This is a genomic window from Streptomyces sp. NPDC041784, from assembly GCF_055591025.1.
In genome coordinates this window covers 312352-370022 of record NZ_JBVJAB010000004.1, presented here as the reverse complement: position 1 = coordinate 370022, position 57671 = coordinate 312352, and the positions used below count along the sequence as shown (strand labels likewise).

At 72.1% G+C, this 57671-nt stretch carries 43 protein-coding genes; 24 read left to right on the top strand and 19 right to left on the bottom strand.

Going from position 1 to position 57671, the window contains the following annotated elements:
* The first annotated feature begins 501 nt into the window (after positions 1–501).
* Positions 502–1716: an IS701 family transposase gene (locus ACZ6D7_RS11060; protein ID WP_469487101.1), complete on the top strand. Its 1215-nt coding sequence runs from the start codon at positions 502–504 to the stop codon at positions 1714–1716.
* Positions 1717–1802: 86 nt separating this feature from the next.
* Here the strand turns inward: ACZ6D7_RS11060 and ACZ6D7_RS11055 are convergent, their stop codons facing one another.
* Positions 1803–2336 carry a MarR family winged helix-turn-helix transcriptional regulator gene (locus tag ACZ6D7_RS11055; protein ID WP_469487097.1) on the bottom strand — a complete coding sequence of 178 codons (534 nt, stop codon included), beginning with the start codon at positions 2334–2336 and terminating at the stop codon, positions 1803–1805.
* 109 nt (positions 2337–2445) lie between these two features.
* On the opposite strand from ACZ6D7_RS11055, the gene ACZ6D7_RS11050 reads away from it, so the two are divergent.
* Positions 2446–4170: an MFS transporter gene (locus tag ACZ6D7_RS11050; protein ID WP_469487090.1), complete on the top strand. Its 1725-nt coding sequence runs from the start codon at positions 2446–2448 to the stop codon at positions 4168–4170.
* A 373-nt stretch (positions 4171–4543) separates the two neighbouring features.
* A complete protein-coding gene (locus ACZ6D7_RS11045) occupies positions 4544–6478 on the top strand; it encodes a helix-turn-helix domain-containing protein (protein WP_469487086.1) in 1935 nt (644 codons plus the stop codon).
* Positions 6479–6544: 66 nt separating this feature from the next.
* Here ACZ6D7_RS11045 and ACZ6D7_RS11040 read toward each other — a convergent pair whose 3' ends face one another.
* The 6 genes from ACZ6D7_RS11040 to ACZ6D7_RS11015 all read right to left on the bottom strand — a co-directional run bounded on the left by ACZ6D7_RS11040 (position 6545) and on the right by ACZ6D7_RS11015 (position 14266).
* Positions 6545–8725 carry an MMPL family transporter gene (locus ACZ6D7_RS11040; protein ID WP_469487083.1) on the bottom strand — a complete coding sequence of 727 codons (2181 nt, stop codon included), beginning with the start codon at positions 8723–8725 and terminating at the stop codon, positions 6545–6547.
* Positions 8726–8834: 109 nt separating this feature from the next.
* The gene (locus ACZ6D7_RS11035) at positions 8835–9605 is read right to left on the bottom strand and encodes a cytochrome d ubiquinol oxidase subunit II (protein WP_469487080.1); all 771 of its coding nucleotides are present in this window, start codon (positions 9603–9605) and stop codon (positions 8835–8837) included.
* A 16-nt stretch (positions 9606–9621) separates the two neighbouring features.
* Positions 9622–10896 (bottom strand): cytochrome ubiquinol oxidase subunit I, encoded by a 1275-nt coding sequence (locus ACZ6D7_RS11030; RefSeq protein ID WP_469487076.1) that lies wholly within the window; start codon positions 10894–10896, stop codon positions 9622–9624.
* A 339-nt stretch (positions 10897–11235) separates the two neighbouring features.
* A complete protein-coding gene (locus tag ACZ6D7_RS11025; protein ID WP_469487071.1) occupies positions 11236–11790 on the bottom strand; it encodes an SRPBCC family protein in 555 nt (184 codons plus the stop codon).
* A gap of 66 nt (positions 11791–11856) precedes the next feature.
* Entirely contained in the window at positions 11857–13053 is a 1197-nt protein-coding gene (locus tag ACZ6D7_RS11020) for a 3-hydroxybenzoate 6-monooxygenase (protein ID WP_469487067.1), read from the bottom strand.
* A 166-nt stretch (positions 13054–13219) separates the two neighbouring features.
* The gene (locus ACZ6D7_RS11015; protein WP_469487064.1) at positions 13220–14266 is read right to left on the bottom strand and encodes an NADPH:quinone reductase; all 1047 of its coding nucleotides are present in this window, start codon (positions 14264–14266) and stop codon (positions 13220–13222) included.
* Positions 14267–14456: 190 nt separating this feature from the next.
* Here ACZ6D7_RS11015 and ACZ6D7_RS11010 point away from each other — a divergent pair, with 190 nt between their 5' ends.
* The 3 genes from ACZ6D7_RS11010 to metF are packed head-to-tail and all read left to right on the top strand — an operon-like array spanning position 14457 to position 18759.
* On the top strand, positions 14457–16448 hold the full coding sequence (locus ACZ6D7_RS11010; RefSeq protein ID WP_469487062.1) for an FAD/NAD(P)-binding protein: 1992 nt from the start codon (positions 14457–14459) through the stop codon (positions 16446–16448).
* Positions 16445–17854 (top strand): nitrosuccinate lyase, encoded by a 1410-nt coding sequence (locus tag ACZ6D7_RS11005; RefSeq protein ID WP_469487055.1) that lies wholly within the window; start codon positions 16445–16447, stop codon positions 17852–17854. The genes ACZ6D7_RS11010 and ACZ6D7_RS11005 overlap by 4 nt, the downstream gene beginning before the upstream one ends.
* 14 nt (positions 17855–17868) lie before the next feature.
* Positions 17869–18759: a methylenetetrahydrofolate reductase [NAD(P)H] gene (metF, locus tag ACZ6D7_RS11000; protein WP_469487047.1), complete on the top strand. Its 891-nt coding sequence runs from the start codon at positions 17869–17871 to the stop codon at positions 18757–18759.
* Here metF and ACZ6D7_RS10995 read toward each other — a convergent pair.
* Positions 18743–19666, bottom strand: a complete 924-nt coding sequence (locus tag ACZ6D7_RS10995) for a GHMP family kinase ATP-binding protein (protein ID WP_469487042.1) — start codon at positions 19664–19666, stop codon at positions 18743–18745. The two genes, metF and ACZ6D7_RS10995, sit on opposite strands and share 17 nt — an antisense overlap.
* Positions 19663–20877, bottom strand: a complete 1215-nt coding sequence (locus ACZ6D7_RS10990) for a serpin family protein (RefSeq protein WP_469487039.1) — start codon at positions 20875–20877, stop codon at positions 19663–19665. The genes ACZ6D7_RS10995 and ACZ6D7_RS10990 overlap by 4 nt, the downstream gene beginning before the upstream one ends.
* 179 nt (positions 20878–21056) lie before the next feature.
* On the opposite strand from ACZ6D7_RS10990, the gene ACZ6D7_RS10985 reads away from it, so the two are divergent.
* The 6 genes from ACZ6D7_RS10985 (at position 21057) to ACZ6D7_RS10960 (ending at position 27825) form a co-directional block, all read left to right on the top strand.
* The gene (locus tag ACZ6D7_RS10985) at positions 21057–22331 is read left to right on the top strand and encodes a DUF4190 domain-containing protein (RefSeq protein WP_469487034.1); all 1275 of its coding nucleotides are present in this window, start codon (positions 21057–21059) and stop codon (positions 22329–22331) included.
* 160 nt (positions 22332–22491) lie between these two features.
* Positions 22492–23244, top strand: a complete 753-nt coding sequence (locus tag ACZ6D7_RS10980; protein ID WP_469487030.1) for a GntR family transcriptional regulator — start codon at positions 22492–22494, stop codon at positions 23242–23244.
* A 350-nt stretch (positions 23245–23594) separates the two neighbouring features.
* Positions 23595–23825: an SPOR domain-containing protein gene (locus ACZ6D7_RS10975; protein ID WP_469487025.1), complete on the top strand. Its 231-nt coding sequence runs from the start codon at positions 23595–23597 to the stop codon at positions 23823–23825.
* Positions 23826–23855: 30 nt separating this feature from the next.
* Positions 23856–24266: a (deoxy)nucleoside triphosphate pyrophosphohydrolase gene (locus ACZ6D7_RS10970; protein WP_469487021.1), complete on the top strand. Its 411-nt coding sequence runs from the start codon at positions 23856–23858 to the stop codon at positions 24264–24266.
* A gap of 220 nt (positions 24267–24486) precedes the next feature.
* Complete coding sequence (locus tag ACZ6D7_RS10965) at positions 24487–24915, top strand: ATP-binding protein (RefSeq protein ID WP_469487018.1); 429 nt, start codon at positions 24487–24489, stop codon at positions 24913–24915.
* A 270-nt stretch (positions 24916–25185) separates the two neighbouring features.
* The gene (locus tag ACZ6D7_RS10960) at positions 25186–27825 is read left to right on the top strand and encodes a SpoIIE family protein phosphatase (RefSeq protein WP_469487013.1); all 2640 of its coding nucleotides are present in this window, start codon (positions 25186–25188) and stop codon (positions 27823–27825) included.
* 9 nt (positions 27826–27834) lie between these two features.
* On the opposite strand, the gene ACZ6D7_RS10955 is transcribed toward ACZ6D7_RS10960, so the two are convergent.
* The gene (locus tag ACZ6D7_RS10955; protein WP_469487010.1) at positions 27835–29262 is read right to left on the bottom strand and encodes a hypothetical protein; all 1428 of its coding nucleotides are present in this window, start codon (positions 29260–29262) and stop codon (positions 27835–27837) included.
* 230 nt (positions 29263–29492) lie between these two features.
* On the opposite strand from ACZ6D7_RS10955, the gene ACZ6D7_RS10950 reads away from it, so the two are divergent.
* The 3 genes from ACZ6D7_RS10950 (at position 29493) to ACZ6D7_RS10940 (ending at position 32776) form a co-directional block, all read left to right on the top strand.
* Entirely contained in the window at positions 29493–30674 is a 1182-nt protein-coding gene (locus ACZ6D7_RS10950) for a glycoside hydrolase family 18 protein (RefSeq protein ID WP_469487008.1), read from the top strand.
* A gap of 25 nt (positions 30675–30699) precedes the next feature.
* Complete coding sequence (locus ACZ6D7_RS10945; protein ID WP_469487005.1) at positions 30700–31719, top strand: phosphotransferase family protein; 1020 nt, start codon at positions 30700–30702, stop codon at positions 31717–31719.
* A gap of 118 nt (positions 31720–31837) precedes the next feature.
* A complete protein-coding gene (locus ACZ6D7_RS10940; protein ID WP_469487003.1) occupies positions 31838–32776 on the top strand; it encodes a class I SAM-dependent methyltransferase in 939 nt (312 codons plus the stop codon).
* 61 nt (positions 32777–32837) lie between these two features.
* On the opposite strand, the gene ACZ6D7_RS10935 is transcribed toward ACZ6D7_RS10940, so the two are convergent.
* From ACZ6D7_RS10935 to ACZ6D7_RS10920, 4 genes are read right to left on the bottom strand one after another with little or no spacing between them, the layout of a single operon-like run.
* Positions 32838–33605 carry a succinate dehydrogenase/fumarate reductase iron-sulfur subunit gene (locus tag ACZ6D7_RS10935; protein ID WP_469486999.1) on the bottom strand — a complete coding sequence of 256 codons (768 nt, stop codon included), beginning with the start codon at positions 33603–33605 and terminating at the stop codon, positions 32838–32840.
* Positions 33602–35491 (bottom strand): fumarate reductase/succinate dehydrogenase flavoprotein subunit, encoded by a 1890-nt coding sequence (locus tag ACZ6D7_RS10930; protein ID WP_469486997.1) that lies wholly within the window; start codon positions 35489–35491, stop codon positions 33602–33604. The genes ACZ6D7_RS10935 and ACZ6D7_RS10930 overlap by 4 nt, the downstream gene beginning before the upstream one ends.
* Before the next feature lie 16 nt (positions 35492–35507).
* Positions 35508–36338, bottom strand: a complete 831-nt coding sequence (locus tag ACZ6D7_RS10925) for a hypothetical protein (protein ID WP_469486995.1) — start codon at positions 36336–36338, stop codon at positions 35508–35510.
* A 42-nt stretch (positions 36339–36380) separates the two neighbouring features.
* Positions 36381–36671, bottom strand: a complete 291-nt coding sequence (locus ACZ6D7_RS10920; RefSeq protein WP_030783841.1) for a hypothetical protein — start codon at positions 36669–36671, stop codon at positions 36381–36383.
* Positions 36672–36964: 293 nt separating this feature from the next.
* Here ACZ6D7_RS10920 and ACZ6D7_RS10915 point away from each other — a divergent pair, with 293 nt between their 5' ends.
* The 7 genes from ACZ6D7_RS10915 (at position 36965) to ACZ6D7_RS10885 (ending at position 48198) form a co-directional block, all read left to right on the top strand.
* Positions 36965–39220, top strand: coding sequence for an ABC transporter family substrate-binding protein (locus tag ACZ6D7_RS10915; protein ID WP_469486991.1), 2256 nt, complete (start codon positions 36965–36967; stop codon positions 39218–39220).
* Positions 39221–39472: 252 nt separating this feature from the next.
* Entirely contained in the window at positions 39473–41380 is a 1908-nt protein-coding gene (gene typA, locus ACZ6D7_RS10910; RefSeq protein WP_469486988.1) for a translational GTPase TypA, read from the top strand.
* 629 nt (positions 41381–42009) lie between these two features.
* Positions 42010–43044: an ABC transporter permease gene (locus ACZ6D7_RS10905; RefSeq protein ID WP_469486985.1), complete on the top strand. Its 1035-nt coding sequence runs from the start codon at positions 42010–42012 to the stop codon at positions 43042–43044.
* 50 nt (positions 43045–43094) lie between these two features.
* Positions 43095–44900 carry an ABC transporter substrate-binding protein gene (locus tag ACZ6D7_RS10900; protein WP_469486983.1) on the top strand — a complete coding sequence of 602 codons (1806 nt, stop codon included), beginning with the start codon at positions 43095–43097 and terminating at the stop codon, positions 44898–44900.
* 99 nt (positions 44901–44999) lie between these two features.
* Positions 45000–45980, top strand: coding sequence for an ABC transporter permease (locus ACZ6D7_RS10895; RefSeq protein WP_469486981.1), 981 nt, complete (start codon positions 45000–45002; stop codon positions 45978–45980).
* A 21-nt stretch (positions 45981–46001) separates the two neighbouring features.
* Positions 46002–47063 (top strand): ABC transporter ATP-binding protein, encoded by a 1062-nt coding sequence (locus tag ACZ6D7_RS10890; RefSeq protein WP_469486978.1) that lies wholly within the window; start codon positions 46002–46004, stop codon positions 47061–47063.
* Positions 47064–47073: 10 nt separating this feature from the next.
* Entirely contained in the window at positions 47074–48198 is a 1125-nt protein-coding gene (locus ACZ6D7_RS10885) for an ABC transporter ATP-binding protein (RefSeq protein ID WP_469486976.1), read from the top strand.
* A 63-nt stretch (positions 48199–48261) separates the two neighbouring features.
* On the opposite strand, the gene ACZ6D7_RS10880 is transcribed toward ACZ6D7_RS10885, so the two are convergent.
* Complete coding sequence (locus tag ACZ6D7_RS10880; protein ID WP_469486972.1) at positions 48262–49005, bottom strand: class I SAM-dependent methyltransferase; 744 nt, start codon at positions 49003–49005, stop codon at positions 48262–48264.
* Between the two features lie 100 nt (positions 49006–49105).
* Between ACZ6D7_RS10880 and ACZ6D7_RS10875 the strand changes: the two genes are divergently transcribed.
* Together ACZ6D7_RS10875 and ACZ6D7_RS10870 are read left to right on the top strand one after the other, a co-directional pair.
* The gene (locus ACZ6D7_RS10875) at positions 49106–49612 is read left to right on the top strand and encodes a DinB family protein (RefSeq protein ID WP_469486969.1); all 507 of its coding nucleotides are present in this window, start codon (positions 49106–49108) and stop codon (positions 49610–49612) included.
* Positions 49613–49968: 356 nt separating this feature from the next.
* The gene (locus ACZ6D7_RS10870; RefSeq protein WP_469486965.1) at positions 49969–53274 is read left to right on the top strand and encodes an AfsR/SARP family transcriptional regulator; all 3306 of its coding nucleotides are present in this window, start codon (positions 49969–49971) and stop codon (positions 53272–53274) included.
* A 9-nt stretch (positions 53275–53283) separates the two neighbouring features.
* On the opposite strand, the gene ACZ6D7_RS10865 is transcribed toward ACZ6D7_RS10870, so the two are convergent.
* The 4 genes from ACZ6D7_RS10865 to ACZ6D7_RS10850 all read right to left on the bottom strand — a co-directional run bounded on the left by ACZ6D7_RS10865 (position 53284) and on the right by ACZ6D7_RS10850 (position 57455).
* A complete protein-coding gene (locus ACZ6D7_RS10865; protein WP_469486962.1) occupies positions 53284–54051 on the bottom strand; it encodes an AfsR/SARP family transcriptional regulator in 768 nt (255 codons plus the stop codon).
* Positions 54052–54295: 244 nt separating this feature from the next.
* On the bottom strand, positions 54296–55357 hold the full coding sequence (locus ACZ6D7_RS10860) for an ABC transporter ATP-binding protein (protein WP_469486959.1): 1062 nt from the start codon (positions 55355–55357) through the stop codon (positions 54296–54298).
* Between the two features lie 26 nt (positions 55358–55383).
* Positions 55384–56421 carry an ABC transporter ATP-binding protein gene (locus ACZ6D7_RS10855; RefSeq protein ID WP_469486956.1) on the bottom strand — a complete coding sequence of 346 codons (1038 nt, stop codon included), beginning with the start codon at positions 56419–56421 and terminating at the stop codon, positions 55384–55386.
* 53 nt (positions 56422–56474) lie between these two features.
* Positions 56475–57455 carry an ABC transporter permease gene (locus tag ACZ6D7_RS10850; RefSeq protein WP_469486950.1) on the bottom strand — a complete coding sequence of 327 codons (981 nt, stop codon included), beginning with the start codon at positions 57453–57455 and terminating at the stop codon, positions 56475–56477.
* Between the last annotated feature and the right edge of the window lie 216 nt (positions 57456–57671).

The following is a 57671-nucleotide window of genomic DNA, read 5'->3' as shown; positions in this document are numbered from 1 at the left end:
CTCGGCGGTGTGTGGTGGCCGGTGTTGCACGTCCCCCTCGGCCGGGTGTGGCGAGAACCCCACGGCGGGGGCGACGGTGGCCCGGCCCTCCCCGTGGCCGGCCCGGCCCGCCTCACCAGCCCGTCCCCACCAGGGGTCCTGCCGTCCTCCTGACGGGCTGCGGTCGTCCGGCACCCGTGCGACGGGCGGAACCGGGGCTTCCTGGGTTGCCCGGCCACCACCCGCGCGGTGCCCGGCGTCCGGACCGGACGCCTCCCGGGAGCCGAACGCAGGTTGGCAAGCGGAAGGAGGTGGTCACCCTCACGTCCGGCCGGTCAGAGGGTGGCCTCTCAACCTTGGCCCGCGGCGGCGGAAAGGGCACTGTGGTGGCGGAAAGGGCACGGTGGTGCGCCCCAAGGGCATGCGTCGCCGGGAGTTCGAAGGCCGCCGGTCAGGCATGGCACCTCGCTCCGTCTCGCTTCTCTCTCCACCACACACATCCGACGTTCAACGGGGGAACACATGAACGCTGTTGGTCAGATACCGGCCGGACGGTTCTCGGACGGCCGGGGGCGGGCCTCCCAGCACACCTGGGACGAACGGGTGTTCAACGAGCTGAGCGCGGTGCTGTTCGCCTCGTTACGGCGCAGCGACCAGCGCAGCAAGGGCGTCGACTATCTGCGCGGCCTGCTCGGCGCGCAGGGCCGCCGCTCGATCCGCAACATGGCCGTCCTGCTGGGCGGTTCGGCGACCGAGCAGAGCCTGCACCACTTCGTCTGCAACTCCACCTGGGACTGGATGCCGGTGCGCTTCTCGCTCGCCCGGCACCTGGCCGAGCAGGCCTCGCCGCTGGCGTACGTGGTGCGGCCGATGGTCATCCCGAAGGCCGGCGAGAACTCCGTCGGGGTGGACCGGCAGTACGTGTCCGAGATGGGCCAGCTCGTCAACGCCCAGCAGGCGACCGGGGTGTGGTTCGCCACCGAGGAGCTGAGCGCTCCGGTGAACTGGCGGCTGCACCTGTCCGCGGCGTGGCTGGACGACCGCTCCCGGCGCCGTCAGGCCTCGATCCCCGAGGACGTGCAGGAGCTGTCCCCGGCGGAGTCGGCGGTCGGCGCGGCGGTGGAGGCGGCCCGCGGCTGGGGTCTGCCGCCCCGGCCGGTGGTGCTGGACGCCCGCCATCTGGACCTGGCGTCGGCGATCTCGCGGTTCCGGGCCTCCGGTACGTCCTTCCTGGCCCGGGTCTCCGGTTCGCTCCAGCTGACGGTGACGGACCCGGCGCTGCGCGGCCGCAAGCCGGACGTCCTCCAGGCGGCGCAGATCATGACCTCGGCCCGGGACCAGGTGCGGCCGGTGCTGCCGACCGGTGCGGGCCCGGAGGCCGGCCGGGCGGTGCAGCTGGCGGCCCTGGTCCGGGTGCGGCCCTCACGCGCCGTCCAGCAGGTCACCGGGCCGGGCGAACTGACCCTGCTGGGTGTGGGGGAGGGGCGTCGGCAGTGGCCCACGGAGTTCTGGCTGACCGACATGACGGAGGCCCGGCTGCACGCCCTGGTGCGGCTGACCCGACTCACCCGGCGGGTCGAGCACGACTTCCGCACCACCGCCGACCGGCTGGGCATCCGTGACTTCATCGGCCGCTCCTACGGCGGCTGGCACCGCCATGTGACCCTGGCGTCCGCGGCCCACGCGGTCTCGGTGCTGGGCTCGCTGTCCGACGGGATGATGGCGGAGGCCTGCTGAGGCCGTGCCGACACCGACAGCCGCCGGGCCCCTGTTTCCAGGGGCCCGGCGGCTGTCGGTGCGGGGAGTGCGGCGGGCCGGGCCCGTTACATTTCGCGGAGCCGGGCCGTGGTCCGGTCCGTGATCTCCTTGCCCTCGCGCAGATAGCGGATCACCGTGAGGAGTTCCTCGGTGGTGTACGCCAGTCCGTGGTCTATCGAGTCGTCCAGGGTGGGCCGGAAGACGTCGGCGACCTTCTTGCTCTTCTCTGCGGGCTTGATGACGACCTTGCGCCGGTCGTGCGGGTCGCGTTCACGACTGACGTAACCGGCCGCCTCCAGGCGGTCGACGACGCCGGTGACCGCGCCCGTGGTCAGGTCGGTGACCCGGGCGATGTCACCGGGGGTGGTGGGCACGTCCGGCGGCACGCTCTGGAGGTAGGACAGGATCCACGCGTCCGTGGGGTGCATGTTCAGCGCGCGGGCCGCCGCTGCGTTGAGGGACAGGAAGGCCAGGCCGAGTTCACGGCCGGCGACCATCGCCTGCTTCAACACCTCGTCGCGCTCCGCGTCCCCCGTGTGCTTGCCGATGCCCTCGTGATAGCTGCTGGGGCCCGTCGGCTCAATGTTCTCGGTTGACACGGCGCAAGCCTCACCTTACTTTCCTTATATCTTTGTTTCCGAGATATTCTCTCCCTGAGATGCTTTAAAAGTGAGGCTACACGATCCGAGGAAGGGCTGGGAAGCTGCGATGACCGTCCCCACCGACAAGTCCGCCGAGGACACCTCCCGGGAGGAGGAGGTGCGTGAGGCGGGCTCAGCCCCTCCTCCCGACCCCAAGCGCTGGTACGCGCTTGCCGTGATTCTCTTCGCCGCGTTCATGGACCTGCTCGACGTCACGATCGTCAACGTCGCGATCCCGAGCATCCAGCAGGACATCGACGCCAGCTACTCCGCGATCGCCTGGATCACCGCCGGGTACTCGCTCGCCTTCGCCGCCCTGCTGATCACCGGCGGCCGGCTCGGCGACATCTACGGCCGCAAGCGCATGCTGCTGCTGGGCCTGGGCGCCTTCACCGTCGCCTCACTGGTCTGCGGCCTCACCCCCGGACCGGTCCTGCTGATCGTGGCCCGCGCCGTCCAGGGCGCCGCCGCGGCCCTGATGATCCCCCAGGTCCTGTCGATCATCCACGTGACCTTCCCGAAGGAGGAGCGCGGCAAGGTCCTCGGCACCTACGGCGGTGTCGCGGGGCTCGCGCTCGTGCTCGGCCCGGTCGTCGGCGGCGTGCTGGTCAGCGCCGACCTGTTCGGCCTGGAGTGGCGCCCGATCTTCCTGGTGAACATCCCCGTCGGGATCGTCACCTTCATCGCCGGCGTCCTCTACGTCCGTGAGTCCCGCGCCCCCGACAAGCCCCGCCTGGACCTGGTGGGCGTCGTCCTGGCCACCGCCAGCGTGCTGATGCTGGTCTATCCGCTCACCCAGGGCCGCGAACTGGGCTGGCCCGCCTGGTCGTTCCTGATGATGGCCGGCTCCGTCGCCGTCCTGCTGCTGTTCGTCGTCCACGAGCGCCGGGTCGTCGCCCGCGGCGGGACCCCGCTGATCGCGCCGAGCCTGTTCCGCACCCGCAGCTTCGCGGGCGGCTTCGGCGTCAACCTGCTCTACAGCATCGCCTACGGCACCTTCTTCCTGATGTGGTCCCTCTACATGCAGACGGGGCTCGGCTGGTCGGCCATGCGGGCCGGACTCACCGCGCTCCCCATGTTCCTCGGCCTGATGATCACGGCCGGTATGGCGGGCGACAAGCTGACCCCGAAGTACGGCCGCAAGGTCCTCTTCGCCGGCGGCGTCCTGCTCGTCGCCGGCGCCCTGCTGTTCGTGCTGGTCGGCGACCACTACGGCACGGACATCAGCTCGTGGCTGATGGCCGGGCCGCTGTTCGTCTTCGGCCTCGGCATGGGCGCGGTGGTGGCTCCCGTGGTCGACTTCGCCCTCACCGACGTGGCGCACAAGGACGCGGGATCCGCCTCCGGTGTGCTCAACACCTCGGGACAGCTGGGCCTGTCGATCGGCATCGCGATGGTCGCCGTCGTGTTCCTCGGCGCGATGCCCGGCCAGTCCGGCAAGGGCGTCGACGCGGTGGAGGCGAAGGTGCGGCAGGAGCTGACGGCCGTCGGACTCGCCGACCGGGGCACCCAGGACGGCATCCTGGCGGGCTTCCGGGCCTGCACCGAGGACCGGCTCGGCGAACCCGACCCCGCCGTGGTGCCCGACAGTTGCCGCAGCACGCCCCCGGGCGTCACCGCCGAGCAGGCCCGCACGGCGGCCGTCGTCCTCGCCGAGAGCACCCCCGAGGTGCGGGCCGAGACCTTCTCGCGCTCCTTCGGCCGGGGACTGCTGTACTCGGCGGGCCTGTTCCTCGTCATGACCGTCCTGATGGTGTCGCTGCCGCGGATGGCCCGGCCCCAGGAAACCTGAGGGCTCCGGGTCCGCCCCGCCCCACCGCCGTACCTCCCCCCAGGGCACGGCCCCGGACGGAGCGGACCCGAGCCGACAGTTTCGGACAATTCCAAGGAGTCACTTGATCGCGACTGTCCGAAGAAGAGCTAATGACGTCCATGGACATCCATGGGACTGACCGGGACGTGACGGAGGACAACAGCAGATCAGGCCACGCCCCCCACCCCGCCGCGGCGCCACGACGCCGGGCCCGGCGGGCATCCGCACCATCCGCATTCCTTCCGCCGTGAAACGGACAGGCGGACGCGCACGGTCCCCCACCCGACAGCGCCCTGCCGCGCCGGATCGACGCGCCGGCAGAGCGTGCCCCCTGCCCACAGCTCGGAGCGTGATGTCTCAAGACACGGCCACCCTGAGTGGTGTCCTGACCTATCTGGAACTCCTGGCGTCCCGAGCGCCACGAGGCGCGTTCAGCCAGCCGGTGGCGCACGCGCGGCGCGTCGGCGCGCCGCCCGGCCTGATGCGGGAGCTGGAGCGCGCCAAGGAACTGGCCCTCGGCATCGAACAGTGGATGACCGACCTCGACCGCCGCAAGAACGAGCTGGCCCTCCTGATGGACTCGGCCCGCGACCTCGCCGAACAGCACGACCTCGACGCGCTGCTCACCACGCTCGTCCGCCGCTCCCGACTGCTGCTGCACTTCGACATGGCCTGGGCGCTGCTGCTCGACGGACAGGGTGGCGTGTGCATCCGGGCCAGCGACGGGGCGATCTCCGACCGCAACGAGGTGGTCCGCATTCCGGCCCGGGACGGCCTTCGGGCCATCGAGTCCGTCGGCCGGACCCCCGTGTGGACCTCCGACTACCTCCGGGACGACGCGGTGGAGCGTTCCGAGGAGGTCGAGTCCGTCGTCATGGACGAGGGCCTGACCGCCGTGCTCGCCGTCCCGCTGTGCGTCGGGGACAACGTGGTCGGCGTCGTCTTCGGCGGGGACCGGGTCTCCCGCTCCTACACCGCCGACGAGGTCGCCCTGATGTCCGCCCTCGCCGACTACGGCGCCGCCGCCATGAAATGGGTGCGCGCCGTGGAGTACACCCACGGCCGGATCTCCGACCTCACCCTGGAGGTCGACCGGCTGCGCGCCCGGGAACGCACCCGGGAGCAGACCGCGGCCCGCGGCCGGGAACTCGTCGAACTCGCCCTCCAGGGCGTCGACCTGGACGCCTTCGCCGCCACCGTCAGCGCCGCGCTCGGCGGTTCGGTGTGGCTGCGCGACGAGAACGACGAGATCCTCGCCCATTCCGGCCGCCGCTGGGAGGGGGACGAACGGGAGCTGGCCGAGGCCGTGTTCACGGCCCGCGCCGAACACCGCACCGTCCAGCCCGCCGACGGCGTCACCGTCGCCCCGGTGCGCGCCGGGGACGAGGACCTGGGCGCACTGGTGTTGTGCGGCCACGACCCCCGCCACAAACCCGACCCCACCCTCGTCCAGTACGCCGTCCAGGCCGCCGGCATCCTCGCCAAGCTCAACCGCAGCACCGAGTCGGCCGACCGCAAGGTCCGCGACGAGGCACTGGAGGAGCTGATCAACGGCGTGCCGTCCAGCCGCCGCTGGCAGCGCAGGCTCCAGCGGCTCGGGCTCGACCTGAGCAGCCGGCACGCCGTCATCGTCACCCGGGTGCAGGTCGGCGACCGCCAGCGCGTGTCGACCTGGGCCTCCACGTTCGTCTGGCTCCGCGGGGGCGCCAAGACGCTCCACGACGGGCATCTGGTGCTGCTGCTGCCGCACTCCGACGCCCGCGAGGCCGCCCGGGACGTCATGCAGCGGCTCGGCGAGACGCTGGGGCGGCCGGTCCCGGTGGGCGCGGCCGCCGCCCACGGCGGGCCCAAGGAACTGCTCGCCGCCTACCGGGAGGCGGTCGTCTGCCTGGACGTCCTCACCGTCCTCGGCAAGGAGGGCATGGAGACGCCCGCGATGGCCGACGAACTCGGCTTCGTCGGCATGCTGCTGGGCGGCAACCGGGACATCGGCGCCTTCATCGAGCAGGTCCTCGGCCCGGTGATCAGCTACGACGAGCAGCGCTCCACCACCCTCGCCGCCACCCTGGAGGCCTACTTCGACGCCGGCGCCAGCCCCACCTACGCGGCCGAGGCGCTCCAGGTCCACCCCAACACGGTGGCCCGGCGGCTGGAGCGCATCTCGCAGCTGCTCGGCCCCGACTGGCAGCAGCCGGGCCCGGCGCTGGAGATCCAGCTGGCGCTGCGGCTGCACAAGGTCGGCAAGTCGCTGCGCGGCACCGGGGAGCCGGGCACGCAGGCCGACTGACCGCGCGGGACGGGCCCGGATCACGGTGGCGGGGCGGCCACCGGGGTCCGGGCCCGTCCTGTCAGATCAGTGCTTCTCCAGCTGGACGCTGGGCACGACCTTGGCCAGCGGCGCCGGCAGCCACCAGGCCCGCCGGCCGAGCAGCTGCATCACCGCCGGCACGATCAGACAGCGGATGACCAGCGCGTCCACGAAGATCGCCACCGCCATGCCGAAGCCCATCTGCTGGAGCATCCGCTCCGGGCTCAGCATGAACGAACCGAACACCACGACCATGATGGCGCCGGCCGCGATGATGACCGACCCGGTGTGCCCGAGGCCCTCGCGGACCGCCACCTCCGGGTCCTTGGCGCGGTGCCACTCCTCCTGGATCCGGGAGACCAGGAAGATCTCGTAGTCCATGGACAGGCCGAACACGATGGCGAAGATGACGACCGGCAGATAGGCCTCGATCGGCCCCGGCTCGATGCCGAACATCCCGTGCTGGAACACCAGCGAGATGGCGCCCAGCGCGGCCCCGATGCTCAGCAGGTTCAGCAGCGCCGCCTTCAGCGGGATCAGGATCGAACGGAACACCACCATCAGCAGCAGCAGGGAGAGCCCGACCACGATCGCCATGAAGACCGGCATCCGGGCGGCGACCTTGTCGGAGTAGTCCTCGCTGGCGGCCGTGGCGCCGCCGACCAGATAGCGGGCGCCGGTCTCCTTCGCCACCTGGGGCAGCACGTCGTCGCGGAGCGTGCCGACGAGGTCGGAGGTGCCCTCGTCCTGCGGCGAGGTGGTGGGGAAGGCCATCACCGTGGCCACGTTCGGGTCGTCGGTGGGGATCGGGCCGGTGGCCGCCGCCACGCCCTCGGTGTCGTTCAGGGCCTCCGCGACCGCGGTGGCCGGGGCCTCCGCGCCGCCCTTGCCCTCGACGACCACGTACAGCGGGCCGTTGAAGCCGGGGCCGAACCCCTTCGACAGCAGGTCGTACGCCTCGCGGCTGGTCGAGCCCGTCTTGTCGTTGCCCGCGTCCGTGAACCCGAGCCTGAGGCTCAGCGCCGGGAAGGCGAGCGCCCCGAGCGCCACCACGGCGACCAGCAGTACGGCCAGCGGACGGCGCTGCACCCCCGAGGCGAACCGGCGCCAGCCCGCGCCCTCCTCGGAACGCTTCGACGTGGCCCGCTTGGCGGCCCGCGCGGTGAACTGACGGGCGAAACGGTCGCCGAAGATGCCGAGCAGCGCGGGCAGCAGGGTCAGCGAGGCCAGCAGGGTGACCAGGACGGTCAGCGCCACCGACAGGGCCATGCCCTGGAGCGAGCCGAGACCGAGGGCGACCAGGCCGAGCAGCGCCAGGATGACCGTCGAGCCGGCGAAGAACGCGGTCCGCCCGGCCGAGTCCAGCGCCTTGACGTTCGCCTCCTCCGGGGTGGCCCCGCGCACCAGCTCACTGCGGAACCGGGCGAAGATCAGCAGCGCGTAGTCGATGCCGACCCCCAGGCCGACCAGCATCATCACGTACGGCGTGTAGTCGGCGATGGTGACGAAGTGCGAGGCGACCACGATCACCGCGAGCGTGGAGCCCACCGCGAACAGGGCCGTGACGATGGGCAGTCCGGCGGCGATCAGGGTGCCGAACATGAAGACCAGGATGACCAGCGCGAAGACCAGGCCCATCATCTCGCCCCAGCCGCCCTCGCCGGTGGCCAGCTTGCGGGCCGCGCCGCCGCCGAGTTCGGCCTGGAGGCCCTGGCCCTCCACCTTCTGCACCGACTCGAGGATCCGCTCGGTGTCCTCACGGGGCATGTTGGGCGAGGTCACGTCCAGGACGACGGTGGCGTACCCGATCGTGCCGTCCCGGGAGATCGCGGACTCGTCCTCGTACAGACTGCGCACCTGGGTGACCTTGGGCAGCTTCGCCACCTCGGCCAGCATGCCGTCGACGCGCCGCTGGACGTCGGCGCCGCGCAGTCCGTCCTTGTCGTGCAGGACGATCTGGAGGCTGTCGCCGGTCTTGGTCTTGCTGCTGTGGTTGAGCAGGTCGGCGGCGGCCTGCGACTCGGTGCCGGGCAGCGAGTAGTTCTCGCGGTAGTCGTCGCCGCCCGACGCGGCCGCCCAGACGCCGACCAGGACGACGACCCAGAGGGTCAGGGCCAGCCAGCGGCGCCGGTGCGAGAAGCGCGCCACCCGGGCGAACACCCCCGCACTGGCGGGCGGTCGGGCGCCCGTCTCCGGGGCGCGGGGATCCTTTTCGGTGAGGGACATAGGGCTCACTTCCGTACATTCCGTGCGCAGGGACGCAGGGGACAGACACAGGGGTGTGGACGAAGAGGGGGGAAGGGGCAGGGGTCAGGAGGGTTCGGGGCAGAGGGAGTCAGAGGGAGGAGAGCTGGAAGCCGCTCCGGCTCACCAGCCGCCACAGCCACAGATGGGCCGCCAGCAGCAGCGGCAGCGCCGCCAGCGAGAGCGGCACGAGCAGCTGGAGCGCGGTGTCGCTCGCCGCGTGCTCGGTCAGCGGCAGCCGCGCCCCGGCCAGCACCGCGAGCGTGGCGCTCACCAGCGAGGTCAGCAGCAGCGAGTGGCGTCCGCCGCGTCCGCCGCGCCCGGTCAGCCGCAGGGCGCGCGCGAGCGGCGTCCCGGTCAGCCGCAGCGCCGCGAAGCCCAGCCCGTGGGCGAGGAACAGCAGCAGCACGAACAGCGTGGTCAGCGCGCCGAGCCCGAGGGAGGTCGGCTCGGTCGGGGAGTCGTTCAGCAGCGAGGCGATCAGCCAGCCCCAGCCGCCCGCCGCGAGCCAGCTGCCGGCGCAGACCAGCCAGTCGGCGGCCGGACCGCTGCCCGCGGCCCGCCACCACAGCCCGGCGTCCCGGAGCATCCAGCCCGCGAGCAGCGGTACGAACACGACCATGAGCCCGCTGAACACCTCGCCCTCCAGCGTCGGGAAGGCGCCGATGAAGAACCCGGCGGCGGCCACCAGCCACACCTCGTTGGCCAGGAACAGGGGCCAGATCGCGGACACCGTGCGGTGCCGTTCCTCCTTGGTGCGGCCCAGATAGGGCAGGAGCATGCCGAGCCCGAGGTCGGCGCCGCCGAGGACGACGTAACCGACGAAGAAGAAGCCGAGCGTTGCGACGGCAAGGGTTTCCATGGACGTTCGTTCCCTCTCAGTACGCGACGGCCGCGGTGGGTTCGGTGGGTTCGGCACGCTCCGGCTCCGGCCCGTGCGGGCCCTGCCGTACGGCCCGCAGCAGCACCCACCAGTTGCCGACGATCAGCACCGCGAACAGCGGCACGAAGACGGCCAGGGACAGCCACAGCCGGCCGGCCGTCACATGGGACACGGCGTCCTCGGTGCGCAGCAGCCCGTAGACCACCCAGGGCTGCCGGCCGGCCTCCCGGAACACCCAGCCGGCGGTCATCGCGACGAAGGGCAGCGGCACCAGCGTCATCAGCACCAGATGCCAGCGGCGGGCCCCCACGGCCCACCGCCGTACGGACACCAGGACCACCGAGGCCAGCACGGCCAGTGTGAGGACCCCGAAGACCATCAGCATCAGCAGGCCGGCGCCCCGGGTCAGCGCCTCCGGCGGCACATAGTTCCCGGGGCCGAACTCCCGCACCATCTCGGCCTGGAGCCGGACCACGTCGGCGTTGTCCTCGTTGAAGACGGCGGCCTTCAGCGGCTGCCACTCCTCGATCTCGCCGAACTGCATCCCGCCGAAGGCCACCGTCAGCAGCAGTGCGGGCAGCGTGGTGAACACACCGACCCGCAGGGAGCGGCGCAGCAGCCCGTCCTCGTCGGGGGTGCCCTTGCGCAGGTGGTAGGCGCTGACCCCGGCCACGAAGACCGCGGCGGTCAGCAGCGCGCCGCCCAGGATGTGTCCGAAGGCCAGCAGGGCGTTGGGGTTGGTGAGCAGGGCCGAGGTGTCCGACAGGAGGAGCCGGCCGTCCGCGCCCCGCGTGTGCCCCGCCGGGCGGTTGAGGAAGCCGTTGGTCACCAGCACCCAGTACGCGGACAGATACGCGGTGAGGGTCACCACCCACAGCACGCCCAGGTGCACCCACTTGTTGAACCGGCCCCAGCCCAGCATCCACAGCGCCAGGAAGGTCGACTCGACGAAGAAGGCCAGGACGGTCTCCAGCGCCAGCGAGGACCCGAAGACGTCCCCGGCGTAACTGCCGAGCCCGCTCCAGGCCATGCCGAACTGGAACTCCATCACGAGGCCCGTGACGATGCCCACGGCGTAGTTGATGACGTACAGCCGCCCCCAGAAGCGCACCATGCGCAGATGGACGGGCTGCCCGCCGCGCAGCGTGGCACGGGTCTGGAGCACGGCCAGCACGGTGGCCAGCCCGAGGGTCAGGGATACGAAGAGGAAGTGGCCGCCCGCGGTGAGGGCGAACTGCCAGCGGGCCAGTTCGACGGTCTGTGATTCCACCCCCCTACCGTCGTGCCCGCAGGGGTCCTCGCGCGTCGGCCCGGGGAGGACACCTGCGTTACTCCGCAAGTTGCGGTGCGGCGGACGGCTACACCCAGGGTTGTGCCCCCCAGGGGGCCGGCGGGGGAGTGCGGACACGAATCCGCCCTCCCGCGCACGGGGCACGGGAGGGCGGTGGGCCCCGGCGTCGCGGGGGATGTCGGCGCCGGAACCGTGAACGGACCGTTCACGCTCCTACCTTCCGGCCGGGAGGGGGGCTCGCGCGTCGGCCGGGGGAGGACACCTCGGGTACTCCGGGAGTTGTGGTGCGACTCCCCGGCGTACACCCGGGGTTGTGGGTCAGTCCTTCTCGAGGACGTACTTCAGGTGGTCCAGGGTGGCCCGTATGTCCTGGGAGAGCTTGGCGTTCCACTCCCGGACGAAGCGCTCGCGGCCGGCCTCGTCCAGGCCCGCCGCGAAGATCTTCGACAGGCCCTCGGTGAGCCGGCCCAGCCGGTAGTGGTGGACCAGCACACAGCCGCCCGCCGTCGGCTCGATCTCGAACGACCAGGTGCTTTCCTGCCGGCGGCGCGCGCTGTCCAGGACCACCCAGCGGAACACCTTGCCGGGCACGGCCTCCACCACCTCGGACTCCGTCCGCCACGGCCCCCGGATCACCGGCGCCCAGGCGACGGTGTCGGTGCCGCGCACGTTGTCGCCGCGGAAGATCGCGCCCACCGTGCGGGGCGTGCCCTCCACCCAGGTCCCGCCCCGGCACTCCACGCTCCACTCGCCGCTGCGGGAGAGGTCGCTGACGGTGTCGTAGACCTTCTCGGGAGAGGCCGCCACAAAGATGTCGGCGCGCGCCTCGAACGTCGTGACACCTTCGGTCGTGTAGGCAGTCAGGTCACTCATGCCGGAATCCCGTCCTCGGTTCTTCTCGAAATGGCAGGGGATGGAAGAAAGGGTGGAAAGGCTTTCTCACACCCGTGCGTAATCGCGCGCGCCGTGCAGCCAGTCGACCTTTTCGTAGAGTTCCTCGCTGGACAGCGCGGACAGCGCCACATTCCGTTCCTTCGCGGCCACACCGTCCGGGTGGTACACCTGGCGGCCCATCTCCCGGGCCACCCACTGGGCCTTGGCGGTGCGCGGTCCGCGCCGCACGTTGTACGCCGTCAGGGCGCGCGGGATCGGGGTGGCGGCGGTGTCGCCCGCGTCCCCGAACAGGTCGCCGATCAGCACCGCGTCCTCCAGCGCCTGGCAGGCCCCCTGCGCCGCGTACTGGAGCATCGGGTGGGCCGCGTCGCCGAGCAGCGCGACCCGGCCGTCCACCCAGCGCTCCACCGGGTCCCGGTCGCACAGCACCCACCGGTGCCAGTCGTCGCCCAGCTCCAGCAGCGCCCGCGCCCTGGGGCTCAGCCCAGGGAACTCCTCCAGCACCCCGGCGCGCCGGGCGGGCACCCCGGTGACCGCCTCGGCGGCGCCGTCGTCCCGGGTGGCCGCCAGGTTCAGCGCCCGCCCGCCGCTGATCGGGTAGTGCACGAAGTGCCACTTGGGGCCCGCCCACAGGGACACCGCGTTGGACCGCAGCTCCTCGGGGACCCGCTCCATCGGGATCACCGACCGGTAGATGGTGTGCCCCGACACCCGCGGCTCGCCGTCGCCGACCAGCTGGGCGCGGACGGCGGAGCGCAGCCCGTCGGCGCCCAGCACCGCGTCCGCGGTCAGCCGCAGATCGCCCGGCGCGAGGACGACCGTGGCGCCCGTCGCGTCCTGCTCGTAGGCGGTGACCTGGCAGCCGGTGAGCAGCTCCACGTTGGGCAGCGGGCGGCAGGCGTCCAGCAGCGGCCGGTAGAGGTCGGTGCGGTGCACCACCGCGTACGGGTTGCCGTAGCGCCGCCGGTAGGCCTCGCTCAGCGGCATGGCGTTGATGCGCTCACCGGTCGTGCCGTCGAACAGCCGCAGCTCGTCGATGAACACGGCCCGCTCGCGCACCGCCTCGCCCACCCCGAGCCGGTCCAGGGCGTGGAAGGCGTTCGGCGCCAGCTGGATGCCGGCCCCCAGCTCGGTGAACTCCCCGCGGCGCTCCAGCACCGTGACCCGGTGCCCCCGCCGCGCGAGACCCAGGGTGACGGCCAGCCCGCCGATCCCTCCGCCGACTACCACTATGTGTGACATCGCACTCCTCTCAGCGCTCCAGGGGTGTCCTGCGGGGTGGCGCGGTTCGTTGGGGGTGGTGCGGTTCGTAGGGGGTGGAGCCGGGGCCCTGCGGGGGTCGGCCGACGGGGGGGCCTGCCGGGCCGGGGCCCGCCGGCGCCCTCCGGGGGCGCGGCACAGCTCTCCGTCAGTCCGCGGGGCCGGCGCCGGGGCCGGGCCCCGGCAGCCCGCCGCCCGCCGGCGGAGCCGCTGCGTCCAGGTCCGGGCGGATGATCAGGCGCCTGCCGCGCAGGTCGCCCTTCTCCATGCGGCGGTGGGCCTCGGGCAGGGCGGAGAGCGGGGCGCGCTCGGTGTGGCGCGGCCGGAGCCGGCCCGCCGCCAGCAGCCGGTTCACCGTCCCCGCCGCGGCGGCCAGTTCGGCGGTCGTGGCGTGCGAGATGACGAAGCCGAGCATCGAGGCGTCCTTCATGTAGAACGGCCCCACCGGCAGCACCGGACGGGCCGCGACCCCGGCCAGCAGCACGATCCGGCCGCGCGGGGCGAGCACGTCCACCGCCTCGGTGAGGTCGTTGCGGCCGGACGAGTCCACGTACACGTCGACCCCCGCCGGACAGGCGCCCCGCAGCCGCTCGCCGAGCGCCGGATCCCGGTAGTCGAACACCTCGGCGGCACCGAGCGAGCGCACGTACCGCGCGTCGCCCGCCGACGCCGTCGCCACCACCCGGGCGCCCGCGTCCACCGCCAGGACGGTCAGCGCGGCGCCCACGTTCCCCGCGGCCCCGGCCACGAACACCGTCTCCCCGGGCAGCAGCCGGGCGTGCGTGAACAGCGCCAGGTACGCGGTGCCCCCGGGGTGCAGCACGGTCACCGCCGTCTCCGGGTCCACCCCGGCCGGCAGCCGGTAGAGCCGGTCGTGGGCGACGACGGCCAGCTCGGCCGCGGCCCCCTGCCGGCCCTCGTGCCCGAGGCTGTTGCTCCACACCGTGTCGCCCGGCCGGAAGCCCGGCGCGCCCGGCCCGGCCTCGACCACCGTCCCGACCAGGTCCCGGCTCATCACGAGCGGCATCGGCACCGGCGTACGGAACACCCCGGACCGTACGAACGTGTCGACGGGGTTGACGGTCGTGGCGGTGACCTCGACCAGGACGTCGGTCGGGCCCGGACGGGGAGCGGGCAGTTCGGCGACGCGGATCTCGTCGGGGGAGCCGAGTTGCTCGACAAAGGCAGCACGCATGGTTCGCAGCATGGCGCCCATTCCCGGCAGCGCCCCGGGAATGCGACGGAATGCGTCAGGTTCTCGGTGCGGAATATCGCCGGAACGCGAGGTCGCCCCAGAACTTGACGGACCCGACCGGCATTCGTTGACCCACTCCGGACCCCCGCTGCGATGATCCGGGAAAAATTCCGGCCGCAGGGGAGAGTTCATGAGCAGCAGATGTGTGGAGGTCTGCATTGTCGGCGGCGGACCGCGCGGACTGTCCGTCCTGGAGAGGCTGTGCGCGAACGAACGGCACGCCCCGTCCGGCGCCTCCGTCCTCGTCCATGTCGTCGATCCCGCCGCCCCCGGCGCCGGCGGGGTGTGGCGCACGGACCAGTCCCGCCACCTGCTGATGAACACGGTCGCCTCGCAGGTCACCGTGTTCACCGACCCCAGCGCCCGGATACCGGGGCCCATCGAGGAGGGCCCGAGCCTGTACGAGTGGGCCCGGCAGCTGGCCCTGCTCGGCACCGAGGGCGGTGAGCACGACGGGGACACCCTCGCCGAGGCCCGCCGGCTCGGCCCCGACTCCTACCCGACCCGGGCGTTCTACGGCCACTACCTCAACGACTGCTTCCGGCGGATCGTGGCCGGCGCCCCGGACCACGTACGGGTCCACGTCCACCGTTCCCGGGCCGTCGCCATGGCCGACACCCACGGAGTCACCGGCGGCCCCCAGGGCGTCCGGCTCGCCGACGGCACCCGGCTCAACGACCTCGACGCGATCGTGCTGGCGCTGGGACACGTGCCCGCCAAACTGACCCCGCGCCAGGAACGCACCGCCGCCCTGGCCCGGATCCACTACCTCACCTACATCACCCCCTCCAACCCGGCCGACGTCGACCTCGACGCCGTCGAGCCCGGCACCCCGGTGCTGCTGCGCGGCCTCGGGCTCAACTTCTTCGACTACATGGCCCTGTTCACGCACAGCCGGGGCGGCACCTTCGTCCGCGGCGACGACGGCGCCCTCGTCTACCGCCCCTCGGGCCGCGAACCGAAGATGTACGCCAGCTCGCGGCGCGGAGTGCCGTACCACGCCCGGGGCGAGAACCAGAAGGGCGCGCACGGCCGGTACTTCCCCCGGCTGCTGACCGCCGACGCGATCGCGCGGCTGCGGGCCCGCTCGGAGGGCGGCGAGCACCTGCGGTTCACCGAGGACCTGTGGCCGCTCATCCGCCTGGAGGTCGAGAGCGTCTACTACGCCACCCTCCTGCGCTCCCGCGGCGCCGCCGACACCGAGACCGAGGCGTTCACCGAGCGCTACCTGGAGGTCGGCCGCGACGCCGTCCGGACGGCCGCGCTGCTCCAGGCGTACGAGATCCGGCCCGAGGACCGCTGGGACTGGGAGCGGATCACCTCACCCCTGGGCCGCACCCGGTTCGCCGACCGCGACGCGTTCCGCGCCTGGCTCCTCGGCCATCTGCGGCGCGATGTCGAGGCGGCCCGCGCCGGCAACCTCGACGGCCCCCTCAAGGCCGCCCTCGACGTCCTGCGCGACCTGCGCAACGAGATCCGGCTCGCCGTCGACCACGGCGGCCTGGAGGGCAACTCCTACCGCGACGACCTGGAGGGCTGGTACACCCCGCTCAACGCCTTCCTCTCCATCGGCCCGCCCGCCTCCCGGATCGAGGAGATGATCGCCCTCGTCGAGGCCGGCGTCCTCGAACTCACCGGCCCCGGCACCGAGATCCGCTTCGACGCCGCCCGGCCGAGCTTCGTCGCCGAGTCCAAGGACGTGCCCGGACCCGCCGTCCGCGCCCGCGCGCTGATCGAGGCCCGGCTGCCCGAACCCGACCTGCGCCGCACCGAGGACCCGCTGCTGCGCCACCTCCTCGCCACCGAACAGGCGGTGCCGTACCGCATCGAGGGCGAGTGCGGCACCAGTTACGAGACCGGCGGCCTCGCCGTCAGCGAGCGGCCCTACCACCTGCTGGACTCGCGCGGCCGCTCCCACCCGCGCCGCTTCGCCTTCGGCGTGCCCACCGAGGCCGTGCACTGGGTGACGGCGGCAGGCATCCGCCCCGGCGTCGACTCCGTCACCCTCGGCGACTCCGATGCCATCGCCCGCGCCGTCCTGCGCCTGCCCCCGGCGACCCGGGTGCCGAGCGAGGTACGCCCGGCCGCGGACGACACGGACCTGCTCGGGGTGATCGTATGACCGCCCCGCGGGCCGCCGCCGACACGGGACTGCTGTCGCCCGTGCGGGCCGGCACCCCCGTGGAGGCGGCCGTCGCCGACGACGCCTGGGTGCGGGCGATGCTGGAGGCGGAGGCCGCACTCGCCCGGGCGCAGGCGCGGCTCGGCGCCGTGCCGAAGGAGGCCGCGGAGGTCATCTCCCGGGCCGCCGTGTCCTGTTCGCTCGATGTCCGCGCCCTCGCCGTCGCCTCGCGGGAGACCGCCAACCCGGTGGTCGGCCTGGTCCGGGCCTTCACCCGGGAGGTCGCCGCGCTCGACCCGGCCGCCGCCGACTATGTGCACCGCGGCTCCACCAGCCAGGACGTCTTCGACACCGGCGCCATGCTGGTGGCCGACCGCGCCCTGCGGATCGTCCGCGCCGACCTGGAGCGTTCGGTCACCGCCCTCGGCGCGCTGGCCCGCACCCACCGCGACACCCCCATGGCGGGCCGCACCCTGGGCCTCCAGGCGGTCCCCACCACCTTCGGCCTGAAGGCGGCCGGCTGGCGCGAGCTGCTCCGCGACGCCGTCCGCCGCCTCGACCGGGTCCTCGACGGCGGCCTCCCGGTGTCCCTCGGCGGCGCCGCCGGCACCCTCGCCGGCTATCTGGAGTACGCCCGCGTCGACGGCGCCGCCGGCCCCGCCGACGACGGCTACCACCAGCGGCTGGTGGAGGCGTTCGCCGAGGAGACCGGGCTCGCCGTGCCCGCCCTGCCGTGGCACGCGCTGCGCACCCCGCTCGCCGACCTGGCCGCGGCCCTGGCCTTCACCGCCGGGGCGCTCGGCCGGCTCGCCGTGGACGTGCAGTCGCTGGCCCGCACCGAGGTCGGCGAGGTCGCGGAGGCCGCGGTCGCCGGACGCGGCGGCTCCTCGGCCATGCCGCACAAACGCAACCCCGTCCTCTCCACCCTGATCCGGTCCGCCGCCCTCCAGGTCCCGGCGCTCGCCGCCGCCCTGACCCAGTGCCTGGTCACCGAGGAGGAACGGTCGGCCGGCGTCTGGCACGCGGAGTGGCTGCCGCTGCGCGAGTGCCTGCGACTGGCCGGCGGCGCCGCCCACACCGCCGTGGAACTCACCGAGGGCCTCGAAGTGAGCCCCGGCCGGATGCGCGCCAACCTCGACCTCACCGGCAGCCGGCTGGTCTCCGAGCGGGTCGCCGCCCATCTGGCGCCGCACGTGGGCAAGGCCGCCGCCAAGGACCTGCTGTCCGCCGCGTCCGCCACGGCCGCCGAGACGGGCCGGCCCCTCGCGGAGGTCCTCGCCGCCCTGCCCGAACTCACCGGCCGGCTCGGCCTGGCCGACCTGGCCGCCCTGTGCGACCCGACCGGATACCCCGGCGCCGCGGGCCCGCTGGTGGACCGCGCCCTCACCCGCGCCCACACCCCCTGACTGGAGGCAGTCCCATGAGCACGGTCACTCGCGAGTCCCCCTGGGGCCCGGACCCGAGCGTGTCCTTCGAGTTCTTCCCGCCGAACACCGAGGACGGCCGCGCGTCCCTGTGGCGGGCGCTGCGCAGGGTGGAGACACTGTCCCCCGCGTTCGTCTCCGTCACCTACGGCGCCGGCGGCTCCTCCCGCACCGGCACCATCGACCTCAGCCGGCGGATCGCCGGCGAGACGACCATGCGCCCGGTCACCCACCTCGCCGCCGTCGGCCACTCCAGGGCCGAACTCCGCCATGTCATCGCCGAGTACGCCGACGCGGGCGTCCGTGACGTCCTCGCCCTGCGCGGCGACCCGCCCGGCGACCCGCAGGGCCCCTGGATCCCGCACCCCGAGGGCATCGAGTACGCCTACCAGCTCGTCGAAATGCTCAAGGAGCTGGGCGGCTTCACGGTGGGCGTGGCCGCGTTCCCCGAGCGCCACCCGCGCTCGTCCGACTGGGACGCCGACATCCGCCACTTCGTCGCCAAGTGCCGGGCCGGCGCCGACTACGCCGTGACCCAGATGTTCTTCCACGTCGACGACTACCTGCGGCTGCGCGACCGGGTCGCGGCGGCCGGCTGCGACACCCCGATCATCCCGGAGATCATGCCCGCCACCGACGTCCGTCAGATCAGCCGCTTCGCCGAACTCAGCGACGCGGCCTTCCCCGAGGATCTCGCCCACCGTCTGGAGGCCGCCCGCGACAACCCCGCCGAGGGCCATCGCATCGGCGTCGACTTCGCCACGGACATGGCGACCAGGCTGCTCGCCGAGGGCGCCCCCGGTCTCCACTACTGCACCCTCAACCGCCCCGAGGCGGCCCTGGACATCCACCGCAACGTGACGGGCAGCCTCAGCCCCCGACCGTGAACTCCCAGCAGTCCCCGACCCCCGCCCGGCGCAGCAGCGTCCGGGCGGGGCCGGTGGCGGTGCCCGGGGCGAGGAGGAGGCCCGCCAGATCGCCGCTGTGGGCCACCTGAAGACCCAGGGCACCGCAGGCACGGGCCACGCCGAGCAGCGCGTCGAGCCCGGGGACGGGCAGCCGGGCCTGGTTGAGCAGGGTGCTCTCCGTGGCGACCGCGCCCAGCAGCGCCGCGTCCCCCGTCCGCAGGGCCTCGCGCAGCCGGGCCCGCAGGTCCTCGAAGCGGGCGCGTTCCGTGTCGTCGTAGCGGGGCGGCGGAAGGGCGAGGGTGTCCACGCCGGAGCCGCCGGGGCGGGTGGCGAAGCCCAGGACCCGCAGCGGCGGCAGCCGGTGGCCGAAGTCCTCCAGCACGGTGCCCTCGCGCTGCGCGAACAGCACCGTCGTCTCCTCGAACATCAGCGCGTCGGAGGCGGTCTCCGCCCGCACCGCGAGCCGGGCCGCCTCCCGGGCCGTCGGCACGGCGCCGAGGGCGTCCCGTACGGCCCGCACGGCCGCCAGCACATCACTGGTGGACGATCCGAACCCCCGTCCGACCGGGACGTCCCCCCACACCTCCAGCAGCCCGCCCGGCACCGCATCGCCCGGCGCCGCACCGTCCAGCGCCAGTTCGGCCGCCCGCCGGGCCTTCCGCTTCCACGCCGGGCGGACGGTCACCCCACCGCCGTCCGACGACGGCGTGAAGACCGCCCGGGTGGTGAACAGCGGGCACGGCAACGTGACCAGCCCCCGCACCGGATCGCCCCCGGGCCCGGTGAACACGCCCTGCACCAGCTCGCCGTGGTGGACGGGCGCGGTCCCGGTGCCGCGCGACACCCGAGGACGGCCGGCGGCGAGCGTGCCGGACGGCGCCCTCACCCGTCCTCCTCGAAATCATCGAAGGCGTCGGAGTCGTCGGGGTACGGCTCGGGCTCCGTGACCCAGCCCGCCGCCAGCACCAGCCGCGTGTGGCGGTGCAGGGCGAGGAAGCCGAAGGGGCGGTCGAAACGGACCCGGACGACGGTGGTCGCCCAGCGCAGCGTGGGCGGCATGCCGCCCGCCACCATGCCGATCGCCGTCGTCGCGGCCGCCCGGAAGCCCAGCGCGCCGAACCGGGCGACGGCGGACTGCCGGGCGGAGCCGACGGCCGGCGGGAAGCCGCTGACGCCGGGGAAGTGCCCGCGCCGGCCGTCCCGGGCCGTCGTGAGCCCGAACAGCTCGTGCCGGGCCAGCAGATCGTGGTCGCCGGTGAGGTCGTACGCCGCCGTGGTCACGTCGAGTGTCGGCGGATCGGGTGTCGTGGAGTGTCGGCGTTCGACGCCCAGTCCGGGGCCCACGTCGCCGAAGGGCAGCCGGGAGCCGGGGACGACCGGGAGCCGCCGGTCGAGGACGGCCACGCCCGCGCCCAGCACCTGGCCCGGCGTCATGTCCTCCTCGCCGAGCAGCAGATGGACGTCGAGGGCGGTGTCGCCGAGCACCTTCAGCTCGGTGACGTGCCCGTGGGGTGTGTCCACGACGCCCACCCGGTCCAGCACGGCGCTCTCGCGCCGCAGGCCCAGCACGGCCTCCTCGCCCCAGTACGGGCTCTCCAGAGGCGTCTCGTGGAAGGGCCGCAGCCATCGGGTGCGCAGCGCCAGCGCGCTCGCCAGCACCAGGTCCGTGTCGTCCGTCAATGCGACGGGCATCCGCTCGATCAGCCCGCCGGTCCGCCCGGCCGCCCAGCCGTCCAGGGCCCTCCGGTCGGCCGCCGGGTCCCCGGTGAGCACCCCGTGCGCGTCGGCCGGCAGCCCGGCCGCCCACCGCTCCCGCAGTTCCAGCGTGCGTACGGTCCACAGCCCCAGCGCCGTGTCGAGCCCGCGCATCGCGCCCATCCCGGCGAGCAGCTCCCGCGCGGCCGCGGAGGCCTGCGCGGCGGGCAGGCCGAGGGCGTCGGACAGTTCCTCCCGGGCCGCCCCGTCGGCGCCGTCCGCGAGGAAGGCCAGCAGCGGCCAGACCCCGGCCGCCGAGAACACCGACCCGGAGTCCACGGCCCCCGCCCAGCGGGTGGTGAGCCCGTTCACCGCCCGGATCGTCGCATTCGTGACCGCCATTCAGCCCCCGCTCGTGACGCGCTTACCATGCGCCAGTCGACGCCACTGTCGCGGACAGTCTCGTACGCCGGTTCGGATCCGATGTCGGACCCCCCTGCGAGACTGGCCGAACCGAGTCACCGGCAGAGCCGAATCACCGTCAGAACCGCGAACCCGTCCGAACCAGGAGCACGGTACCCGTGTCCATACCCCCGCCCTCCGGGCCCCAGCAGCCCCAGGACCCGTACCAGCCTCCGCACCCGCAGGGCTCGTATCCGCAGGACCCCTACGCGCAGCACCCGTACGGCCCGCAGGGCCCGGCCCCCTACGCGCAGGCCCCCTACCCGCAGGCCCCCTACGCGCAGGCCCCGTACGGCGCCCCGCCCTACCCGATGTGGGGCCAGGGCTACAGCCCCTTCAACCGGCCCTCGCCGGTCAACGGGGTGGCCATCGCCGCGCTCGTGCTGGGCATCCTCTGCTTCCTGCCGGCCGTGGGGCTGATCCTCGGGATCATCGCGCTGGTGCAGATCAGGAAGCGCGGCGAGCGCGGCAAGGGGATGGCGATCGCGGGCGCGATCCTGTCCTCGGTGGGGCTCGCCCTGTGGGTGGTGTCGCTGTCCACGAACGCCGCCTCCGACTTCTGGGAGGGCTTCAAGGACGGTGCGGTCGGCTCCAGCTTCTCGCTGGCCAAGGGCGACTGCTTCGACGTCCCGGGCTCGAACTTCGACGAGAACGTCTACGACGTCGACGAGGTGCCCTGCGCCGGCGAGCACGAGGGCGAGGTGTTCGCCACCATCCCGCTGTCCGGCAGTGACTTCCCGGGCGACGACCGGGTCACGGACATCGCCGAGGACAAGTGCTGGCCCCTCCACCAGGCGTACGCGATGGACCCCTGGGCGCTGACCGACGAGGTCGACGTCTACTACCTCACGCCCACCTCCGAGAGCTGGGACTGGGGCGACCGCGAGATCACCTGCGTCTTCGCCAACACCGACGAGTCGGCCACCCTGACCGGCTCGCTGCGCGCCGACGAGTCCACCCTCGACACCGACCAGCTGGCCTTCCTGAAGGCGATGGCCGCCGTCGACGAGGTCCTCTACGAGGAGCCGGAGGAGCTGGCCGAGGACGACCTGGCCGCCAACAGGTCCTGGGCCGGCGACGTCCGGGACGTGCTCGGCGAGCAGGTCGAGGCGTTGCGCGCGCACGACTGGTCCGACGGCACGGGGACGTCCGTCGACGCCCTGGTCGCGGACATGGAGGACGCCCGCGCGGACTGGGCGAAGGCGGCCGGCGCCACCGACGTCGACACGTACTACGAGCACTACGACAGCGGCTACGAGTACGTCGACGGCGACACCACGGTCACCGCCCGCGAGGCTCTGGGCCTGGCCACCACCGTGCCCTCGTACGAGGAGGAGGGCGACGGCGAGAGCAGCGGCGGCAGCGGCGAGGAGGCCGGCGGTCTCGAAGTCTGATGCCGAGGTGTGATCACGCCCATAGCGGGGAGAAAGTGCCTGCGTAAAGCCCCCCACGGGCAGATGTCATCACATCGAGTGATTCCCTGGCCTTTGCTTGCACGGCGGAACCCACGGTTGCCACGCTGTAGCTGTCTGTACAACCTGATGGGAGTGGCTCGTGACATTCGGTGAGCAGCCGGCGTACCTGCGTGTCGCGGGTGATCTCCGCAAGAAGATCGTCGACGGCTCGCTGCCACCACACACCCGTCTGCCCTCCCAGGCCAGAATCCGCGAGGAGTACGGCGTCTCGGACACCGTGGCGCTCGAGGCGCGCAAGGTGCTGATGGCCGAAGGGCTGGTCGAGGGCCGCTCCGGATCCGGCACGTACGTGCGCGAGCGGCCCGTGCCGCGCCGGATCTCCCGCTCCGGGTACCGGCCCGCGAGCGGCTCCACGCCCTTCCGGCAGGAGCAGGCCGAGGCGCACGCCCGCGGGACCTGGGAGTCCAGCAGCGAGCAGACCGAGGCGAGCGGCGCCGTCGCCGAGCGGCTCGGCATCAAGGCCGGCGACCGCGTGATGTGCACCAAGTACGTCTTCCGGGAGGCCGGCGAGGCGATGATGCTCTCCACCTCCTGGGAGCCCCTCGCGGTCACCGGCCGCACGCCCGTGATGCTGCCCGAGGAGGGCCCGGTCGGCGGCATGGGCGTCGTCGAGCGCATGCGTGCCATCGACGTCATCGTGGACAACGTCACGGAGGAGGTCGGCGCCCGCCCCGGCCTCGCCGAGGAGCTGCTCGCCCTCGGCGGCGTCCCGGGGCATGTGGTGCTGGTCGTCCAGCGCACGTACTACGCCTCGGGCCGCCCGGTCGAGACGGCCGACGTGGTCATCCCGGCCGACCGCTACCGGGTGGCGTACCACCTTCCGGTGCGGTGAGCGGACGCTGCTGTGGCGCGCGCCGGTGAGCGGCGCACACCCTTCAGGCGGTCGCCCCGCGTGTCCGCCTGTCCCGGGGCCCGGCGCACGCCGTCGGAATCCGGTCGTTTCCCGTCGTTCCCGCAGGTCGTCCCGTTTGTGCCCGGCACCCCGCCGACCGGATGCGTCGCAGCGCTCGTACGGCGCGTTCTCCCTCGTGCGCCCCCTGCGTCTTGGCTGGTTGCGTACCTCTTTGTGAAAAGCCGTATTCGCTGTGTAAAGGTAAGGCGTACGCTCGGGCATATGCGGAGTGCGGTTTCCTTAGACGGCGGGGCGCGGAGCGAGCCGCGGACGGGAAGCGGAGGGGCGCGATGAACGAGGGCGGCACCATCTCCCTGCCCTGGCTCGTCATACGGCAGGACGACAACGGCAATCGCTACCGCGTGGGCCGGTACGCGACCCGGGCGGAGGCCCAGAAGATCGCGGACAGCCTCGACAGCCGCGGTCACAAGCAGCTCTACTGGGTCGAGCGGATCGGCCAGGCCCAGGCCCAGACCCACACCCAGTCCCCGGCCCAGAACGGGGACGGCACCCGGAACTGACGTGCGCCGGAGTCCCGTAGGCTCCGGCGCATGACGGAACGGATCGTGGTGGTCGGAGCCGCCCTGCTCGACGGCGGCCGTCTGCTCGCCGCGCGCCGCAGCGCACCCCCCGAACTCGCCGGCCGCTGGGAACTGCCCGGCGGCAAGGTCGAGCCCGGCGAGCGCCCCGAGGCGGCCCTCGTCCGCGAACTGCGCGAGGAACTGGGCGTCGAGGCCGAACCGGTCGGACGCGTCCCCGGGGAGTGGCCCCTGCGACCCCCCTACGTCCTCCAGGTGTGGACCGCCCGCCTGCGCCCCGGCTCCGCCGCCCCCGCTCCCCTCGAGGACCACGACGCACTCCGCTGGCTCGACCCGGCCGAGATCTGGGACGTCCCCTGGCTCGACCAGGACGTTCCCGCGGTGCGCGAGACCCTGACCCACCTGGGCACGCGGGCCGGCTGAACCGCCGCGGCCGCGCTCCCAGCAGGGACCGCGGCCGGTGGCAAGGGCGCGTCCCTCGGCGTTGTGGGGCGTGGCGGGGGTGCGGGCGTCCGGTCCGTGCATCGCCCCCGGAGCACGGGCGGCGCCCGGCACGCCGTTCGTGCCACCGTGCGCCCTTCCGCACGGTAATGCCTCCCGGATACCGGGTATGTGCCCATTAACCCCACGAAACCGGACATGGGTGTACTCGCTGGCCCGGGAAGTGATCGGCGTGATCGACACCGAAGGCGACTGCGTCGAGTGGACGTTCCCCGCGGACCCCGGAGCGGCGCGCGCCGCGCGCGGCGCGGTCCGTGGCCAGTTGAGCGGCTGGGGCCTCGACAGCCTGGGCGATGTGGCGACGCTGCTGGTCAGCGAGCTGGTCACCAACTCCCTGCGGCACGCCACCGGCCCCATCGGCGTCCGGCTGGTCCGCCCCGCCGGACTGGAGAACGTGCTGCTGGTCGAGGTCTCCGACCCGGTGCCGGACCCGCCCCGGGAACGCGCCGCCCGGCCCGAGGACGAGAGCGGCCGCGGACTCCAACTGGTGGCCTCCTCCTCGCGCCGCTGGGGCAGCCGTCCCGGAGACACCGGCAAGACCGTGTGGTTCGAGCTGACGGTGCCGGGTTGACCGGCCGTCGTACGGGGATGAGCCCGGATACGGCGGGGGTCCGGGCGGACGCCTTCCGGCCCCGGTCCCCGACCGGTCCCGGAAGGTGTGATTCGACGAGGTGCCCGCTGGTTAGAAGACTGGAAGTGTTGTCGCGGAACGGGCCAAAAAACGCCTGGACCGTGCTGTGATCGTGAACACCGTGTCGTGCGGACCCGTAGTGCTGGATACTGCGGGCAGCCGCCGCCGGTGACCGGTGCCGGACGCGGTGAGCTGGAGGGGACGGTTCGCGTGAGCGAGATACCAGCGAAGGCCACGGGCTCCGAGGACCCGTCGGACGGCGCGAGGGTGAAGGCCGCGAGCGCGCTCGCCGTCGGCGCCGCGCACGACGGCCTCGCGGACGGGGAGGCACCCGGCGACGCCATGTGGCAGAGCAGTCCGCCCGGTTCGATCTACGACTACATCAAGGTTGCGTCGTTCTCGATCGGTCCCGACGGGCTCGTCGACCAGTGGAGCCTGCGCGCCGAGCAGATCTTCGGCATCCCGGCCCAGCGCGCCCTCGGCATGGACCCCATCGACGCCTTCGTCGACCCGGACCTCCGCGAAGAGGGCCAGCGCAAGATGGCCGAGATCCTCGACGGCCGGGAGTGGACCGGAGTCGTCCCCTTTCGGATGCCGGACCCGGTGCCCGGCGGCGGCCGTGGCGAGCAGGGCCTCGCCGAGGTCTACGTCATGCCGACCCGCAGCCTGGACGGCGAGAAGGCCGCCGTGTGCATCGTCGTCGACGTCCGCACCCTGCGCAGCATCGAGACCGACCTCGCCGCCTCGCAGGCCATTTTCGGCCAATCCCCTTTCGGGTTCCTGCTGATCGACCCCGACCTGCGGGTCCGCCGGGCCAACCAGCGGTTCGCCTCCCTCTTCGGCGGCACCCCCGACGAACACCGCGGCCGGGGCGTCCACGACTATCTGCCCCGCCCCGAGGCCGAGCGGGTCACCGCGACCCTGCGCCGGGTCCTGAAGACCGGCGACTCGATCACGGACATGCACGTCACCGGCTTCCTGCCCGGTTCCGACGAGCGCCGGCACTGGTCGATCAACCTCTACCGCGTGCACAGCGGCTCCGGCCGCCCCATCGGCATCGCCTGGCTCGGCACCGACATCACCGCCCGCCGCGCCGCCGCCCGCGAGGCCGCCGCCGCACGGCGCAATCTCGCCCTCCTGAACGAGGCGGGCGCCCGCATAGGGAACTCCCTCGACCTGGAGACGACCGCGCGCGAACTCCTCGACGTGGTCGTGCCCGGCTTCTGCGACCTGGCCACCGTCGACCTCTACCAGGGCCTGCTGGCCGGCGACGAGACCCCGCCCGGCCTCGCCGACGGCAGCGCCGAACTGCGCCGGGTCGCCTTCTCCTCCGCCGTCTCCGACGCCCCTTTCGCCGGGTCGGGCACGCCCGTCGCGGTCGGCGCGGTCCACCACTTCCCGTTCAACTCGCCCTGCGCGGACGCCCTGCGCACCGCCCGCCCGCAGGCCATCCCCGGCGAGGAGGGCGGCCTGGTGCAGTCCACCCTCGCCGTCCCGATGGTCGCCCACGACACCGTCGTCGGCCTCGCGCAGTTCTCCCGGACGAAGGGCAGCGAGCCGTTCGGCGACCGGGACCGGGACCTGGCCGTGGAACTGGCCGCCCGTGCCGCCGTCTGTATCGACAACGCCCGTCTCTACCGGCGCGAGCACGAGCGGGCGTTGATACTCCAGCGGTCACTGCTGCCGCCCGGCGACCCGGTGGCGACCGGCCTCGACATCGCCTGCCGCTATCTGCCCGGGAACGCCTCCACGGGCCGCCCCAGCGAGGTCGGCGGCGACTGGTTCGACGTCATCGAACTCCCCGGCCACCGCACCGCGCTGGTGGTCGGCGACGTGATGGGCCGCGGTCTGCGCGCCGCGGTCGCCATGGGCGAACTGCGCACCGCCGTACGCACCCTGGCGCTGCTCGACCTCGAACCGGCCGAGGTGCTCTCCGCGTTGGACGAGATCGCCCGCGGCCTCGGCGCCCCCGGCGGCGTCCAGCAGGCCACCCGCGCCGCCCGCCGCCCCCGCGAGGCCGACCTGTCCGAGGTGTATCTCGCGACCTGCGTGTACGCGGTCTACGACGCCGTCACCCGCCGGTGCACCTTCGCCAACGCCGGTCATCTCCCGCCGGTCCTCGTCGAACCCGGCGAGCCCGCGCTGATGCTCGACGTGCCGCCCGGCCTGCCGCTCGGCGTGGGCGGGGAGCCCTTCGAGGAGGTGGAGGTCGACCTGCCCGAGGGCGCGCTGCTCGCGCTCTACACCGACGGCCTGGTCGAGTCCCGCGACCATCCCCTGGACGAGGGCCTCCAGGCGTTCGTCGGCGCGCTGACCGACCCCTCCAGCCCCCTGGAGGACGTCTGCGACTACGTCCTCAACACCCTCGACACGCACCACGGCGAGGACGACATCGCGTTGCTGATGGCACGTGTACAGGGCCTGCCCACCGAGTCCGTCGGCGACTGGACACTGCCGCGCGAGCCCCGCAGCGTGGGCCGGGCCCGTGAGTACGCGCGCGGCCAGCTGCTGTCCTGGGACCTCGAACCCCTCGTCGACACCACGGAACTGCTGGTCAGTGAACTGGTGACGAACGCGCTGCGGTACGGCGAGGGCGAGATCAGGCTGCGGCTGCTGCTGGACCGCACCCTGGTGTGCGAGGTCTGGGACGCGGGCCTGGTCCAGCCGCGCCGCCGCAGAGCCCGCGACACCGACGAGGGCGGCCGCGGCCTCCAGCTCGTCGGGCTGCTCAGCGCGGCCTGGGGCTCCCGGCGCACCCCGCGCGGCAAGACGGTGTGGTTCGAACTGCCGCTGCCGGACGGGGAGACGGGCCTGACGGACCCGGCGGAGGCCTTGCTGAGCCTGTTCTGAACCTGCGGGTCAGAACCCCGACGGTGGACCGCCCTCGGGATCCTCGGCCGGGACGACCCCGCCGAGGACGGCCCCACCCGTCCCGGTCGTGCCCTCCGGCCCCCCGTACGGATTGCCGTGCGTCCGCACGTCCCGCTCGGCCAGGTCCAGCGCCTCCAGGGCGAGCGTGTCGGCGGGCACGCGGTCCGCCGGGTCACCGTCCGCGAGAAGCCGCCGCGCCTCCGCCAGCCGGGTGCGGGCGGTGGCGCCCACCGCGCCCCGGTGCGTGGCGACCTGGTCGTCCGCCGCGGCGGCCGAGGCGCGGGCCACCAGCAGCGCGGCGGCCGCGAGCACCCCGCCCGGCCCCGGGACGGCCGCCCCGACCGCCCGCACGATCCGCCGCAGCACGGCCGTCGGGTCGTACGGCTGCCCCGCGGCGATCTCCTGCCGTACGGAGGCCAGGACGGCGTCGGCGTTCTGGAGCCGGGAGCGCAGCTCGCCGGGGGGCATGCCGTCCGGCGGTGCCTCCCGCCGCACCCGTGCCAGCTCGGCCTGCGCGCCGGTGAGCGCGGCCGGGACGGTCTCCTCGGCCTTCCGCAGCTCGCCCGAGCGCCGGTCGACCCCGTCGACGAACACGGCCGACTGGGCCACCGCCCCCTCGGCGGCCCGCAGTTGACGCGCCGCCCGCGCCGGATCCCCCGCGTCGGCCGACTGGCGGGCCTGGTTGAGCCGGGTGGTGGCGAACACGAGCCGGTCCTTGGCCTGTTCGACGTTCCCGACGACCGTCGCGGTCGCCGTGGGCGCGTACCGGGTGTGCAGCTCGGCGAGGACGGCGTCCGCGTCCCGGGCCCGCCCGGCCAGCTCCCGGAACCGCTCCTCCGCGACCCCGACCGCCGCCTCCAGCCCCTGACCCGCGTCGGCTTCCTCCGACAGCCCCCTCAGCCGCGCGAAGTCCCCCGCCACGGCGTCCATCCGCCGCTCCGCCTCCGCGCATCGTCCGACGATCCCGGCGAGCGCGTGCCGCCGGGCCGCCTCCTCCGCCGGCTCCCCGTGGTCGTACCGCTGCCGCATCCGGGCCGCGGCGGACCACTCGTGCTCGGCCGCCTCCAGCGCCGCCCGGAAGGGGGCCACGGCCTCGGCGCCGCACCCGGCCTCGGCGAAGCCGAGTTCCGCTCGCCCGGCCCGCAGCCGGTCGTCCGCCCGGACGAGGGCCTGCTGCGCCTCCTCGTCGGGGCCGGTGAGCGGCGGCGCCGAGCCCGGGGGCGGCGGGCCGCCCGCCCCGCCGGGGGTCGTCCGGTCGCGGGTGCGCCGGACCCGGCGTATGTACCCGTAGCCGGCGAGCACGCCCGCCGCGCCCACCACCACGACGGGGAGCACCAGATCGGCGCCGGAGGTCTCGTCCGCCTCCGCCGCGGCGGCACTCGCGGTGGGCCCGGCCTCCTTGATCGCAACCGGCACGTCGCTTCCCGACGTCATCCCCGGCAACACGAGCCACACCAACCCGGCCGCACCTCCCAGCACGGCATGGGCCACTCGCACGGATATGTGGGAGGTGGCACGCCGCCGGCGGCCTCGGGGCAGGGATGACATCACATTTTGGAGCGTATGGCCGTGAATGCGGCCACGCGACCGGGATGCGCCCGAGGCGGGGGCGGTGGGGCGGGGCACCACAGAAGGGGGAAACGGGGATGGAGACCGGCAAGGTCACCGACACGGAAGCGACGAAGGAACCGGAAGAACGAGAAGAACGAGAAGAACGAGAAGAACAAGAGGGGCGGGAACAGCAAGAGGAACCGCAAGAGGAACAGCAAGAGGACCGGGGCGAGGAGCGGCACGAGGACCGGGGCGAGGAACAGCAGGCCCCCCGGCGTCGACGCCGTTGGCGTCGCTGGGCCCTCGGTGGTGTCCTGCTCCTCCTCGCCCCGGTCCTCGTCTCCCAGATCGCCCTCGGGGTGAACTACCTGGGCGACCCGGCCGACGGCACGTACACCCGCGGCAAGGACGCCATCTGGCTGGGGCACGCCTGGGTCGACGGGCGCAAGACCGAGGCCGACGTCGAGGCGCTGGCCGAGCGGCTGCGCGACACCGGCATGCGCGACCTGTACGTGCACTCCGGGCCCCTGGAGCACGACGGCACGCTGCCGGCGTCCGCCTATCCCCGGGCGGCCTGGTTCATCGACGCGATCCACCGGGAGGCGCCCGGCATCCGGGTGCAGGCCTGGCTGGGTGACGTCCTCGCCTCCGAGAGCCCGCGCGGCATGCGGCTGGAGAAGGCCGAGACCCGGGCCGCCGTCGTGCGGTCCGCGCGCCAGATCCTCGACACCGGTTTCGAAGGCACCCACTTCGACCTGGAGCCGCTGCACTCCGGCGACCGGAACTACCTCACCCTCCTGGACTCCCTGCGCGACCTCACCCGCTCCCGCGACGCCCAGCTCTCCGTCGCCGCCCACCAGATCGACCCCGTCCCCGGCTTCCACTCCTTCTGGGGCACCACCACCGGCCACCCCAAGTGGTGGTCCCAGTGGTTCTTCGGCCAGGTCGCCCGCCGCGTCGACCAGATCGCCGTGATGTCGTACGACACCATGCAGCCGCTGGAGAGCACCTACGGCGGCTATGTCGCCCAGCAGACCTCCCTCGCCCTGGAGGTCACCCCGCCCTCCACCGACCTGCTGATGGGCCTGCCCTTCTACCAGGAGAACAAGTTCAGCCACTGGGCCCACGCCGAGACCGTCGCCGCCGCCGTCCGGGGCGTCCGCCTCGGCCTGTCCCGCACGGACGCCGACCGCCAGAACTTCGGGGTGGCGGCGTACGTCGACTTCACGGCGACGGAGACCGACTGGGCGTCGTACGAAAAGGGCTGGGTCCGGTGAGCGCGGGCACGGAAGACTCGGCGGGATGACCACCCCACGACAGCCAGGACGGCCACGACAGCACCTGACCGCCGCCGACCTCGCGCCCCTCGCCCGCGCGGCGGTCGGCGGGCACCGCACCCTGCTCGCCGCCACCCGGCTCACCGGCGGCACCAGCAAGGGCGTCTACCGGCTCGCCTTCGACGACGGCCGCACGGCGATCGCGTATGTCTGGTCCCCGCAGGAGGACTACTGGGTGCCGCCCGCCACCGAAGGCCCCTCCCCGGGCACCGGCAGCGGCCTGTTCGGCTCCGCGCACCGCCGGCTGACCGCCCTCGGTGTGCGCGTGCCTCGGCTGCTGCTGCTCGACGAGGACGCCGTGCACCTCCCGGTGTGCGCGGCGGTCGTCGAGGACGTCACCGGCCCCACCCTGGAGGACGCCCTGCGCGACGACCCGGCCGGGGCGCGCCCCGCCCTGGAACGGCTGGCCGGGACGCTCGGCGCGATGCGTGCCCGTACCGCCGCCGGACACGGCGAGGTCGCCCTCGTCGAGGCGGGCGGCACGGCGCCCGGCGCCTCGTACGTGCGGGCCGTCGCCGACCACGCCGTCCGTGACCTCGACGAGGCGGCCGCGCGCGACCCCCGGATGCGGGCGGCCCGCGACCGGCTGGCGGAGAGGGTGCGGGAGCTGCGGGACGCCGTCCGGCCGCGCCCCGTCCACTCGCTGATCCACGGCGAACTCGGCCCGGACCACGTCCTGCTCACCGAGGACGGCGAACCGGTCCTGATCGACATCGAGGGCCTGGCGTACGGCGACGCGGAGCGGGAGCACGTCTTCCTGGAACTGCGCTTCGGCCCCTGGTACGACACCCTGCGCGCCCCTGGCCTCGACGAGGACCGGCTGGAGTTCCACCGCCTCGCCATGCACCTCTCGCTGGTCGCGGGTCCGCTGCGGCTGCTGGACGGGGACTTCCCGGACCCCGCCCCGATGCGGGAGATCGCCGAGTCCAACCTGCGCAGGGCGCTGGAGTGGGCCGGGACCGGACGGTCGGTGCCGCGGCCGTAGCCGTCCCGTTGCCCAGGTGTCATGTGTGCTTTTCCTCCAGGGGTATGTCTGTTGGTTGTGCGGGGTCTGTGCTCGCCCTAGCGTCCACATCTCCTATCCCTGTGAGGGTCTCCCACTGATGCGATCGCTACTCACCAGCAAGGCTGCCCGTCGCGCGCTGCGCCCGGTGGCCGAACTCATCGACCAGCGCATCGAGCGCCAGGTCCGGCGCATGATCGGGAACAACGGCGCGAACGCCGCCGGAAACACCCCGTCGGACGTGGCGCAGGAACTGAAGAAGCTGCGCAGCCGGCAGCGCCCGCTGGAACTGTTCTTCGACGGGACCGGGCGCGGCGCGTCCCGGTTGCCGTCCGCGCCCCATCTCAACCGCACGATCGCCGAACTGACCGAGGTGACCGGGAAGCGGGAGGCCGCCGAGGGCACCGTCGCCCAGGCGTTCCGGCTGCTCATCGCGATGGAGGCGCTCGGTGTCGGCCGGATCGCCGGCGGCACGATGAACATCGTCGGCAAGCTCTCCGCCGTACCGCTGCTGGATCCGCCGAACGACGAGATCCTGGAGATCGGCACCTTGTACGGGATGTTCGGCGCGTCCCTGATCCGGATGATGGAGAAGGCCGGGCGCGACCCGCGGCTGACCATCGTCGACCCGCTCGCCGGAACGCAGCTCCAGCCCGGCGCCACCATGGGCGACGACGCCTCGGGCACCCCCGTGCGGGAGGCCGCGGTGCGCACCAATCTGGGTCTGGTGGGCCCGGCGGGCGCCGCCACCCGGATCCAGCAGGGCTTCTCCGAGGACCCCGAGGTGCGCGCCCTGGTCTCCGACCGCTCCTACGGCGTGGTCATCGTCGACGGCGACCACTCCGCCGCCGGGGTCGCGGCGGACTTGGAGTGGGCGGAGACCATCGTCGCCCCCGGCGGGATCGTGGTGCTGGACGACTTCGGGCACCCCAAGTGGCCGGGTATCAAGGAGGCCTTCGAGAAGCACATGGCCACCGACACCCGGTTCACCTTCCTCGGCCAGGTGGCGCACTCGGGCTATCTGCGCGCGCGGGCGTGAGACGCGGCCCTCGCGTGAGGGACCGCCTCGCGTGAGGCACCCTCTCGCATGAGGTGCCGCTTCAGCTCCGGCGCAGGATCTTGTTCCCCAGCCAGACCAGCGGGTCGTACTTCCGGTCGACCGCCCGCTCCTTCAGCGGGATCAGCGCGTTGTCCGTGATCCTGATCCCCTCGGGGCACACCTCCGTGCAGCACTTGGTGATGTTGCAGTAGCCGAGACCGTGTTCGTCCTGGGCCGTGCGCTTGCGGTCCAGGCCGGACTCCTCGGCCGCGTCCAGCGGGTGCATGTCCAGCTCGGCCACCCGCATCAGGAACCGCGGACCGGCGAACGCCGGCTTGTTCTCCTCGTGGTCGCGGACCACATGGCAGGTGTCCTGGCACAGGAAGCACTCGATGCACTTGCGGAACTCCTGCGGACGGTCCACGTCCTCTTGGAACATCCGGTACTCGCCCGGAGCCACCCCGGCGGGCGGCACGAACGCCGGGACCTCCCGCGCCTTGTCGTAGTTGAAGCCGACGTCCGTCACCAGGTCGCGGATCACCGGGAAGGCGCGCAGCGGCGTCACCGTGATCGTCTCGTCCCGGGTGAACACAGACATCCGGGTCATGCACAGCAGCCGGGGCCGCCCGTTGATCTCCGCCGAGCACGATCCGCACTTGCCCGCCTTGCAGTTCCAGCGGACGGCGAGATCGGGCGCCTGGGTGGCCTGGAGCCGGTGGACGATGTCCAGGACCACCTCGCCGTCGTTCACCTCGACCGCGAAGTCCGCCAGGCCGCCGCCCTCGGCGTCGCCCCGCCACACCCTGAAGCGTGCCTCGTAGCTGCTCACTGGTAGAGCTCCTCCTCGGCGAGGTACTTGACCAGCTCCTCCTTCTCGAAGAGGGCGAGCAGGTCGGGGCGGATGGGGTCGGTGTTCTCCCGGACGAGGTCGATCGCGCCCCCGTCACCGGGCGGCTCGGCGAGCCGGCACAGCAGGTTGACGTTGCGCCACGCCCGCTCCATCGCCGGGTGGTCCTCGCGGGTGTGGCCGCCGCGCGACTCGGTGCGCTCCAGCGCCGCCCGGGCCACGCACTCGCTGACCAGCAGCATGTTCCGCAGGTCGAGGGCGAGGTGCCAGCCAGGGTTGAACTGGCGGTGCCCCTCCACGCCCGCGTGCCGGGCCCGTACCCGCAGATCCGCGAGCCGCTCCAGGGCCTGCTCCATCTCGCCCTCCCGGCGGATGATGCCGACCAGGTCGTTCATGGCCTGCTGGAGCTCCTGGTGGAGGGTGTACGGGTTCTCGGCCGGGTCGGCGGAGAACGGCCGCAGCGCCTCGGCCGCCGCCGCGTCGATCTGCGCGCCGTGAACGGGCGGCCGTACCTCCGTGGCCGCCGCGTGCAGCGCCGCGTGCGCTCCCGCCCGGCGGCCGAACACCAGCAGGTCGGAGAGCGAGTTGCCGCCCAGCCGGTTCGAGCCGTGCATCCCGCCGGCCACCTCACCGGCCGCGAACAGCCCCGGTACGCCGCGCGCGGCGGCGGTGTCGGAGTCGACCGCGACCCCGCCCATCACGTAGTGGCAGGTCGGACCGACCTCCATCGCCTCCGCCGTGATGTCGACGTCGGCCAGCTCCTTGAACTGGTGGTACATCGAGGGCAGCCGGCGCTTGATGACCTCGGCGGGCATCCGGGTCGACACGTCCAGGAAGACCCCGCCGTGCGGGGAGCCCCGGCCGGCCTTCACCTCCGCGTTGATCGCGCGGGCCACCTCGTCGCGGGGGAGCAGCTCGGGCGGGCGCCGGTTGTGGTCCGGGTCCTCGTACCAGCGGTCGCCCTCCTCCTCCGACTCGGCGTACTTCTCCTTGAAGACGTCCGGGACGTAGTCGAACATGAACCGCTTGCCCTCGGAGTTGCGCAGCACCCCGCCGTCGCCGCGCACGGACTCCGTGACGAGGATGCCCTTCACGGACGGCGGCCAGACCATGCCCGTCGGGTGGAACTGCACGAACTCCATGTTCAGCAGCGGCGCGCCGGCGAGCAGGGCCAGCGCGTGGCCGTCGCCCGTGTACTCCCACGAGTTCGACGTCACCTTGAAGGACTTGCCGATGCCGCCGGTCGCGACGACCACGGAGGGCGCCTCCAGGACGAAGAACCGGCCGCTCTCGCGTTCGTAGGCGAAGACGCCGCTGACGCGTGGGCCGTCCTTGAGGACACGGGTGACCGTGCACTCCTGGAACACCTTCAGCCGGGACTCGTAGTCGCCGGTCTCGCGGTGGTCCTCCTGCTGGAGCGCGACGATCTTCTGCTGGAGGGTGCGGATCAGCTCCAGGCCGGTGCGGTCGCCGACGTGCGCGAGGCGCGGGTACTCGTGGCCGCCGAAGTTGCGCTGCGAGATCCGGCCGTCCTTCGTACGGTCGAACAGGGCACCCCAGGTCTCCAGCTCCCACACCCGCTCCGGGGCCTCCTGGGCATGCAGCTCGGCCATCCGCCACTGGTTGAGGAACTTGCCGCCGCGCATGGTGTCGCGGAAGTGGACCTGCCAGGTGTCGTGCTCGTTGGCGTTGGCCATCGCCGCCGCGATACCGCCCTCGGCCATCACGGTGTGCGCCTTGCCGAACAGCGACTTGCAGATCACGGCCGTACGGGCGCCGCGCTCGCGGGCCTCGATGGCGGCGCGCAGCCCGGCACCCCCCGCGCCGACCACGACGACGTCCCACTCCTGGCGGTCGACCACGGACATCAGAACGCCCCACTCATCAGAAGAACCTCGGATCGTCGAAGACGCCGGACGCGACCAGGTACACGTAGAAGTCGGCGAGCGCCACGCTCACCAGCGACGCCCACGCCAGCAGCATGTGGCGGGCGTTGAGCCGCCCGACGAACTGCCAGGCCCGGTAGCGCACGGGGTGCTTGGAGAAGTGCCGCAGCTTGCCGCCGACGATGTGCCGGCAGGAGTGGCAGGAGAGCGTGTACGCCCAGATCAGCGCGATGTTGACCAGGAAGACCAGGGTGCCCAGGCCCATGTGGCCCCAGTTGTAGTGCTCGTCGCGGAAGGCGAGCACGGTGTCGTAGGTCAGGATCCCGGCGACGAGGAGCGCGGCGTAGAAGAAGTACCGGTGGATGTTCTGGAGGATCAGCGGGAAGCGGGTCTCACCGGTGTACGTCGCGTGCGGCTCGGCCACCGCGCAGGCCGGGGGCGAGGCCCAGAAGCCCCGGTAGTAGGCCTTGCGGTAGTAGTAGCAGGTCAGGCGGAAGCCCAGCGGGAAGATCAGGATGATGATCGCGGGCGAGATGCCCCACCACCCGCCGAAGATCTCCGCGTTGGGGCCCGACCGCATGGGTTCGCAGTTCTCCGCCAGACAGGGCGAGTAGAACGGCGACACGTACGGGGCCGCGTAGTAGTCGGCGTTCGCGAAGGCCCGCCAGGTGGAGTACACGACGAACGCCAGCAGACCGGCGGCGGTGGCGGCGGGGGCCAGCCACCAGCGGTCGGTCCGCAGATGGGGCGCGGCGATCGCGGCGCGTCCGGCGCCGCGTACGCCGCCTCGTGGATGGGGGTCGGTGGAGGGTTCCGTACCAGTGGCCAATGCAGGACTCCGGTCGGTATGGGTTCTCGTCGGGGTGGGTTCTCAGGGGGCGTGACGGTCCCGGGCGCCGAGTCCCTCGTCGTCGGTGTCGATCCAGAGGGAGTCGTCGTAGGGGGTGTCGGGGATGGTGACCAGCTCGGGCTTGCGGGGTGCGGCGGGCTGGGCCGCGGCGTCGCGCAGCAGCGCGACACTCTCCCGCAGGTGGGCGGCGTCGGTGCGGACGCGCCGCATCTCCAGACCGCCGCTGCCGAGCTGCTGCTCCAGACGGCCGACGGACCGGGAGAGGTCGTCGAGACAGCGCTGGACCGTACTCAGGTCGTCGTGCACGGACATGACGTGACCTCGCTTCCGTGGGCGGCTAGGCCCTGGACGGCAACGTTCATGCGCCTGCGAGTGTTGCGCGTCACGCCTGTCGCTGTGAAGGCGTGTGCAGCGATTGGCGGGTGCTTTGCTCCGCACGGGTGGGCTTGCGCCAGCCCGCCGCCGTGTCGCTCCCGGCAGGCGAACCCTTTCCTCTTCAGTGGGCCTTAGATCTGATCAACTCCAAAATACCGCCAAACGTGATCAGAACGCACCCAATCGCGCCCGTGTCACCGGCGGCAGCGGATCCCCCGGAGGTACCTGAGATGTCCCACGACGGCGTCGGACTGCGCGCGGTCATGCGCTCGGTCACCTTCCTCACCGCGGGCGCGCTCGCGGTGTCCCTGCTGGCCGGCTGCGGTTCCGAGGACGAGGCCGGAAAGCCCCTGGCGGGCCAGGACATCGCCCCGGCGGGCCGCGCCCTGATCGCCGACGGCGGCACGCTGCGCTGGGCCGTGGACACGGTGCCGGAGACCTTCAACACCTTCCAGTCGGACGCCGACGCCACCACCGCCCGGGTCGCCCAGGCCGTGCTGCCGTCCCTCTTCGTGATCGACGAGAACGGGCGGGCCCGCCGCAATCCCGCCTACCTGGAGTCCGCGAAGGTCGTCGAAACCGAGCCCCGGCAGGTCGTGCTCTACAAGCTGAACCAGCAGGCCGTCTGGAGCGACGGCCGGGAGATCGGCGCCGCCGACTTCGCCGCCCAGTGGCGCGCCCTGTCGGGCAAGGACAGCGCGTACTGGACCGCCCGCAACGCCGGCTACGACCGCGTCGAGAAGATCGAACGCGGCGAGAACGACCTGGAGGTCCGGGTCACCTTCGCCCGGCCCTACGCCGACTGGCAGTCACTGTTCTCGCCGCTCTACCCCAAACAGGTGATGGGCACCCCCGACGCCTTCAACGACGGGGCGCGGCGCAGGCTGAAGGTGACCGCCGGGCCGTTCGTGGTGAAGAAGGTCGACCGCAAGAACGACCAGGTGCGCCTGACCCGCAATCCGCGCTGGTGGGGGGAGACGGCCAAGCTCTCCGAGATCGTGCTGAAGGCCGTGCCCCGGGAGCAGCGGGCGACCGCGCTGGCCGCCGGGACGATCGACCTGGCCGAGATCGACCCGTCCGCCGCGCGGCGCATCGACGGCGCCGCCCGGGGCGAGGCCGGGCCGCTGTCCGGCCCCGGCGCCGGACGCACCGCCGCGAAGGCGCTGCGCTCCTGGGCCCTCGCGCACGGCTCCGACGAGAAGGCCGCCGCGCGCGAGACCCGGGCCCGCAAGAAGCTGCGCAAGGCCATCGCGACCTGGGAACGGCAGCAGGAGGCGCTGACGGGCTTCGAGGTGCGCCGGTCGCTGGAGCCGGCGTACACCCAGCTGGCGCTGAACGGCGCCGACGGGCCGCTCGCGGACGAGCGGGTGCGGCGGGCCGTCGCCCGCGCCCTGGACCGCGAGGAGCTGGCGGAGCTGGTCCTGAAGCCGCTGGGGCTGCCCGCGGTGCCGGTCGGCAGCCATCTGGCGCTCTCCGGGCAGGAGGCGTACGCGGACAACAGCGGCGCGCTCGGCGGCCAGGACACGGTCGAGGCGCAGGCGCTGCTCGCGGACGCCGGGTGGGTCGCCGGGGGCCCGGTCGAGGAGGAGAAGAAGGGCGAGAAGGCGGCCGGCGCGGAGGGCGAGAAGGACGGCAGGAAGTCCGGCGGGCACGGCCCGGAGGGGAAGAAGTCCGAGGACGACTCGCGGGACGGTGACGACGGCACGTACATCGTCGGCGAGGACCACGAGGCGCCCCGCGAGAACGACGGCGGGAACGACGGCGGGAACGACGGCGGGAAGAACGGCGGGGACGACGGCGACAAGGACGGCGACAAGGACCTCGCCCAGGACGGCAAGCAGTACACGCACCCCCACCAGGGCACCGCCCCCGGCGCCTACGCCCCGAAGGGCACCGCCGCCCCGGCCGGAGCCCCCGCGGGGGCGCTGGCCAAGAACGGCAAGGCGCTCAGCCTGCGGTTCGTGCTGCCGTCCGGGCCCGGCTCGGAGTCCCTGCACCAGGTCGCCGGGCGGATCTCGCGGATGCTGGAGAAGATCGGCATCCGCACCGAGACCGTCAGGGTCTCCGACGAGAGCTACTTCAAGGACCACGTGGCGTCCGGCGAGTACGACCTCGCGCTGTACTCCTGGCCCGCCTCCGCCTTCCCGGCCACCGACGCCCGGCCGATCTACGCCAAGCCGGTGCCCGCCGCGGACGGCTCGCTGAGCGTCGAGCAGAACTACACCCGGGTCGGCACCGACCAGGTCGACCAGCTCTTCGACCAGGCGATCTCCACCCTCGACGAGGACCAGGAGCGGGCCCTGATCCGCAAGGCCGACGCCCGTATCTGGGCAGCTGCCGGATCGATTCCTCTCTACCAGCGCCCCCAGCTCACGGCCGCGCGGAAGAACATCGCCAACGCCGGCGCCTTCGGCTTCCAGACCCCGGTCTACGAGGACATGGGCTTCCTGATGAAGGGCGCGAAGGTCTCGGCCGACCCCTCGTAGCCCCTCGTAGCCCTTCGGAGTCCCTCACAGCCCCTTGCAGTCCTTCCTGGGCGGTCTCCCGCCAGGTCCGTCGAAAACGGGTCTGACCTGGGCCGACGTACCCGAAACGGCCCGTGGCGGGCGCCCCGCGGAGGCCGTAACCCCCGGGGCCACGTAACATGGGGTGAGGCCGTGGCATGTCAAGCCCGGCAGGGCCCGCGTCACACGGACGTACGCACAGGCCTTCCTCACACCCCGGGAGTACGCCGCACTATGGCCACGCGCCACGACATCCGCAATGTCGCCATCGTCGCCCACGTCGACCACGGCAAGACGACCCTGGTCGACGCCATGCTCAAGCAGGCCGGCGCCTTCGCCGCGCACGCCGCCGAGTCGCTCGACGACCGCATGATGGACTCGAACGACCTGGAGCGTGAGAAGGGCATCACGATCCTGGCCAAGAACACGGCCGTGAAGTACCACCCGAAGGATGGCGGCGACGTCATCACCATCAACATCATCGACACCCCCGGTCACGCCGACTTCGGTGGCGAGGTCGAGCGCGGTCTGTCGATGGTGGACGCGGTCGTCCTGCTCGTCGACGCCTCCGAGGGCCCGCTGCCGCAGACCCGCTTCGTGCTGCGCAAGGCGCTGCAGGCCCGCCTGCCCGTCATCCTGTGCATCAACAAGACGGACCGGCCCGACTCCCGTATCGACGAGGTCGTGAACGAGGCGTACGACCTCTTCCTCGACCTCGACGCCGACGAGGACCAGATCGAGTTCCCCATCGTCTACGCGTGTGCGCGTGACGGTGTCGCCTCGCTGACCAAGCCGGAGAACGGCACGGTCCCGCAGGACAGCGACAGCCTGGAGCCGTTCTTCTCCACGATCCTGTCGCACGTCCCGGCCCCGGAGTACGAGGAGACGGCCCCGCTCCAGGCGCACGTCACCAACCTGGACGCCGACAACTTCCTCGGCCGTATCGCGCTGCTGCGCGTCGAGCAGGGCGAGCTGCGCAAGGGCCAGACCGTCACGTGGATCAAGCGTGACGGCACGATGTCCAACGTGCGCATCACCGAGCTGATGATGACCGAGGCGCTGACCCGCAAGCCCGCCGAGAAGGCCGGCCCCGGTGACATCTGCGCCGTCGCCGGTATCGCGGACATCATGATCGGCGAGACCCTCGCCGACACCGAGAACCCGATCGCGCTGCCGCTGATCACGGTCGACGAGCCGGCGATCTCGATGACCATCGGCACCAACACCTCCCCGCTGGTCGGCCGCGGCGGCACCGGCAAGGGCGCCGACGCCAAGGCGGCCGTCAAGGACCGCAAGGTCACCGCGCGCCAGGTCAAGGACCGTCTGGACCGTGAGCTGATCGGTAACGTCAGCCTCCGCGTCCTGGACACCGAGCGCCCGGACGCCTGGGAGGTGCAGGGCCGCGGTGAGCTGGCGCTGGCCATCCTGGTCGAGCAGATGCGCCGCGAGGGCTTCGAGCTGACCATCGGCAAGCCCCAGGTCGTCACCAAGGACGTCGACGGCAAGGTCTACGAGCCGGTCGAGCGCATGACGATCGACGTGCCCGAGGAGCACATGGGCGCCGTCACCCAGCTCATGGGTGTCCGCAAGGGCCGGATGGACAACATGTCCAACCACGGCTCGGGCTGGGTCCGTATGGAGTTCGTCGTTCCCTCCCGCGGTCTCATCGGCTTCCGTACCGAGTTCCTGACCGGCACGCGCGGCACGGGTATCGCGCACTCCATCCACGAGGGCCACGAGCCGTGGTTCGGCACGCTGACGACCCGTAACAACGGCTCGCTGGTCGCCGACCGCTCGGGTGCCGTCACCGCGTTCGCGATGACGAACCTCCAGGAGCGCGGTGTGCTGTTCACCGACCCCGGCACCGAGGTGTACGAGGGCATGATCGTCGGCGAGAACTCGCGCTCCGACGACATGGACGTGAACATCACCAAGGAGAAGAAGCTCACGAACATGCGGTCGTCCTCGGCCGACTCGTTCGAGGCGATCGTGCCGCCGCGCAAGCTCTCGCTCGAGCAGTCGCTGGAGTTCTGCCGTGACGACGAGTGCGTCGAGGTGACCCCGGAGGCGGTTCGCATCCGCAAGGTCGTGCTCGACCAGCGCGATCGCGCCCGCACCGCGAGCCGCGCCAAGCACGGCTGATCCACCGGCAGTTCGCACCTCGAAGCCCGGGTGCCCCCATCGTGGGGGCACCCGGGCTTTTCGCAACCCATTTTTCTGCGCCACCCGTCCGCAATGCGGAGACGGTCGACCGATACGTATGTAACAAGTCCGTTTCGCGCCCTTCTCCTGACAGAGTGTTTGTCCGGATTTTGGAAGATCTAAGCGGGAGCTGTGACTGAATTGAGATTTAAAGACGGTGGTCGGCACCCGGCCCATGCCAGATAGTTAGCCGCGAAGCGCTCGGGTCAATGGGTCTCGCGCTGTGGGGACAGTGCCGACTCACGAGCACCAGGGGGTGTCTGGCCCTCCGTCAGGGGTGTCGGAGGACAGACGAGCGCCCCCTCCTGTTGGTGAACCTGTGAGTCACGAGGAGGAGTCCCATGCCGTCCCTGCATCCGACAGCCGGCCCGTCCGTCCCAGTTCACGGCGTCTGTCACTGAGTTCGACTCCGGCCGCCGTGCGCGGCCGTTCGACTACGCGCGTCCGGCTGCGGGTTCACGCCCGTCTCCGGCCGTGATCCGACGTCCCGTCATGCGACCGATCGGCGATCGCGCACCTCCCGCGCAGGTCGCCGTACGGCACACCCATACCTGTGAAATGGGCGAACTGTGACAAGTCCTACCGACATCGAGGGCGGCGGCACCCCGGTCCTCGTCGACGGCGACAAGGAGCCGGCGACGCCGTCCGAGGCCAGGGTGCCCGTGGGCCGGTCACCCGGCCAGCTGATGTGGCTCCGCTTCAAGCGCGACCGCGCGGGCGTGATCTCGGCCTACGTCGTGGTGATCTTCTTCCTGATCGGACTGCTCGCCCCGCTGATCTCCAAGCTCTACGGCAAGAACCCGTACACCGTGTACGCGGACGAGCGGCCGGAGCTGTTCGACAGCGCGGGCGTGCCGGTGCAGCCCAACGGCGGCATCAGCGGCGAGTTCTGGTTCGGCCTCGAACCCGGCAATGGCTACGACGTCTTCACCAAGCTGCTGTACGGCATCCGCAACTCCCTGGGCATCTCGCTGGCGGTCACCGTCGCCACCGTGCTCACCGGCATCGTCCTCGGGGTCGCGGCCGGCTACCTCGGCGGCCGGACGGACTTCCTGATCAGCCGGGTCATCGACTTCCTGCTCGCCATCCCGGCCCAGCTGTTCTTCATCGCCAGCATGCCGGTCGTGGTCTCCCTGTTCGTCAGCCCGCGGGACGAGACGCCGGTCTACGTCCGGGTCGTCGCGCTGATCGCCGTGCAGTGGTTCCTCGGCTGGATGAGCCTCGGCCGCATCCTGCGCGGCACCAGTCTCGCCCTGCGGGAACGGGAGTTCATCGAGGCCGCGAAGGTGAGCGGGGCACCGCCGGGGCGCATCATCCGCAAGGAGATCCTGCCCAACGTGGTCACCCCGATCCTGGTGCAGGCCACCTACATGCTGCCGAACTTCGTGACCGCCGAGGCCGGTCTGTCCTTCCTCGGCGTGGGACTGGTCGAACCGACGCCGGACTGGGGCCAGATGTTCTCCAAGGCGGCGACCGAACTCGTGATGCAGAACGACATCACCTACATGTTCTTCCCCGGCGTCTCGATGATCATCTTCATCGTGGCGTTCAACCTGCTCGGGGACTCGGTCAGGGACGCCTTCGACCCCAAGACGGCGCGCTGACCCGCACATCACGCACTGCTGAACTCACAGAGATGGGTGGGAAACGAGTGATGGCTAAGGGTGGACGCCGCGCGTACGCCGCGCTCTCCCTCTTCGCGGCGGGAGCGCTCGTGCTCTCCGGATGCAGCGAGGGCGGCAGCAAGGAAGACAGCAACAAGGACGACAAGGAGAACGCCCAACGGCAGCAGTCGTCGATCGACTTCGGTGACGCGAAGGCCTCGACCGGCCCGGCCGCCGAGGTCCCCGGGGCCAAGCCGGGCGGCATGATCACGGTGCCCCAGCGCGACAGCTTCGCGCACCTCGACCCCGCGCAGATCTACGTCTCGGACGAGATGGCCCTGTCGCAGCTCATCCACAGAGGTCTGACCGGCTACAAGGCGACCAGCGACGACGGCAAGAAGCACGAGGTCGTCGGCGATCTGGCCACCGACAGCGGTACCACCACCGACGGCGGCAAGACCTGGACGTACACGCTGAAGGACGGGATCAAGTGGGCCGACGGCTCCGCGATCACCGCCACCGACGTGCGTCACACCTTCGAGCGGCTGTTCGCGCCGTTCGTCTCCAATGGCCCGACCTTCATCCAGCAGTGGCTCGCCGACACACCGGGCGCCGAGTACCGCGACCTGCTGAAGGACGGCCCGTACAACGGCAAGCACCTGCCGGACACCGTCCTGGAGACCCCGGACGCGAAAACGGTCGTCTTCAAGTTCAAGACGGCCAAGCCGGACCTGCCGTACGCGCTGGCCATGGCCGGCTACTCGATCGTCTCGCAGCAGAAGGACACCAAGGAGAAGTACGACAAGTCCCCGATGACGGCGGGCCCGTACAAGATCCAGGAGTTCAAGTCCGGCAAGTCGATGGTCCTGGTGAAGAACACCAACTGGGACCCGAACACCGACGCGATCCGGCACCAGTACGTCGACCGTTTCACCTTCGCCTTCAACAAGCAGTTCGAGGACTCCACCAAGGCGATCCTCGACGACTCCGGCGTCAACGCGACCTCGGTCAGCTTCTCCAACGAGGTGGACGCGGGCAACCTCTCCAAGGTCCTCGCCGACGCCTCGATGAAGTCCCGCACCATCTCCGGCTACCAGCCGTACGTGGGCCAGATGGACATCAACATGTCCCACCCGGAGATGCAGGACAAGACGGTCCGTGAGGCCATCGCCTACGCCCTGCCGATCACCCCGTTCGTGCGCGCCTTCGGCGGCGCCGCGGCCCGCGAGGTCGCCGGCGGTCTGATCAGCCCGACCGTCTCCGGCTACAACCCGGACTTCGACCCCTTCGGCAAGAAGAAGAAGCCCGCCGGTGACCCGGTCAAGGCCAAGGAACTGCTGGAGAAGGCCGGCAAGGTGGGCCTGAAGCTGACCTTCGGCTACATCAACACCCCCGAGGGCCAGCAGTACTCCACCGCCATGGCGGCGGGCCTGGAGAAGGCCGGCTTCGACGTCCAGCGCCAGGAGATCCCGGCCGAGACGTACTACGACCAGATCGGCAAGGTCGAGAACAACTTCGACATCTACCACGCCGCGTGGGGCGCGGACTGGCCGAGCGCCTCGACCGTCATCCCGCCGGTGTACGACGGCCGCCAGATCCAGGACGGTGCCTCGAACTACTCGCACATCAACGACGAGAAGGTCAACGCGGACATCGACAAGGCGGCCACCATCACCGACCCGGTGAAGGCCGCCGAGGCCTGGAACGCGATCAACGAGTACATCGTGAAGGAGGTCGTCTCCAACATCCCGACGGCCTACTACAAGCAGACGCAGATCGCCGGTTCCGGCATCGGCGGCCTCGTGTACGACGACGTCATCGGCGGCGTCGACCCGCGCAGGCTGTTCGTGAAGTAGCCCCTTCCCGAGCGCGGTTCCCGGTGCGCCCCGTCCCGCCCGTGCGGCGGGGCGCACCGGAGGACCGCACGGCCTTCGAGTCCGAAAGCTGCCCTTGAGATGCTGCGCTTCCTCCTCCGCCGGACCCTCGGCTCGGTCGTGATCCTGGTCCTGCTGACCGTCGTCGCCTTCCTGCTCTTCTTCGGCATGCCCCGGGACCCGGCGCTGCTGATGTGCGGCAAGACGTGCACGCCCGACGCGCTGGAGAACATCCATCGCACGCTCGGCATCGACAAGTCGATCCCCGAGCAGTTCTGGATCTTCCTCAAAGGGCTCGTCCTGGGCCGCGACGACTTCACCCAGGGACCCTGCCCCGCCCCCTGCTTCGGCTACTCGTACCACACCAACGAGCAGGTCTGGTCGACCCTGATGGACCGGCTGCCGCTCACCGTCTCGCTCGCGCTCGGCGCCACCGTCGTCTTCCTGTTCGTCGGGCTCGGCACCGGCATGCTGGCCGCCTGGCGGCGCGGGACGCTCGTCGACAAGTCGTTCACGGCGGGCTCCATGGTGCTCAGCTCGATGCAGATCTACTTCCTGGGCCCGCTCGCCCTCGCCGTGCTGGTCTACCAGACCCATGTCTTCGACGAGCCCCGCTACACCGAGCTGACCGAGGACCCGGTCGCCTGGTTCAGCGGGCTGGTGATCCCCTGGGTCGTGCTCTCCACGATCTTCGCGGCGCAGTACACCCGTATGGCGCGCTCCTCGATGATCGAACAGCTTCAGGAGGAGCACATCCGCACCGCCCGCGCCAAGGGCATGAGCCGGCGGTACGTCTTCTTCCGGTACGCCTGGCGCGGTTCGCTCATCCCGATCGTCACCATCCTCGGCATCGACCTCAGCTCGATGCTCGGCGGCGCGATCATCACCGAGTACACCTTCGGACTGCCCGGCCTCGGGCATCTCGCGGTGGAGTCGGTGCAGTTCAGCGATCTGCCGCTGCTGCTGGGCGTGATGCTCTTCGCGGCCGCCGTGATCCTGCTGTGCAACATCGTCGTCGACGCCGCCTACGCCTTCATCGACCCGCGCGTACGGCTGTCCTGAGCCGCTGTGAGGAGCACTGTCGTGACCACTGTGACCAAGGAGGCCGGGGCGCCCGTACCGGCCGGCGCGGGCGCGTTCCTCTCGGTGCGGGACCTGCACGTCAGCTTCCGCACGGAGGACGGTGTCGTCGGGGCCGTCGACGGGCTCTCCTTCGACCTCGAACGCGGCAGGACCCTCGGCATCGTCGGTGAGTCGGGCTCCGGGAAGTCCGTCACCAACCTGACCATCCTGGGCCTGCACAACCCGATGTTCACCACCGTCGAGGGGGAGATCCTGCTGGAGGGGCAGGAGCTGACCACGGCCCGGGAGTCGGAGCTGGAGCGGATCCGCGGCAACAAGGTCGCGATGATCTTCCAGGACCCGCTGACCGCGCTCTCCCCGTACTACACGGTGGGCCGGCAGATCGCCGAGCCGTACATGAAGCACCGGGGCGCGTCCAGGCGGGTGGCCTGGGAGCGGGCGGTGGAGATGCTCGGCAAGGTCGGCATCCCGCACCCCAAGGAGCGGGCGAAGGACTATCCGCACCAGTTCTCCGGGGGGATGCGCCAGCGCGCGATGATCGCGATGGCGCTGGTCTGCGATCCCGACCTGCTGATCGCCGACGAGCCGACCACCGCGCTCGACGTGACCGTGCAGGCGCAGATCCTCGATCTCCTCAAGGACCTTCAGCAGGACACCGGTTCGGCGATCATCTTCATCACCCACGACCTGGGCGTGATCGCCGACATGGCCGACGACATCATGGTGATGTACGCGGGCGGCGCGATCGAACGCGGCACGGTGGACGAGGTGCTGCGCTCGCCCCAGCACCCGTACACCTGGGGCCTGTTGAACTCCATGCCCCGGCTGGACTCGGACCTGGCCACCCCGCTGGCCCCGATCCCCGGCGCCCCGCCGTCCCTGCTGAATCCGCCCTCCGGCTGCCGCTTCCATCCCCGCTGCACCTTCCAGGACCGCGTCGGCGGCGGCCGCTGTGTCAACGAACGCCCCCTGCTGGCCCCGGACCGCTCCTCCGCCTGCCATCTGACGGCGGACCAGAAGCGGACCATCTTCGTCGATGAGATCAAGCCCCGGTTGGGGTAGGAGGAGCACCGTGACGAAAGAGGAGCTTGTTCTTCCCGCTCCCCGGGCCGCCGCCGCGGCCGGTGACGGCGAGCCGCTGCTGATCGTGGAGGGGCTCGTCAAGCACTTTCCGGTCAAGGGCGGCTTTCCGGTCCGGCGGACGGTCGGTCAGGTGCAGGCGGTGGACGGGATCGACCTGACCGTGGGGGTCGGGGAGAGTTTCGGGCTGGTGGGGGAGTCGGGCTGCGGCAAGTCGACGACCGGCCGGCTGATCACCCGGCTGCTGGAGCCGACGAGCGGGAGGATCTCCTACCGGGGGCGGGACATCAGCCATGCCTCGCGGAGGCAGCTGGCGCCGATCCGGTCCGAGATCCAGATGATCTTCCAGGACCCCTACTCCTCCCTCAACCCCCGGCAGACGGTCGGCAAGATCATCTCGGGGCCGATGGAGATCAACGGCGTCGAGCCCGAGGGCGGCCGGGAGAAGCGGGTGCGGGAGCTGCTGGAGATCGTGGGTCTGAACCCCGAGCACTACAACCGCTTCCCGCACGAGTTCTCCGGCGGTCAGCGCCAGCGCATCGGTGTCGCCCGCGCCCTGGCCCTGGAACCCAAGCTGATCGTGGCCGACGAGCCGGTCTCCGCGCTGGACGTGTCCATCCAGGCGCAGGTGGTCAACCTGCTCCAGCAGGTGCAGCGGGAACTGGACATCGCGTTCCTGTTCATCGCCCACGACCTGGCCGTCGTACGGCACTTCTCGCAGCGCGTGGCGGTGATGTACCTCGGCAAGATCATCGAGGTGGGCGACCGGAACTCCATCTACACCCGGCCTCGGCACCCGTACACCCACGCCCTGCTCTCCGCCGTCCCGGAGGTGGCCGTCTCGCAGGACGCGGCGCCGCACCGGGAGCGGATCCGGCTGGCCGGGGACGTGCCGTCGCCCATCTCCCCGCCGTCCGGCTGCCGCTTCCGCACGCGGTGCTGGAAGGCGCGGGACACATGCGCGACCGAGGAACCGCCGCTGGTCCGCCTCTCCGGCAACCACGAGGGGCACCTGACGGCCTGCCACTTCCCGGAGGAGCCCACGATCGCGGCGCGGGACGAGGACATCGTGCTGGATCCGGCACTGGCGGCGCTGGAGGACGGAGGCGAGGGGTAGGGGGCTGGCGGGAGGGGGCTCTAGGGGTAGGGCCCCGCTCGGGGGTGTCGGAGACGGCTGGTTTCAGCCAGCCGGTGCCGCCACCGTGATGATCTCCGGGCTCGTCCCGGCCAGCGGCCCCCGTTCCCAGTCGCCGTACTGCTCCACCACCCGCAGACCCGCCTCCGCGAGGAAGGACGGCAGGGCGGCGGGGGAGGGGAAGCGGAGGGTCGTGCGGCTGGTGCGGGGGCGGGGCCAGGCGGGGCAGTCGTAGGTCTCGGTGAAGGTCACGCGGTCGCCGGCGGGGCCGGTGCCCTTGATCTCGTGCCACACCCGTACGGTCCGGCCCTCGGCGTCGGTGACCTCGTGGACCCGGTCCGGGGTCCAGGTCTCCCAGGCGTGGGCGGCCGGGTTGCGGGTCTCGAAGACGAAGCGGCCGTCCGCGCCGAGCGCCGACCGTACGGCCCGCAGCGCGGTGCGCAGTTCCTCGTCGCCGAGCAGCGCCTGGAAGGTGTGGCCCGTCATCACGGCCAGGTCGAAGTCGCCCTGCCAGCCGTGAAAGCGCAGGTCGCCCAGCAGCCACTCCACGCCGGGGGCGCGGCGGCGGGCCTGGACCAGCATCGCGGCCGCCGGGTCGAGGCCCGTGAGCCGCCCGGGGTGGCCCTCCTCGGCGGCCCGCGCGAGCAGCCGGCCCGTGCCGCAGCCGATGTCGAGAACCGAACCCGCGGACCTCACCAGGTCCAGGTAGAAGTCGTCGTCGGGCCCCCACGGATTGATGCTGTCGTACAGCGCGGCGAGTGCGAGATCCGCGAACGAATGATCGACCACCGCGGCAGTGTGTCACAGGACCCTGTGGCGCAGGACAAGATCCACAACATCGTGATTCTCCCTCGACAACCCCGCGTTCGGACGGTCATGCTCCTGCGCGATGACAAGAACAGACGACATGCCCGCAGCATGGGACGAACGCTCCCAGCTCACCACGTTCCTCGACTACGCCCGCGACACCGCCCGCGTCAAGTGCGAGGGCCTCTCGGACGAGGACGCCCACCGGGCGGTCCTGCCGGCCTCGCCGCTGATGACCCCGAGCGGCCTGGTCAACCACCTGCGCTGGGTGGAGTACTACTGGTTCCGGGTCGTCTTCCTCGGCGAGGAGGACGAGGGGCCCTGGACCGACGAGGACCCCGACCGCGAGATGCGGATCGCCCTCGACCTCCCGATCGCCCAGGTGCTGGACGAGTACGCCGACGGCGCCGCGCGGCACCGGGAACTGGTCGCCGCGCACGACCTCGACACCAGGGCCAAGGGTGAGATGCGGGACGGCCGCCGTGTCGACCTGCGCTGGATCCTGCTGCACCTCATCGAGGAGACGGCCCGGCACAACGGCCATCTCGACCTCCTGCGCGAGCTGATCGACGGGAAGACCGGGGTCTAGGGCGGCCGGTCGGGGGCGGGTCCGGGGCCGGTCCGGGGCCGGGCCGGGCCGTCCCGGAGGGGGCCTGAAAGGTCGGTGAAAGACCGGCGAAAGGCCGCTCCGCGATGCTGGTGTCATGGGGCGGGCGACCGACGGGGGACACGCGGCGCCCGCCCCACAAACGCGAGGTGCGGGAGGGCACGGGGCACTGAATTTGCGGTATTGGCCATAGCTTCCGGGTGGGGCTGGCCGAGTTTCCGGTACTTTCCGTAGGCGACACGGCTGAGTTGGCCGAAACACGCCGTCGTGCGGCCCTCCGGTTCCCGTTCGAAAAGGCAGACGTTGCCCGGTGGTCGACGCTGCATTACGTTCTGTGAATGCTCACCCCCCGGCCCCGGTTCCGCCTGCTCGGACCCCTGGACGTGGAGATCGACGGCCGCGCCGTCGTGCTCACCGGGCGTCAGCGCGCGCTGTGCGCGGTGCTGTTGCTCCACGCCAACCACGTCGTCTCCGTCGACAAGCTGATCCGGTGCCTGTGGGACGACCGCCCGCCCGGCGCCGGCGCGGCCCGCGTCCGGGCCCTCGTCGCCGAGGTGCGGCGCGCCCTCGGCCCGTCGGGCCAGGACCTGCTGACCACCCGTCGGCCCGGCTATGTGATGCACGCCGGACCCGACGACCTCGACCTGCTCGCCTTCGAGGACCTCATCCGGGACGGCTCACGCGCCGCTGCCGAGGGCGACTGGCCGACCGCCCGGCGCTCGGGCGAACAGGCCCTCGCGCTGTGGCGGGGCGAACCGCTCTCCGACCTGTCCGAGGCGGCCGTACGCGAGGCCGAACTGCGGCGCCTCGGCGAACTGCACCTCGCCGCCCGCGAGGGCGTCGCCGAGGCCGGCATCGAGACCGGCCGGCACCGCGAGGCCATCGCCGAACTCCTCCGGCTGACCGCCGCCCACCCGCTGCGCGAACGCCCGCACGCCCTCCTCATGCGCGCCCTGCACCACGACGGCCGCAGCGCCGAGGCCCTGGAGCTGTACACCGCGCTGCGCCGCCGGATGGTCGACGAACTGGGCATGGAGCCCTCGGACGAGATCCGGGCCCTGCACCAGCGCCTGCTCAGAGGCGGCGACCCACCGCCGCGGCCCAGACCCCCCGCCGCCCCCGTCCGTCAGGTACCGCGCCAACTCCCGCCCACGCCGCGCCGTTTCGTCGGCCGCAGCGGCGAACTGGCCCGCCTCGACTCCTGTCTGAGCACCGGCGAACCCCTCGCCCTGATCGTCGGACCGGCCGGTGTCGGCAAGAGCGCCCTCGCCCTGCACTGGGCCCACCGGGTCGCCGACCGCTTCCCCGACGGCCAGCTCTTCCTCGACATGCGCGGTTTCGACAACGCCGAGCCGATGACCCCCCAGGAGGCCCTGCCCCTCCTCCTCCAGGGTCTGGGCTGCGCCCCGCGCGACATCCCGCTGGGCGCCGAGGCCCAGACCGCGCTGTACCGGACCCTGCTGGCCGATCGTCGGATGCTCGTCGTCCTCGACGACGTGGCCGACCCCGCGCACGTACGACGGCTGCTGCCCGCCTCCGAGGGCTCGCTGACCCTGGTGACCAGCCGCGACAAGCTCAGCGGCCTCGTCACCCTGGACGGCGCCTACCGGGTCTCCTGCGACGTCCTCGACCAGGCCACCGCGCTGGAGCTGATCAGCGGCGCGGTCGGCGCGGACGCCGTCGCCGCCGACCCCGAGGCCGCCGCCCGGCTCGTCGAACTCTGCGACCACCTGCCGCTCGCCCTGTGCGTCGCCGGCTCCTGGATCGGCGACCGCCCCGGCAGCATCCGCGCCTACGTCCGCGACCTCGCCGACCGCGGCCGGCTGGCACGGCTGCACGTCGAGGGCGAGGAGTCCGTCGCCGTACGCGCCGCGCTCGACCTGTCGTACGCGGCGCTGCCGGAGAACGCCCGGCTCGCCTTCCGCACCCTCGGGGTGCTGCCCGGCACCGGGCGCTCGACAGCCGCCGCGGCCGCCGCCGCCGGGCTCGGCGAGCCGGAGACCGCCGACCTGCTGCGGCTGGCCCAGCGCGTCCACCTGCTGCGCGACGTCGAGCGGGGCCGCCCGGCCTGGCACGACCTCGTCCACGAGTACGCCCGCGACCGCACCGCCGCAGAGGACACCCCCGAGGCGCGCACGGCGGCCGTCACCCGCGTCCTCGACCACTACCTCCAGAGCGTCGTCAACGCGGCGGCCACCGCGGGCCTGTACGTCATGCGCGGCCGCCCGGACCCCGTCGACGGCTCCCGGCCCCGGCAGTTCGGCACCGCCGAGGAGGCGTACGCCTGGTTCGACGTCGAGTGGGACGACATCGCCGCCGCGATCGGCCACGCCGCCGAACACGGCCCCGCCCCCTTCGTGTGGTGGCTGGTCGACGCCCTCCAGGACCTCTTCCACCACCGCCGCCCGCTCTCCGACTGGATGCGCCTGGCCACCCTGGCCCGCGAGGTCGCCGAACGCGGCGGCGACCGGAAGGGCCAGTCCGCGATGCGGATGTCCGTCGGCCACGCCCGCTGGCGCAACGGCGACCTGCGCGGCGCCCTCGTCGAGTACGAGGCCGCCGAGGACTTGGCCCGCCGGGCCGGCTGGCAGTACGGCGAGGCCGCCAGCCTCCAGGGCAAGGGCGTCACCCTCAAACTCCTCGGCGAACCCCTGCGCGCCCTGCCCTGCTACGACCGCGCGCTGGCGCTCTACCGCACCCTGGGCAACGTCAAGAACGAGGAGATCATGCTGATCAACACGGCGTCCCTGAACCTCGCCCTGGGCCGCCTCGACGCGGCCGAGCGGGCGGCGGACGGGGCGCTCTCGCTGATCGGCGACGTGGCCCACCACAACCGCGCGATGGCGCTGGTGAACCTCGCCCTGGTCCGGCAGAAGCAGGCCCGCTTCGCGGAGGCGTCGGCGGCGCTGCGCACCTGCTTCCTCGTCTCCCGCGACTCCGGCTCCACCTACGCCGAGGCGGTCGCCCTGGAGACCCTGGGCCGGGTCCTCGCCGACGCCGGCGAGGACGACCGCGCCCTCCTCGCCTACGAGGACGCCCTCGCCGTCTCCCGGCGGGTGGAGAACCGCAACTGCCAGGTCGACAGCCTCGCCGGGATCGCCGCGCTGAAGCTGCGCGCGGGCCGTACCGACGAGGCCGCCGCCCATCTCGACACCGCCTTCGAGATCGCCGAACGCACCGGCCACCGCGCGGGCCTGGTCGAGGTCCTCTTGGAACGCGCCGCCCTGGCCCGCGCCCATGGCCGGCCCGCCGAGGCCCTCGACCACCTGGAGCGCGCGGAGCGCCTCGCTGCGGACGGCACCCCCGTGGTCGTCCCTCGCGTGCATCTCGCGCTCTCCATGACCCTGCTGGCGGCCGGTGACCCCGGGCGGGCCCGGTCCGCGGCGACCCGGGCGGCGGCCCTGGCCCGCACCTCCGGGCAGCGGCTGATCCACGCCCGGGCCGTGCGCGCCTTCGCCGAGGCCCATGAGGCACTCGACGAAGCCGCGGCGGCCCAGGCGGCCCGGGAGGAGGCCACGGCCCTCTTCGCGACGCTCGGCGCTCCGCCGCTCGGCCCGCCGCGCCGCCGTCATCGCGACGGCGACCTCCCCCAGGACGCCGAGTCCCGCCTCACCCGGTACCTGACGGAACACTTCGACGGCTGACCGACCCGCTCAGACACTCGCCGCGAAGGCGGCACGTCCCCCCAGGCGCGGATCGCCGGTCAGGATCCGCTCCTGGAGCGCCCGCAGCTCCGCTCCCGGCTCGCAGCCCAGCAGGTCGGTCATCCGCAGCCGCAGCAACTGGAAGCAGTCCAGCGCGTCCGCCGGGCGCCCGCACCGGTACAGGGCGAGCATCAGCAGCCCGGCGACCTTCTCGTCGAACGGATGCATCTCGGCCAGCCAGTGCAGCTGCGGCAGGCAATCCTCGTGCCGGCCCGCGCGCAGCGACAGCTCCGTGCTGCCGACCAGCGCCTCCCGGTGCTCACGGCGCAGCGCCACCCGCGCCGACTCCGCCCACGCCGTGCGCACGTCCGACAGCGGCTCGCCCCGCCACAGCTCCAGGGCCCGCCCGTACAGCCCGAGCGCGGTGTCCGTCTCCCCCGAACGCGCGGCCAGCTGGGCCTGGCGCACCAGCGCGCGGAACCGCCCGGTGTCCACGCTCTGCTCCTCGACCACCAGCACGTACCCCCCGCGCCTGCGGGCCAGTTTCACCGCGGGCCCGAGCGCCTTGCGCAGCCGGGTGGCCTGGATGTAGAGCGCGTCCCGCGGATGCTGCGGCCGCCGCTCCGGCCACACCCGCTCGATCAGCGTCTCGTCCGCCACGAACGCCCCCGGCGTCCACGCCAGCGCCGCCAGCAACACCCTGGTGCCGTGCGGCAACGGCACCTTGTCCCCGGAACGCGTCCGAGCCTCGACACACCCGAGCAGTTGGATCTCCATGCCGTACCCCCGTACCTCGAACCACTCGAGTCACCACTGTGGGGGGTGGGTGTTCGGGTGGCGCATGGATGCTGCACGGAGAGCCGCACGGGGAACCGTACGGAGAACCGCGCGGGAACGGGCGAAGGCCCGCGCCGGGTGAGCGCGGGCCTTCTTTCCCCTGGACCGGACGTTCATGGGCTCGGGTCAATGGGCCGAGAATGTCCGCTCCGAAAGGAGACGGCTGACGGTGAAACGGGGTGTGTCAGGCCGCCGCCTCGGGGTCCTTGGAGAGACGCGGGGCCGGCACGGTGGCCTTGGCGTCCGTCGCCTCCGGGTAGTGGCACGCCGTCAGATGGCCGGGCTTGTTGCCCTCGACCTGGACCAGCGGCGGCGCCTCGGTCGCGCACTTCTCCGTCGCCTTCCAGCACCGCGTGCGGAACCGGCAGCCGGACGGCGGGTTGATGGGGGAGGGCACGTCGCCGGCCAGCCGGATGCGCTCGCGGGCCGGGGTGTTCTCGTCCTCCACCGTGGCCTCGGGCACGGCGGAGAGCAGCGCCCGGGTGTACGGGTGGCGCGGGTTGCCGTACAGGTCGTCGCGGTCGGCGATCTCCACGATCTTGCCGAGGTACATGACCGCCACGCGCTGCGAGAAGTGCCGTACGACGGCCAGGTCGTGGGCGATGAAGACGAACGCGATGCCGAGGTCGCGCTGGACCTGCTGGAGCAGGTTGACCACCTGCGCCTGGATGGACACGTCGAGCGCGGAGACCGGCTCGTCGGCCACGATCAGCTTGGGCTCGAGGGCCAGGGCGCGGGCGACACCGATGCGCTGGCGCTGACCGCCGGAGAACTCGTGCGGGAAGCGGTTGTAGTGCTCGGGGTTCAGACCCACGATCTCCAGCAGCTCGCGCACGCGCTTCTCGTGGCCGCCCGCCGGGTTGATGCCGTTGATCTCCATCGGGCCGGAGATGATCTTTCCGACCGTCTGACGCGGGTTCAGCGAGGCGTACGGGTCCTGGAAGATCATCTGGATCTCGGACCGCACCGGCGCCAGCTGCTTGCGGCCGGCGTGGGTGATGTCCTTGCCCTGGTACTTGATCGTGCCGCCGGTCGGCTCCAGCAGCCGGGTGATCAGCCGGCCGGTCGTCGACTTGCCGCAGCCGGACTCGCCGACCAGACCGAGGGCCTCGCCCTCGTTGACCTGGAAGTCCAGCCCGTCGACCGCCTGCACGGCACCGACCGTACGCCGGATCGGGAAACCGCCCTTGATCGGGAAGTGCTTGGTGAGCCCGGAGACGTCCAGGAGGGGAGTGGTGCTGCTCATGGTGGTGAAATCCCGTCTCTTGTACGTCAGTTCGCCGCGCTGCCGGCGAGGTCGGAGAAGTACTCACCGCGCTGGTCGGCGGTCAGGTGGCAGGCGGAGCCGCGTCCGTTCACGATCTCCAGGAGCGGCTGCTCCTTGGCGCACAGGCCCCCCTCGACCTTCTCGGCGAAGGTGCACCGCGGGTGGAAGCGGCAGCCCGACGGCGGGTTCAGCAGCGAGGGCGGCGAGCCCGGGATCGGGTTGAGCGGCACGTCCACCGGGTGGTCCAGGCTCGGCATCGAGCTGAGCAGGCCCAGCGTGTAGGGGTGCTGCGGGGTCTTGAGCACCTCCCGCTTCGTGCCGCGCTCCACACACCGGCCGCCGTACATCACCAGCACGTCGTCGGCGATGTCGGCGATCACCCCCAGGTCGTGGGTGATGAAGATGATCGCGGTGCCGAACTCCTTCTGGAGGTCCTTCAGCAGGTCCATGATCTGCGCCTGCACGGTCACGTCGAGCGCGGTGGTCGGCTCGTCGGCGATCAGCAGCTCCGGGTCGCAGACCAGCGCCATCGCGATCATCGCACGCTGGCGCATACCGCCGGAGAACTGGTGCGGGTAGTCGTCCACCCGGGTCTCCGGCTGCGGGATCCCGACCCGGGTCAGCATCTCGATCGCGCGCTCCCGGGCCGCCTTCTTGGAGCAGCCGGTGTGCTTGCGGTACGTCTCGCCGATCTGCTTGCCGATGGTGTGGTACGGCGACAGCGAGGCCAGCGCGTCCTGGAAGATCATCGACATCTTGTTGCCGCGGAGCTTCTCCAGGGTCCGCTCGGCCGCCCCGTTCAGCTCCTCGCCGTCGAGGACGATCGAGCCCTCGACCTTGGTGCTGTCCGGGTTGTGCAGACCCAGGATGGTCAGGTTGGTGACCGACTTGCCGGACCCCGACTCACCCACGATGCCCAGCGTCCTGCCGCGTACGAGGTCGAAGGAGAGGCCGTCGACGGCCTTGACGGTGCCGTCCTCGGTCGAGAAGTGCACCTTCAGGTCCTTGACGGACAGGAAGGGCTGCTGATCGGTGCTCGTCACGGGGACGCTCCAGAGGGGGGTGACGCAGGGGTAGCTGGCGGGGGCGGGTGGGGTCAGGCGAGCCGGATACGCGGGTCGATCAGCGCGTAGCAGGCGTCCACGACGATGTTGGCGATCACCACGAAGGAGGCGGTGATGACCATGATGCCGAGCAGGATCGGAAGGTCGCTGGTGAAGACGGACTTCACGGCCAGCAGACCGACGCCCTGGACGCTGAAGGTCTTCTCCGTGATCATGGCGCCGCCCAGCAGGACACCCATGTCGATGCCGAAGATGGTGACGATCGGCCCCATCGCGCCGCGCCAGGCGAAACGGAAGAACACGGTGCGGCTGGACAGACCCTTGGCCTTGGCGGTGCGGACGTAGTCCTCGCTGAGCGTCTCGACCATCTGGGAGCGCGTCATACGGGTGTAGTTCGCGGTGAAGATCAGCGCGAGCACCAGCCAGGGCAGCAGCAGCCCGCTGAACCATGCCGCCGGGTTGTCGGTGAAGGGGGTGTACGAGGGCTGGTCGAGGATGTGCAGCTGGTACACGAAGACATAGAGGGCCAGCGTGCCGACGAAGTAGATCTGCATCGACGAGGCGACCAGGGAGGAGCTGCTGGCGATCTTGTCGATGAGCTTGCCCTGCTTGACCGCGGCCAGCATGCCCGTGCCGACACCGAAGACGAGGAACACCACGGAGGCGCCGAGCGCGAGGGAGATCGTGGCCGGGAACCGGTCCAGGATGGTGGCCAGGACGGGCTCACGGTTGACGAACGAGTAGCCCAGGCACGGGGCGTCGCACTGCCCGAAGGAGGCGAAGTCCCGGCCGGCGAAGATGCCCACCAGCCAGTGCCAGTACTGCACCGGCAGGGAGTCCGTGATCCCCATGTTGTGCCGGATGACCTCGAGCGTCTCCGGGGTGCACAGCTTGCCGCAGGCCAGCCGTGCCGGGTCGCGCGGCACCGCGTAGAAGAGCATGAACGTGACCGCGCTGATGATCAGCAGCGTGATCGCGGCGCCGAGCAGTCGGCGGGCTAGAAAGCGAAGCATGGGGAGTGGCTTTCCTCGGAGGGCCGTCGTGTGGTTCGGGCCGGGCCGGGGTGACCGGCGGCCGCGGTGGACGAGCCGAGGGTGGGGGGGGCCCGGGGGGCGCCCCCCCCCCCCGGTGTGGGGCAGGACTTTACATACCGCCTTTCGAGCCCGCCGCCGTCGCAATTCGGGTTCCTCTTCCCGTTTCCCAGGTTTGAGGCCTGTCTTTAGATTCTC

Excerpts from the sequence above, each read along its gene's own strand:
- ACZ6D7_RS10945 (WP_469487005.1), top strand. The coding sequence starts at position 30,700 with ATGACCACCCCACGACAGCCAGGACGGCCACGACAGCACCTGACCGCC.
- ACZ6D7_RS11060 (WP_469487101.1), top strand. The coding sequence starts at position 502 with ATGAACGCTGTTGGTCAGATACCGGCCGGACGGTTCTCGGACGGCCGG.
- ACZ6D7_RS10930 (WP_469486997.1), bottom strand. The coding sequence starts at position 35,491 with ATGTCCGTGGTCGACCGCCAGGAGTGGGACGTCGTCGTGGTCGGCGCG.
- ACZ6D7_RS11010 (WP_469487062.1), top strand. The coding sequence starts at position 14,457 with ATGAGCAGCAGATGTGTGGAGGTCTGCATTGTCGGCGGCGGACCGCGC.
- ACZ6D7_RS10970 (WP_469487021.1), top strand. The coding sequence starts at position 23,856 with ATGACGGAACGGATCGTGGTGGTCGGAGCCGCCCTGCTCGACGGCGGC.
- ACZ6D7_RS10870 (WP_469486965.1), top strand. The coding sequence starts at position 49,969 with ATGCTCACCCCCCGGCCCCGGTTCCGCCTGCTCGGACCCCTGGACGTG.
- ACZ6D7_RS10865 (WP_469486962.1), bottom strand. The coding sequence starts at position 54,051 with ATGGAGATCCAACTGCTCGGGTGTGTCGAGGCTCGGACGCGTTCCGGG.
- ACZ6D7_RS11020 (WP_469487067.1), bottom strand. The coding sequence starts at position 13,053 with ATGTCACACATAGTGGTAGTCGGCGGAGGGATCGGCGGGCTGGCCGTC.
- ACZ6D7_RS10900 (WP_469486983.1), top strand. The coding sequence starts at position 43,095 with ATGGCTAAGGGTGGACGCCGCGCGTACGCCGCGCTCTCCCTCTTCGCG.
- ACZ6D7_RS11045 (WP_469487086.1), top strand. The coding sequence starts at position 4,544 with ATGTCTCAAGACACGGCCACCCTGAGTGGTGTCCTGACCTATCTGGAA.
- ACZ6D7_RS10895 (WP_469486981.1), top strand. The coding sequence starts at position 45,000 with ATGCTGCGCTTCCTCCTCCGCCGGACCCTCGGCTCGGTCGTGATCCTG.
- ACZ6D7_RS10950 (WP_469487008.1), top strand. The coding sequence starts at position 29,493 with ATGGAGACCGGCAAGGTCACCGACACGGAAGCGACGAAGGAACCGGAA.
- ACZ6D7_RS11025 (WP_469487071.1), bottom strand. The coding sequence starts at position 11,790 with ATGAGTGACCTGACTGCCTACACGACCGAAGGTGTCACGACGTTCGAG.
- ACZ6D7_RS10920 (WP_030783841.1), bottom strand. The coding sequence starts at position 36,671 with ATGTCCGTGCACGACGACCTGAGTACGGTCCAGCGCTGTCTCGACGAC.
- ACZ6D7_RS11015 (WP_469487064.1), bottom strand. The coding sequence starts at position 14,266 with ATGCGTGCTGCCTTTGTCGAGCAACTCGGCTCCCCCGACGAGATCCGC.
- typA (WP_469486988.1), top strand. The coding sequence starts at position 39,473 with ATGGCCACGCGCCACGACATCCGCAATGTCGCCATCGTCGCCCACGTC.
- ACZ6D7_RS10990 (WP_469487039.1), bottom strand. The coding sequence starts at position 20,877 with ATGGCGGTCACGAATGCGACGATCCGGGCGGTGAACGGGCTCACCACC.
- ACZ6D7_RS11050 (WP_469487090.1), top strand. The coding sequence starts at position 2,446 with ATGACCGTCCCCACCGACAAGTCCGCCGAGGACACCTCCCGGGAGGAG.
- ACZ6D7_RS11040 (WP_469487083.1), bottom strand. The coding sequence starts at position 8,725 with ATGTCCCTCACCGAAAAGGATCCCCGCGCCCCGGAGACGGGCGCCCGA.
- ACZ6D7_RS11035 (WP_469487080.1), bottom strand. The coding sequence starts at position 9,605 with ATGGAAACCCTTGCCGTCGCAACGCTCGGCTTCTTCTTCGTCGGTTAC.
- ACZ6D7_RS10975 (WP_469487025.1), top strand. The coding sequence starts at position 23,595 with ATGAACGAGGGCGGCACCATCTCCCTGCCCTGGCTCGTCATACGGCAG.
- ACZ6D7_RS10940 (WP_469487003.1), top strand. The coding sequence starts at position 31,838 with ATGCGATCGCTACTCACCAGCAAGGCTGCCCGTCGCGCGCTGCGCCCG.
- ACZ6D7_RS10875 (WP_469486969.1), top strand. The coding sequence starts at position 49,106 with ATGACAAGAACAGACGACATGCCCGCAGCATGGGACGAACGCTCCCAG.
- metF (WP_469487047.1), top strand. The coding sequence starts at position 17,869 with ATGAGCACGGTCACTCGCGAGTCCCCCTGGGGCCCGGACCCGAGCGTG.
- ACZ6D7_RS10850 (WP_469486950.1), bottom strand. The coding sequence starts at position 57,455 with ATGCTTCGCTTTCTAGCCCGCCGACTGCTCGGCGCCGCGATCACGCTG.
- ACZ6D7_RS11005 (WP_469487055.1), top strand. The coding sequence starts at position 16,445 with ATGACCGCCCCGCGGGCCGCCGCCGACACGGGACTGCTGTCGCCCGTG.
- ACZ6D7_RS10915 (WP_469486991.1), top strand. The coding sequence starts at position 36,965 with ATGTCCCACGACGGCGTCGGACTGCGCGCGGTCATGCGCTCGGTCACC.
- ACZ6D7_RS10860 (WP_469486959.1), bottom strand. The coding sequence starts at position 55,357 with ATGAGCAGCACCACTCCCCTCCTGGACGTCTCCGGGCTCACCAAGCAC.